This is a genomic window from Enterobacter sp. PP-008-ECC_S150 (assembly GCF_045257065.1).
Lineage (GTDB): Bacteria > Pseudomonadota > Gammaproteobacteria > Enterobacterales > Enterobacteriaceae > Enterobacter > Enterobacter chengduensis.
The window spans coordinates 544,833-598,972 of sequence record NZ_JBJHHG010000001.1 but is presented as its reverse complement, the minus strand read 5'-3'; the positions used below and the strand labels follow the sequence as shown (position 1 = coordinate 598,972).

At 58.2% G+C, this 54,140-nt stretch carries 47 protein-coding genes and 1 pseudogene (1 of these 48 only partly in view); 36 read left to right on the top strand and 12 right to left on the bottom strand.

Annotated features, from left to right (window positions below):
- Positions 1–22 precede the first annotated feature (22 nt).
- Complete coding sequence (locus ACJBF3_RS02685; RefSeq protein WP_248202462.1) at positions 23–289, bottom strand: DinI family protein; 267 nt, start codon at positions 287–289, stop codon at positions 23–25.
- Between the two features lie 88 nt (positions 290–377).
- On the opposite strand from ACJBF3_RS02685, the gene ACJBF3_RS02680 reads away from it, so the two are divergent.
- The 9 genes from ACJBF3_RS02680 to acpS all read left to right on the top strand — a co-directional run bounded on the left by ACJBF3_RS02680 (position 378) and on the right by acpS (position 7,625).
- The gene (locus tag ACJBF3_RS02680; RefSeq protein WP_406544683.1) at positions 378–617 is read left to right on the top strand and encodes a hypothetical protein; all 240 of its coding nucleotides are present in this window, start codon (positions 378–380) and stop codon (positions 615–617) included.
- Entirely contained in the window at positions 617–1,006 is a 390-nt protein-coding gene (locus tag ACJBF3_RS02675) for a S24 family peptidase (RefSeq protein ID WP_406544681.1), read from the top strand. Before ACJBF3_RS02680 ends, ACJBF3_RS02675 begins: the two co-directional genes overlap by 1 nt.
- A 154-nt stretch (positions 1,007–1,160) precedes the next feature.
- Entirely contained in the window at positions 1,161–2,960 is a 1,800-nt protein-coding gene (gene lepA, locus ACJBF3_RS02670; protein WP_023308849.1) for a translation elongation factor 4, read from the top strand.
- Positions 2,961–2,975: 15 nt separating this feature from the next.
- A complete protein-coding gene (lepB, locus tag ACJBF3_RS02665) occupies positions 2,976–3,950 on the top strand; it encodes a signal peptidase I (RefSeq protein ID WP_045326108.1) in 975 nt (324 codons plus the stop codon).
- Between the two features lie 222 nt (positions 3,951–4,172).
- Positions 4,173–4,853 (top strand): ribonuclease III, encoded by a 681-nt coding sequence (rnc, locus tag ACJBF3_RS02660; RefSeq protein WP_003860711.1) that lies wholly within the window; start codon positions 4,173–4,175, stop codon positions 4,851–4,853.
- On the top strand, positions 4,850–5,755 hold the full coding sequence (gene era, locus ACJBF3_RS02655) for a GTPase Era (RefSeq protein WP_045326106.1): 906 nt from the start codon (positions 4,850–4,852) through the stop codon (positions 5,753–5,755). Before rnc ends, era begins: the two co-directional genes overlap by 4 nt.
- A 17-nt stretch (positions 5,756–5,772) precedes the next feature.
- Positions 5,773–6,480 carry a DNA repair protein RecO gene (gene recO / locus ACJBF3_RS02650; protein WP_045326105.1) on the top strand — a complete coding sequence of 236 codons (708 nt, stop codon included), beginning with the start codon at positions 5,773–5,775 and terminating at the stop codon, positions 6,478–6,480.
- Between the two features lie 33 nt (positions 6,481–6,513).
- Complete coding sequence (gene pdxJ / locus ACJBF3_RS02645) at positions 6,514–7,245, top strand: pyridoxine 5'-phosphate synthase (RefSeq protein ID WP_045326104.1); 732 nt, start codon at positions 6,514–6,516, stop codon at positions 7,243–7,245.
- The gene (gene acpS / locus ACJBF3_RS02640; protein WP_028014094.1) at positions 7,245–7,625 is read left to right on the top strand and encodes a holo-ACP synthase; all 381 of its coding nucleotides are present in this window, start codon (positions 7,245–7,247) and stop codon (positions 7,623–7,625) included. Before pdxJ ends, acpS begins: the two co-directional genes overlap by 1 nt.
- Here acpS and ACJBF3_RS02635 read toward each other — a convergent pair.
- Complete coding sequence (locus ACJBF3_RS02635; RefSeq protein ID WP_008502177.1) at positions 7,622–7,882, bottom strand: YfhL family 4Fe-4S dicluster ferredoxin; 261 nt, start codon at positions 7,880–7,882, stop codon at positions 7,622–7,624. The two genes, acpS and ACJBF3_RS02635, sit on opposite strands and share 4 nt — an antisense overlap.
- Before the next feature lie 46 nt (positions 7,883–7,928).
- Positions 7,929–8,777 (bottom strand): MurR/RpiR family transcriptional regulator, encoded by an 849-nt coding sequence (locus ACJBF3_RS02630; protein ID WP_045326101.1) that lies wholly within the window; start codon positions 8,775–8,777, stop codon positions 7,929–7,931.
- Positions 8,778–8,894: 117 nt separating this feature from the next.
- Here ACJBF3_RS02630 and murQ point away from each other — a divergent pair, with 117 nt between their 5' ends.
- The 4 genes from murQ to tadA are packed head-to-tail and all read left to right on the top strand — an operon-like array spanning position 8,895 to position 12,363.
- Positions 8,895–9,788, top strand: a complete 894-nt coding sequence (murQ, locus tag ACJBF3_RS02625) for an N-acetylmuramic acid 6-phosphate etherase (protein ID WP_045326098.1) — start codon at positions 8,895–8,897, stop codon at positions 9,786–9,788.
- An 11-nt stretch (positions 9,789–9,799) separates the two neighbouring features.
- Positions 9,800–11,161 (top strand): PTS transporter subunit EIIC, encoded by a 1,362-nt coding sequence (locus ACJBF3_RS02620; RefSeq protein WP_045326096.1) that lies wholly within the window; start codon positions 9,800–9,802, stop codon positions 11,159–11,161.
- Between the two features lie 3 nt (positions 11,162–11,164).
- Positions 11,165–11,800, top strand: coding sequence for a phosphatidylglycerophosphatase C (yfhb, locus tag ACJBF3_RS02615; RefSeq protein ID WP_045326093.1), 636 nt, complete (start codon positions 11,165–11,167; stop codon positions 11,798–11,800).
- Between the two features lie 56 nt (positions 11,801–11,856).
- Positions 11,857–12,363, top strand: coding sequence for a tRNA adenosine(34) deaminase TadA (gene tadA, locus ACJBF3_RS02610; RefSeq protein WP_045326090.1), 507 nt, complete (start codon positions 11,857–11,859; stop codon positions 12,361–12,363).
- On the opposite strand, the gene mltF is transcribed toward tadA, so the two are convergent.
- Positions 12,251–13,801 carry a membrane-bound lytic murein transglycosylase MltF gene (gene mltF / locus ACJBF3_RS02605; RefSeq protein WP_045326088.1) on the bottom strand — a complete coding sequence of 517 codons (1,551 nt, stop codon included), beginning with the start codon at positions 13,799–13,801 and terminating at the stop codon, positions 12,251–12,253. The two genes, tadA and mltF, sit on opposite strands and share 113 nt — an antisense overlap.
- Before the next feature lie 267 nt (positions 13,802–14,068).
- Here mltF and purL point away from each other — a divergent pair, with 267 nt between their 5' ends.
- The 5 genes from purL (at position 14,069) to glnB (ending at position 22,386) form a co-directional block, all read left to right on the top strand.
- Positions 14,069–17,956, top strand: coding sequence for a phosphoribosylformylglycinamidine synthase (gene purL, locus ACJBF3_RS02600; protein ID WP_045326086.1), 3,888 nt, complete (start codon positions 14,069–14,071; stop codon positions 17,954–17,956).
- A 535-nt stretch (positions 17,957–18,491) separates the two neighbouring features.
- Positions 18,492–19,919, top strand: coding sequence for a two component system sensor histidine kinase QseE/GlrK (qseE, locus tag ACJBF3_RS02595; protein ID WP_112779918.1), 1,428 nt, complete (start codon positions 18,492–18,494; stop codon positions 19,917–19,919).
- A gap of 1 nt (position 19,920) precedes the next feature.
- Positions 19,921–20,658, top strand: a complete 738-nt coding sequence (qseG, locus tag ACJBF3_RS02590) for a two-component system QseEF-associated lipoprotein QseG (protein ID WP_045326082.1) — start codon at positions 19,921–19,923, stop codon at positions 20,656–20,658.
- Positions 20,645–21,982 carry a two-component system response regulator GlrR gene (gene glrR, locus ACJBF3_RS02585; RefSeq protein ID WP_045326079.1) on the top strand — a complete coding sequence of 446 codons (1,338 nt, stop codon included), beginning with the start codon at positions 20,645–20,647 and terminating at the stop codon, positions 21,980–21,982. Before qseG ends, glrR begins: the two co-directional genes overlap by 14 nt.
- Positions 21,983–22,047: 65 nt before the next feature.
- Complete coding sequence (gene glnB, locus ACJBF3_RS02580) at positions 22,048–22,386, top strand: nitrogen regulatory protein P-II (protein ID WP_003860685.1); 339 nt, start codon at positions 22,048–22,050, stop codon at positions 22,384–22,386.
- Positions 22,387–22,467: 81 nt separating this feature from the next.
- Here glnB and hmpA read toward each other — a convergent pair whose 3' ends face one another.
- Positions 22,468–23,658 (bottom strand): NO-inducible flavohemoprotein, encoded by a 1,191-nt coding sequence (gene hmpA / locus ACJBF3_RS02575; protein WP_045326077.1) that lies wholly within the window; start codon positions 23,656–23,658, stop codon positions 22,468–22,470.
- Between the two features lie 304 nt (positions 23,659–23,962).
- Between hmpA and glyA the strand changes: the two genes are divergently transcribed.
- Complete coding sequence (gene glyA / locus ACJBF3_RS02570) at positions 23,963–25,216, top strand: serine hydroxymethyltransferase (RefSeq protein WP_006811549.1); 1,254 nt, start codon at positions 23,963–23,965, stop codon at positions 25,214–25,216.
- Positions 25,217–25,270: 54 nt separating this feature from the next.
- Here the strand turns inward: glyA and ACJBF3_RS02565 are convergent, their stop codons facing one another.
- On the bottom strand, positions 25,271–25,693 hold the full coding sequence (locus ACJBF3_RS02565; RefSeq protein ID WP_045326074.1) for a DoxX family protein: 423 nt from the start codon (positions 25,691–25,693) through the stop codon (positions 25,271–25,273).
- A 173-nt stretch (positions 25,694–25,866) separates the two neighbouring features.
- Here ACJBF3_RS02565 and ACJBF3_RS02560 point away from each other — a divergent pair, with 173 nt between their 5' ends.
- Positions 25,867–27,012: a 3-phenylpropionate MFS transporter gene (locus ACJBF3_RS02560; protein ID WP_045326071.1), complete on the top strand. Its 1,146-nt coding sequence runs from the start codon at positions 25,867–25,869 to the stop codon at positions 27,010–27,012.
- On the opposite strand, the gene csiE is transcribed toward ACJBF3_RS02560, so the two are convergent.
- Positions 27,007–28,284: a stationary phase inducible protein CsiE gene (gene csiE / locus ACJBF3_RS02555; RefSeq protein ID WP_045326069.1), complete on the bottom strand. Its 1,278-nt coding sequence runs from the start codon at positions 28,282–28,284 to the stop codon at positions 27,007–27,009. The genes ACJBF3_RS02560 and csiE overlap by 6 nt on opposite strands.
- A gap of 125 nt (positions 28,285–28,409) precedes the next feature.
- Between csiE and ACJBF3_RS02550 the strand changes: the two genes are divergently transcribed.
- Complete coding sequence (locus tag ACJBF3_RS02550; protein ID WP_045326067.1) at positions 28,410–29,048, top strand: DUF1007 family protein; 639 nt, start codon at positions 28,410–28,412, stop codon at positions 29,046–29,048.
- The gene (locus ACJBF3_RS02545; protein ID WP_045326065.1) at positions 29,039–30,019 is read left to right on the top strand and encodes a nickel/cobalt transporter; all 981 of its coding nucleotides are present in this window, start codon (positions 29,039–29,041) and stop codon (positions 30,017–30,019) included. Before ACJBF3_RS02550 ends, ACJBF3_RS02545 begins: the two co-directional genes overlap by 10 nt.
- Before the next feature lie 59 nt (positions 30,020–30,078).
- Here the strand turns inward: ACJBF3_RS02545 and suhB are convergent, their stop codons facing one another.
- Positions 30,079–30,882 carry an inositol-1-monophosphatase gene (gene suhB, locus ACJBF3_RS02540; protein ID WP_045326062.1) on the bottom strand — a complete coding sequence of 268 codons (804 nt, stop codon included), beginning with the start codon at positions 30,880–30,882 and terminating at the stop codon, positions 30,079–30,081.
- 132 nt (positions 30,883–31,014) lie between these two features.
- Between suhB and trmJ the strand changes: the two genes are divergently transcribed.
- From trmJ to sseB, 11 genes are all read left to right on the top strand, one after another.
- The gene (gene trmJ / locus ACJBF3_RS02535; protein ID WP_045326137.1) at positions 31,015–31,740 is read left to right on the top strand and encodes a tRNA (cytosine(32)/uridine(32)-2'-O)-methyltransferase TrmJ; all 726 of its coding nucleotides are present in this window, start codon (positions 31,015–31,017) and stop codon (positions 31,738–31,740) included.
- A gap of 231 nt (positions 31,741–31,971) precedes the next feature.
- On the top strand, positions 31,972–32,463 hold the full coding sequence (iscR, locus tag ACJBF3_RS02530) for a Fe-S cluster assembly transcriptional regulator IscR (protein ID WP_008502158.1): 492 nt from the start codon (positions 31,972–31,974) through the stop codon (positions 32,461–32,463).
- A 117-nt stretch (positions 32,464–32,580) separates the two neighbouring features.
- The gene (gene iscS, locus ACJBF3_RS02525) at positions 32,581–33,795 is read left to right on the top strand and encodes a cysteine desulfurase (RefSeq protein ID WP_008502157.1); all 1,215 of its coding nucleotides are present in this window, start codon (positions 32,581–32,583) and stop codon (positions 33,793–33,795) included.
- A gap of 24 nt (positions 33,796–33,819) precedes the next feature.
- On the top strand, positions 33,820–34,206 hold the full coding sequence (gene iscU / locus ACJBF3_RS02520) for a Fe-S cluster assembly scaffold IscU (RefSeq protein WP_003860661.1): 387 nt from the start codon (positions 33,820–33,822) through the stop codon (positions 34,204–34,206).
- A 13-nt stretch (positions 34,207–34,219) separates the two neighbouring features.
- The gene (gene iscA / locus ACJBF3_RS02515) at positions 34,220–34,543 is read left to right on the top strand and encodes an iron-sulfur cluster assembly protein IscA (RefSeq protein ID WP_003860659.1); all 324 of its coding nucleotides are present in this window, start codon (positions 34,220–34,222) and stop codon (positions 34,541–34,543) included.
- A 79-nt stretch (positions 34,544–34,622) separates the two neighbouring features.
- A complete protein-coding gene (hscB, locus tag ACJBF3_RS02510; protein WP_045326060.1) occupies positions 34,623–35,138 on the top strand; it encodes a co-chaperone HscB in 516 nt (171 codons plus the stop codon).
- 14 nt (positions 35,139–35,152) lie between these two features.
- A complete protein-coding gene (gene hscA / locus ACJBF3_RS02505; protein ID WP_045326058.1) occupies positions 35,153–37,003 on the top strand; it encodes a Fe-S protein assembly chaperone HscA in 1,851 nt (616 codons plus the stop codon).
- Between the two features lies 1 nt (position 37,004).
- Positions 37,005–37,340 (top strand): ISC system 2Fe-2S type ferredoxin, encoded by a 336-nt coding sequence (gene fdx, locus ACJBF3_RS02500; RefSeq protein WP_003860652.1) that lies wholly within the window; start codon positions 37,005–37,007, stop codon positions 37,338–37,340.
- Between the two features lies 1 nt (position 37,341).
- Positions 37,342–37,542: a Fe-S cluster assembly protein IscX gene (iscX, locus tag ACJBF3_RS02495; RefSeq protein WP_003860650.1), complete on the top strand. Its 201-nt coding sequence runs from the start codon at positions 37,342–37,344 to the stop codon at positions 37,540–37,542.
- Between the two features lie 60 nt (positions 37,543–37,602).
- Positions 37,603–38,889: an aminopeptidase PepB gene (gene pepB, locus ACJBF3_RS02490; protein ID WP_045326056.1), complete on the top strand. Its 1,287-nt coding sequence runs from the start codon at positions 37,603–37,605 to the stop codon at positions 38,887–38,889.
- Between the two features lie 95 nt (positions 38,890–38,984).
- Entirely contained in the window at positions 38,985–39,761 is a 777-nt protein-coding gene (sseB, locus tag ACJBF3_RS02485; protein WP_045326053.1) for an enhanced serine sensitivity protein SseB, read from the top strand.
- 17 nt (positions 39,762–39,778) lie between these two features.
- Here the strand turns inward: sseB and ACJBF3_RS02480 are convergent, their stop codons facing one another.
- The 4 genes from ACJBF3_RS02480 to ACJBF3_RS02465 form a co-directional block, all read right to left on the bottom strand.
- Positions 39,779–40,549: a MurR/RpiR family transcriptional regulator gene (locus ACJBF3_RS02480; RefSeq protein WP_045326051.1), complete on the bottom strand. Its 771-nt coding sequence runs from the start codon at positions 40,547–40,549 to the stop codon at positions 39,779–39,781.
- Positions 40,549–41,394 carry a 3-mercaptopyruvate sulfurtransferase gene (gene sseA, locus ACJBF3_RS02475; protein WP_045326048.1) on the bottom strand — a complete coding sequence of 282 codons (846 nt, stop codon included), beginning with the start codon at positions 41,392–41,394 and terminating at the stop codon, positions 40,549–40,551. Before sseA ends, ACJBF3_RS02480 begins: the two co-directional genes overlap by 1 nt.
- A gap of 90 nt (positions 41,395–41,484) precedes the next feature.
- The gene (locus tag ACJBF3_RS02470) at positions 41,485–42,852 is read right to left on the bottom strand and encodes a 6-phospho-alpha-glucosidase (RefSeq protein WP_045326046.1); all 1,368 of its coding nucleotides are present in this window, start codon (positions 42,850–42,852) and stop codon (positions 41,485–41,487) included.
- Between the two features lie 12 nt (positions 42,853–42,864).
- On the bottom strand, positions 42,865–44,409 hold the full coding sequence (locus tag ACJBF3_RS02465; protein ID WP_047716109.1) for a PTS transporter subunit EIIC: 1,545 nt from the start codon (positions 44,407–44,409) through the stop codon (positions 42,865–42,867).
- Positions 44,410–44,695: 286 nt separating this feature from the next.
- On the opposite strand from ACJBF3_RS02465, the gene ACJBF3_RS02460 reads away from it, so the two are divergent.
- From ACJBF3_RS02460 to ACJBF3_RS02450, 3 genes and pseudogenes are all read left to right on the top strand, one after another.
- Positions 44,696–49,648 carry an alpha-2-macroglobulin gene (locus ACJBF3_RS02460; protein WP_045326042.1) on the top strand — a complete coding sequence of 1,651 codons (4,953 nt, stop codon included), beginning with the start codon at positions 44,696–44,698 and terminating at the stop codon, positions 49,646–49,648.
- Position 49,649: 1 nt separating this feature from the next.
- The gene (gene pbpC / locus ACJBF3_RS02455) at positions 49,650–51,977 is read left to right on the top strand and encodes a peptidoglycan glycosyltransferase PbpC (RefSeq protein WP_045326040.1); all 2,328 of its coding nucleotides are present in this window, start codon (positions 49,650–49,652) and stop codon (positions 51,975–51,977) included.
- Positions 51,978–52,063: 86 nt separating this feature from the next.
- Positions 52,064–54,140, top strand: a pseudogene (locus ACJBF3_RS02450) (DMSO/selenate family reductase complex A subunit) (it continues 302 nt past the right edge of the window).

Below are 54,140 nucleotides of genomic sequence, written 5' to 3'. Positions count from 1 at the left end.
GGGAATATTATCCGAACAAGATTTACAGGCCAACCTGGCGAACAGTCGGGAACTCTGAAACCAACCACATATCGGATTCTTCGAACATTTCCTCCAGCATGCGGTTCAGTTTTTCGCGATCACTTTTGCTGGCATCGCTATTCAGGCCGTTTGCCTGCATCGGCTTCACTTTCACTTCGGCATCAGGGAAAATCTGGTGCACCCGCTTCGTCAGCTCGGCCAGAATAATTTCTCTGGCCCCTTCGAGCCCCTCTACATTTCGCTTGTCATAAACCAGCTCAATGAACATTACTCTCCATCCTCGTGCTGACTTGATCTATGAACCTAAAAATACTACTGTATATGAATACAGTAAATAGGCGAATGAGGGTACGTTCATGCCTCGTCAACCGGATATTCGTGCTGCTTTTATTGCGGCAATAGAGCTGAACCCAAAAGGCTACCGCTACTTGAAAACAGACAGATTCATAGAGAAGTTGCGGGGCTTTAACTGGCACTTTACCCGCTCTGATGCAAATTTGTGGATAGAGCGCAACCAGCCAGGCTTTGCGGATAAGACGACAGACGGTAGAGACAACCGTTACTGGATCTTACGTAACATGGGGAGGGTATTCTAATGGGCTTTCCTTCGCCGGCTACAGATTACGTTGAACAGCGTATATCGCTTGATGAGTGCATCATAACCAGGCCAGCAGCTACGTACTTTATGCGGGCCGGAGCAACGCATTACCGGGAAGGGATACTCAACGGTGCTTTACTGGTTGTCGACGCGTCACTGTCTCCATGTGACGGTTCATTGCTGGTTTGCACAGATAGCGGGGAGTTCAGGATTAAGCGGTATCGCATACACCCGCAGCCACATCTGGAAAACCTGGAGAACGGTAAACGTGAGAGGTTGCCAGATAAGGATGAGGTATCCGATACTTCGCGTCCGGTATTTGGGGTGATCACGTACACCATTAACGACGCTCGGTCTGCCGAGTTCGACGACTGCCCGGTGATGTAACATCGTATGTTAATGAAGAGATCGTATGCTGACGATTTCGGCGCTACAGTGTAATATGCAGGCCAGTCGTTGATGGGGTAGTTACTGTGGGATGTCCACCGCTGTGTCCATCAAGAACCAATTATCTGCATAGCGAGTTAAAAAATTCATATTTATGAAGAACATAAGAAACTTCTCCATTATTGCTCACATTGACCACGGTAAGTCGACGCTGTCTGACCGTATTATCCAGATTTGCGGTGGCCTGTCTGATCGTGAAATGGAAGCCCAGGTTCTGGACTCCATGGACCTGGAACGCGAACGTGGTATCACCATCAAGGCGCAGAGCGTCACGCTGGATTACAAAGCGGCTGATGGCGAAACCTATCAGCTGAACTTTATCGACACCCCAGGCCACGTTGACTTCTCCTATGAGGTTTCACGCTCGCTTGCGGCCTGTGAAGGCGCGCTGCTGGTGGTGGATGCCGGGCAGGGCGTAGAAGCCCAGACCCTGGCAAACTGCTATACCGCGATGGAAATGGATCTCGAAGTTGTGCCGGTTCTGAACAAGATCGACCTGCCTGCCGCCGATCCTGAGCGCGTGGCGGAAGAGATTGAAGATATCGTCGGCATTGACGCGACCGATGCGGTGCGCTGCTCCGCAAAAACCGGCGTCGGCGTGACCGACGTGCTGGAACGCCTGGTGCGTGATATTCCGGCCCCGGAAGGCGATCCGGATGCCCCGCTGCAGGCGCTGATTATCGACTCCTGGTTCGATAACTACCTGGGCGTTGTCTCGCTGGTGCGTATTAAAAACGGCACCATGCGTAAAGGCGACAAAATTAAGGTGATGAGTACCGGGCAGGTCTACAACGCTGACCGTCTGGGTATCTTCACGCCAAAACAGGTTGACCGTACCGAGCTGACGTGCGGCGAGGTAGGCTGGCTGGTTTGTGCTATTAAAGACATCCTCGGCGCGCCGGTGGGCGATACCCTGACCGGTGCGCGTAACCCGGCAGATAAAGCGCTGCCAGGCTTCAAAAAGGTGAAGCCGCAGGTTTATGCGGGCCTGTTCCCGGTCAGCTCTGACGACTATGAAAACTTCCGTGATGCGCTCGGTAAGCTGAGCCTGAACGATGCCTCCCTGTTCTACGAGCCAGAAAGCTCAACGGCGCTGGGCTTCGGCTTCCGCTGTGGCTTCCTCGGTCTGCTGCACATGGAGATTATTCAGGAGCGTCTGGAGCGTGAATACGATCTGGACCTGATCACCACGGCACCAACCGTAGTCTATGAAGTTGAAACCACCTCGAAAGAAGTGATCTACGTCGATAGCCCGTCCAAGCTGCCGCCGCTGAACAATATTCACGAGCTGCGTGAGCCGATTGCCGAGTGTCACATGCTGCTGCCGCAGGAGTTCCTGGGTAACGTCATTACGCTGTGTATTGAGAAGCGCGGCGTGCAGACCAACATGGTTTACCACGGTAACCAGGTGGCGCTGACCTACGAAATCCCGATGGCGGAAGTGGTCCTCGATTTCTTCGACCGTCTGAAGTCCACCTCCCGTGGCTATGCGTCACTGGACTACAACTTCAAACGCTTCCAGGCTTCTAACATGGTGCGCGTGGACGTGCTGATCAACGGCGAGCGTGTGGATGCGCTGGCGCTGATCACCCACAACGATAATGCGCCGTACCGTGGCCGCGAGCTGGTTGAGAAGATGAAAGATCTGATCCCGCGTCAGCAGTTCGATATCGCGATTCAGGCGGCCATTGGCAACCACATTATCGCGCGCTCCACCGTGAAACAGCTGCGTAAAAACGTTCTGGCGAAGTGCTATGGCGGTGACGTCAGCCGTAAGAAAAAGCTGCTGCAGAAGCAGAAAGAAGGTAAGAAGCGTATGAAGCAGGTCGGTAACGTCGAGCTGCCGCAGGAAGCATTCCTTGCCATTCTTCATGTTGGTAAAGACGGCAAATAACCCTAAGGAGTTGGCATGGCGAACATGTTTGCCCTGATCCTGGTCATTGCTACCCTGGTGACAGGTCTGCTGTGGTGTCTGGATAAATTTATCTTCGCCCCAAAACGTCGTGAACGTCAGGCTGCCGCACAGGCAGCCACCGGCGACCAGCTGGACGCGAAAACCCTGAAGAAAGTCGGCCCGAAACCGGGCTGGCTGGAAACGGGCGCGTCGGTATTTCCGGTGCTGGCGATTGTGCTGGTGGTGCGTTCGTTTATTTACGAGCCCTTCCAGATCCCGTCCGGTTCAATGATGCCAACGCTGCTGATCGGTGATTTTATTCTGGTGGAGAAGTTTGCCTACGGCATCAAAGATCCTATCTACCAGAAAACGCTGATCGAAACCGGTCATCCGAAACGTGGCGACATCGTGGTGTTCAAATATCCGGAAGATCCGCGCCTGGACTACATCAAGCGCGCGGTAGGTCTGCCGGGTGACAAAGTAACCTACGATCCGGTTGCAAAAGAAGTCACCGTTCAGCCGGGCTGCAGCTCCGGTACCGCATGTGAAAACGCGCTGCCAATCACCTACTCAAACGTTGAGCCAAGTGATTTTGTGCAGACCTTTGCCCGTCGTAACGGCGGCGAAGCGACCAGCGGATTCTTCCAGGTACCGAAAGGCGAAACCAAAGAGAACGGCATCCGTCTGGTTGAGCGCAAAGAGACGCTGGGCGACGTGACGCACCGTATCCTCACCGTGCCCATCGCGCAGGATCAGGTTGGAATGTACTATCGCCAGCCGGGCCAGCAGCTGGCGAGCTGGATTGTACCGCCAGGCCATTACTTCATGATGGGTGACAACCGCGATAATTCTGCGGACAGCCGATACTGGGGATTTGTGCCGGAAGCGAATCTGGTGGGTAAAGCCACCGCAATCTGGATGAGTTTTGAGAAGCAGGAAGGCGAATGGCCGACCGGCGTACGCCTGAATCGTATTGGCGGAATCCACTAATTCTCGCTAATTGAACGTGTAGCCGCTAATTAACGCGGCTACACGAATTATTTCACCGATAAATCTCTTTGAACTAACGACATCCCCTGTCGTTGTGTATAGAATATTCCCCCGAAGTTTAAGGTTGGCCCTGCAAGGGTGCCACGGCACACGAAACCGCGTTGGTTTTCTCAGGTCGGTTTCGTGTGCTGCATTTTTGACGCATTCATTTATTGGTATCGCATGAACCCCATCGTAATTAATCGGCTTCAACGGAAGCTGGGCTACACTTTTCATCATCAGGAGTTGTTGCAACAGGCATTAACCCACCGCAGTGCCAGCAGCAAACATAATGAGCGCCTCGAGTTTTTAGGCGACTCTATTTTAAGTTTCGTGATTGCGAATGCGCTTTATCATCGCTTCCCGCGCGTGGATGAAGGTGATATGAGCCGCATGCGTGCCACGCTGGTTCGGGGTAATACCCTTGCGGAAATCGCGCGCGAATTTGAGCTGGGCGAATGTCTGCGTCTTGGGCCGGGTGAACTGAAAAGCGGCGGCTTCCGTCGCGAATCTATTCTTGCCGATACGGTCGAAGCATTAATTGGTGGTGTGTTCCTGGACAGCGATATCCAGACCGTCGAAAAGCTGATCCTCAACTGGTATCAAACCCGTCTGGACGAAATTAGCCCGGGCGATAAACAAAAAGATCCGAAAACGCGTCTGCAGGAATATTTGCAGGGTCGCCATCTGCCGCTGCCATCTTATCTGGTGGTGCAGGTCCGTGGCGAAGCGCACGATCAGGAATTTACCATCCATTGCCAGGTCAGTGGCCTGAGTGAACCGGTGGTGGGCACGGGTTCAAGCCGTCGTAAGGCTGAACAGGCTGCCGCCGAACAGGCGTTAAAAATGCTGGAGCTGGAATGAGCGAAGACAAAACCTATTGCGGATTTATTGCCATCGTCGGACGTCCGAACGTTGGCAAATCCACCCTGTTGAATAATCTGCTTGGGCAGAAGATTTCAATCACCTCGCGTAAGGCGCAGACCACGCGTCACCGCATCGTCGGCATCCATACTGAAGGCGCGTATCAGGCGATCTACGTCGATACCCCGGGCCTGCACATGGAAGAGAAGCGCGCCATCAACCGTCTGATGAACAAGGCGGCGAGCAGCTCGATTGGCGACGTGGAGCTGGTGATTTTCGTTGTTGAAGGCACCCGCTGGACGCCGGACGACGAGATGGTGCTGAACAAGCTGCGTGACGGCAAAACGCCGGTCATCCTCGCGGTCAACAAAGTTGACAACGTGCAGGAAAAGGCCGACCTGCTGCCGCATCTGCAGTGGCTCGGTAGCCAGATGAACTTCCTTGACATCGTGCCGCTGTCTGCTGAGACCGGCCTGAACGTGGACACCATCGCGGGCATCGTACGTAAGCATCTGCCGGAGGCGATTCACCACTTCCCGGAAGACTACATTACCGATCGTTCTCAGCGCTTTATGGCGTCTGAAATCATCCGTGAAAAGCTGATGCGTTTCCTGGGCGCCGAACTGCCATACTCCGTAACGGTGGAGATCGAGCGTTTCCAGAGCAACGATCGCGGCGGCTACGACATCAACGGCCTGATCCTCGTTGAGCGCGAAGGTCAGAAGAAGATGGTGATCGGCAACAAAGGCGCCAAGATCAAAACCATCGGTATTGAAGCCCGTAAGGACATGATGGAGATGTTCGAAGCGCCGGTTCACCTCGAACTGTGGGTGAAAGTGAAATCTGGCTGGGCCGATGATGAGCGTGCGCTGCGCAGCCTCGGTTACGGCGAAGACCAGTAAATCAAGACGACGCGCATATGGAAGGATGGCAGCGCGCCTTCGTCCTGCATAGTCGTCCCTGGAGCGAAACCAGCCTGATGCTGGACGTCTTCACGGAAGAGTCCGGCCGCGTGCGCCTTGTTGCGAAAGGCGCACGTTCCAAACGTTCTAATCTGAAAGGTGCCTTACAGCCCTTCACGCCGCTGCTGGTGCGCTTCAGTGGGCGAGGGGAAGTGAAAACCCTGCGCAGCGCCGAAGCCGTCTCCCTGGCGCTTCCTCTCTCCGGTATCGCGCTCTACAGCGGTCTGTACGTCAACGAACTCATCTCACGGGTTCTTGAACATGAGACCCGCTTCTCTGAACTTTTCTTCGATTATCTGCACTGTATCCAGGCGCTGGCTGGCGCAACCGACACGCCCGAACCCGCCTTGCGGCGTTTTGAACTGGCGCTGCTGGGCCATCTTGGGTACGGGGTCGATTTTCTGCACTGTGCGGGCAGCGGTGACGAAGTTGAAGACACCATGACCTACCGCTACCGCGAAGAAAAGGGCTTTATTGCCAGCATCGTGATCGACAACAGCACCTTTACCGGGCGCCAGCTCCGGGCGCTGTATGAGCGCGAGTTTCCCGATCGGGATACCCTGCGCGCAGCAAAACGCTTTACCCGGATTGCCCTCAAGCCGTATCTTGGCGGCAAGCCCTTAAAGAGCCGCGAATTATTCAGGCAGTTTGTGCCGAAACGTTAGACCACAGAATCGAAAAGAAAACCGAGGATTGTCATGGCTGAATTACTGTTAGGCGTCAACATCGATCACATCGCCACGCTGCGTAATGCGCGCGGTACGGCGTATCCCGATCCGGTTCAGGCGGCGTTTATCGCCGAACAGGCTGGCGCCGACGGCATTACCGTTCACCTGCGTGAAGACCGTCGCCACATCACCGATCGCGACGTGCGCATTCTGCGCCAGACGCTGGACACCCGTATGAATCTGGAGATGGCGGTCACGGAAGAGATGCTGGCGATTGCCTGCGAGACGCAGCCGCACTTCTGCTGCCTGGTGCCGGAAAAACGTCAGGAAGTGACCACCGAAGGGGGTCTGGATGTGGCGGGTCAGCTCGAGAAAATGCGCGATGCCTGCACGCGCCTGGCGGATGCCGGTATTCTGGTTTCTCTGTTTATTGACGCCGATTTCACCCAGATTAAAGCGGCAGCCGACGTGGGCGCACCGTATATCGAAATTCACACCGGCTGCTATGCCGATGCCAAAAACGATGAAGAGCAGGCGAAAGAGCTGGCGCGCATCGCCAAAGCGGCCACCTACGCGGCGAGCCTGGGCCTGAAGGTTAACGCCGGTCACGGCCTGACCTACCATAACGTGAAGGCCATTGCCGCCATTCCGGAAATGCACGAGCTGAATATCGGCCACGCCATTATTGGCCGTGCGGTGATGAGCGGCCTGAAAGAGGCGGTCTCAGAAATGAAACGCCTGATGCTGGAAGCGCGTCAGTAATGGCCATTCTGGGCTTAGGCACCGATATCGTAGAAATAGCCCGCATTGAAGCGGTGATCGCCCGTAGCGGCGATCGCCTCGCAAGACGGGTGCTAAGCGATAACGAGTGGGCCATCTGGGAAGCGCATCAGCAGCCGGTGCGTTTTCTGGCGAAGCGCTTTGCGGTAAAAGAGGCGGCGGCCAAAGCCTTCGGGACCGGCATTCGTAACGGCCTGGCGTTTAACCAGTTTGAAGTGTTTAACGATGAGCTGGGTAAGCCACGCCTGCGTTTATGGGGCGAGGCGCAAAAGCTGGCGGAGAAGCTGGGCGTGAATCATATGCACGTGACGATCGCGGATGAACGCCACTACGCCAGCGCAACGGTGATTATCGAAAGTTAAAGCTTGTCCGCGTGGTGCATCAGGACAAACTTATCCCACAGCTGCTCTTCGCTCTCGACGTGTGCCGGATCCTTCAGGATGGTATTCGGGATCGGGCACACCTTCTGGCAGGTCGGCGTCTCATAGTGACCGATGCATTCCGTGCAGCGGTCGCTGTTAATCTCATAAATGCTGTCGCCCATCGAAATCGCCTGGTTTGGGCATTCGGGCTCGCACATATCGCAATTGATGCATTTTTTGGTAATTAACAGCGCCATCAGGAAATTCTCAGAAACAACACAAACTGGGCGGGCATTATACGCGTCAAACCAGTTTCTTTACCAGTTCTTCGCTGTGGCGAATGCGCTCTGGCGCGTGCTCCAGATCCTGCTGCACCAGCGCCATAAACAGCAGATCCGTCAGCATCATTTGCGCACTGGTGGACGAGATCGCCGCGCTGCGCGTGGCCTGCTCTTCGGCAATGGTATATAAACAGCGCGTCGCCCGCTGCTGCAGGGCATTCGGCGTAAAGCCGGTGATCGCCAGAATTTTACCGCCGACGCGCAGCGCTTCATCGGTGGCCATGTTGATTTCACGGCGCTCGCCGGAGTAGGAGATCGCCAGCAGCAGATCGTCAGGATCCATTGCCTGCACGGTCGCCAGCAGGGCGTGCATATCCTGCTCGACGATGGCGTTAAGGCCAATTTTTGTCAGCTTCCAGCCAAAATTCCGCGCCACAAGGCCGGACGCGCCGATGCCGGTCAGAATAATCCGCCGCGCGCCGCGCAGCATCGCCACGCTCTCCAGCAGCTTCTCTTCCGTGTTCACATCGAGCGTCGCATGCATGGCCGCCACGTTCTCTTTGATCAGCTTTTCGCCGACCAGCCGCATCGGGTCATCACCGCGGATCTGATTATGCACCGGCATTGACTGCGGGTTGGGGTTGCTCACCAGCGCTTCACTGATCGCCAGCTTGAGAGCCGGGAATCCCTTAAAGCCAATCTTCTGGGCAAATTTCACCACGCTGGACTGGCTCACCCCGGCTTCACTCGCCAGCTGCTGCGAGCTGAGATGGCGCGCGCGATCGGGTTGAGAAAGCAGAAAATCCGCCAGCTTCTTGTCGCTTTGGGCAAAGCCGGCATAGCGCTGGCGAATGCGAATTAAACAGTTCATACGGTCTCCTGGCGAAAATGTGATTATCTGCGCAAATACGAATTTTGCTCGCCTGAATGAATTTTATATTCCATTATAGTGTGATTATTATGAATTAAAAATTCTTGAGGTACAAAAATGAATCTTGGCTCACTTGTTTCTGAAACACGTAACCCGCAAACCATGGATCTGGACGCGCTCTCCACCCTGGAGCTGGTTAACCGCTTTAATCAACAGGATACGCTGGTCGCGCAGGCAGTGAAAGAGACATTACCTGAGGTGGCGAAGGCGGTCGATGCCGCGGCGGCGGCCCTCAAGGCCGGGGGGCGCATTATTTACATGGGGGCAGGCACCAGCGGGCGTCTTGGGGTGCTGGATGCCTCAGAATGTCCGCCAACCTTTGGGGTGCCGCATGGTCTGGTGGTCGGGCTGATTGCCGGCGGGCCCGGCGCGCTGCTGAAGGCCGTGGAAGGGGCGGAAGATAACAAACAGCTGGGTGAGGATGACCTCAAGGATATTAATCTGACGGCGAAGGATCTGGTGGTCGGGCTGGCGGCATCCGGGCGCACGCCGTACGTGATTGGCGGGCTGGAGTACGCCAGGCAGATCGGCTGCACCACGGTCGCCATCTCCTGTAACCCGGGCTCACCGATTGCGCAGGTGGCCGCTATCGCCATCTCTCCGGTGGTCGGGCCGGAAGCGCTCACCGGCTCTACGCGCCTGAAGTCCGGGACCGCGCAAAAGCTGGTGCTCAATATGATCTCCACCGGCGCGATGGTGAAGTTCGGCAAGGTGTATCAGAACCTGATGGTGGATATGCAGGCCACCAACGTCAAGCTGGTGGACAGAGCCTGCCGCATGGTAATGGAAGCGACGGGCGCAGGCCGCGAAGAGGCTGAAGCGGTACTCAAACAGACCGATCACGATGTGAAACCGGCCATTCTGATGATCTTAAGCGGGCTGGATGCGGCGAGCGCGAGAGCCAGACTCGCTGCGCATAACGGCTTCTTACGGGCGGCATTAGAAAACTAACAGAGGCGTCTATGGACAAAACAGCAGCGCTCGCCAGCGATATCCTGCAGGGGATTGGTGGGGAAAAAAATATTCAGCGTCTCGAAAACTGCATGACGCGCGTGCGCGTCGAGGTGCATAACGACGACCAGCTTGACGTACCGCGCCTGAAGCAGCTTTCCGGCGTCAGCGGCTATGTGAAACAGGGCCAGCAGCATCAGCTGATCGTCGGGCCCGGCAAGGCGGCGCAGGTGGTTGATGCCATGCGCGCGCTGATGGGCGGCGGCGCAAGCGTGTCGATCGACGATGCGGAACGCACCAAAGCGCAGGCAAAGGCCAAATACAAAGCCCCGATGAGCGACGCGCTGCGACAGCTGGCAAACGTCTTTATTCCGCTGATCCCGGCGTTTATCGCCTCAGGCCTGATCACCGGGATCATCAACATCCTTAAGCGGCCGGATATTGTCGGGGATTTCGCCACGCAGTATCCGAACCTGCTGGGGATTCTCGGGATCTTCGGCAGCGCGGTGTTCGCCATCATGAACATTCTGGTGGGGGTGAATACCGCGAAGGTATTTGGCGGATCGCTGGCGATGGGCGGCGTGATGGCGGGCATCTTGTCCAGCCCGCAGCTGGCGCAGATCACGCTGTTTGGCGAGGCGCTCCAGCCCGGCCGCGGTGGGGTAATTGCGGTACTGCTGGTGGTTATCCTGATGTGCTGGATCGAGAAAAGGCTGCGCGCGGTTTTGCCTGGCTCGATTGAGCTGATTCTCAACCCGCTGCTGACTACGCTCATTACCGGTAGCGTAGCGATTGTTGCCCTCCAGCCGTTAGGCGGGTGGATCTCGGAAGCCATTGCTCACGGCGCGTCTCTGGCAATTGACCGTGGTGGGTTATTAGTGGGCGCGGTGCTGTCGGGCACCTTCCTGCCGCTGGTGCTGACCGGTCTGCATCAGGGTCTGGTGCCGATCCACGTCGAGCTGGTGCAGGCGCACGGCTATAACGCGCTTCTGCCTATTCTGTCGATGGCGGGCGTGGGGCAGGTCGGCGCGGCGATAGCCGTACTGATGAAAACCCGCAACGCGCGTCTGAAAAAGGTGATTAAAGGCGCGCTCCCGGTCGGCCTGCTCGGCATCGGCGAGCCGCTGATTTTTGGCGTCACGCTGCCGCTGGGTAAACCTTTCCTCGCCGCCTGTCTGGGCGGCGCGGTAGGCGGGGCGCTGATCAGCTACTGGAAGGTCGCCACCGTGATTACCTTTGGCATTTCGGGTTTACCGCTCGCATTAACCATCGTGACCGGAAAAGTGATGCTCTATCTGTTAGGCTATTTAGTAGCGGTGATCGCCGGGTTCCTGTTTACCTGGCTATTAGGATTCAACGACCCAGAGGAGTAAGATTTGGCAAATCACGCGCGTCGCATTGTCTTTTTCGACCTCGATGGCACGCTGCATCAGCAGGATATGTTCGGTACGTTTATGCGCTACCTGCTGCGGCGTCAGCCCCTGAATGCGCTGCTCGTGCTGCCGCTCTTACCGGTTATCGGGATCGCGCTGCTGGCGAAAGGCCGCGCGGCGCGATGGCCGATGAGCCTGCTGCTGTGGGGATGTACCTTTGGGCACAGCGAGGCGCGGCTCAAACGGCTCGAAAAGGATTTTGCGCACTGGTTTCGCGGCCACGTTGCCGCCTTTCCGGTGGTGCAGGCGCGCCTCACTGCCTATCTCGACGCGAACGATGCCGACATCTGGCTGATTACCGGCTCCCCGCAGACGCTGGTTGAACAGGTCTACTTTGATACGCCCTGGCTTCCGCGCGTGAATCTTATTGCCACGCAAATTGCCCGCGGCTACGGCGGCTGGGTGCTGACCCTGCGCTGCCTGGGGCATGAAAAAGTGGTCCAGCTGGAGAAACGCATCGGTACGCCGCTGCGCCTGTACAGCGGCTACAGCGACAGCAAACAGGACAACCCGCTGCTCTATTTTTGCCAGCATCGCTGGCGCGTTACGCCATCAGGTGAACTCCAGCAACTCGAATAGTCTTATCCATAATCGGCGTGTATAATGCGCCCGCTTTTCGACTGGAGTATCAACCGTTGTCCAACCCTGAACTTGACCATGAATACTGGATGCGCCATGCGCTTAAGCTGGCTCAGCGTGCCTGGGACGAGGGCGAAGTGCCCGTGGGCGCCGTGCTGGTCCACAATAACCAGGTGATTGGTGAAGGGTGGAACCGTCCGATTGGTCGCCATGATCCTACCGCGCACGCCGAAATCATGGCGCTTCGTCAGGGAGGGCTGGTGCTGCAAAACTATCGCCTGCTTGACACCACGCTGTACGTGACGCTGGAGCCGTGCGTGATGTGTTCCGGCGCGATGGTGCACAGCCGGATCGGTACCCTGGTCTTCGGTGCGCGGGATGAAAAAACCGGTGCGGCCGGTTCCCTGATGGACGTGCTCGGTCACCCGGGAATGAACCACCAGGTGAAAACTATCGGCGGGGTGCTTGCACCAGAGTGTTCGGGACTATTAAGCGATTTCTTTCGAATGCGCCGTCAGCAGAAAAAGCAGCAAAAGGCAGAATTGAAGCTGTCGGGCGATTAAGCTCGTCCGGCGCCACGACCGGGTAGCTTTGCGCCAGCTGGTTGGCCTCCGTCGCCTCTTTCTCTTTCTCCAGCAGATACCCGACCAGGCTTATCTGATATTTACGGATATTTTCCACGTAGGCGTAGGCTTCATGCCCGCGCGCGTAGCCGTATGTCAGCTTGTTGTACCATGGCTTCTGGCTGAGCAGCGGCAGCCGCTGCTTAACGTCTGACCAGCTGTCCGGGTTGCCTTTTGTTTTGGCCGTCAGCGCTCGCGCATCAAGCATGTGCGCGTAGCCCATATTGTAAGCCGCCAGCGCGAACCAGATCCGCTCCTCTTCCGGCACCGTTTCCGGGACTTTGGCCATCATATCCTGCAGATAGCGCGCGCCGCCGCTGATGCTCTGTTCCGCATCGGTGCGGTCATTCACGCCCAGGCTCAGCGCGGTGTTTTTGGTTAACATCATCAAACCACGTACGCCAGTCGGGGACGTGGCCTGAGTATCCCAGTGGGATTCCTGATACGAAATGGCCGCCAGCAGCTTCCAGTCAATCTCCTGGGCATATTTTTCGAACAGCGGCTGCAGGTCCGGCAGGACGCTGTCTACCGCGCGCAGGAAGCTGCGGGTATCAACGTAGTCAAAGTCATCACCGTGGCCGAGGTACTTCTCCTCAAGCCGCGCCAGGGTACCGTCTTCATTGATGGTGTTGAAGAAATCGAGCATCGCGGCAGAAAGGGTCTGATCGTCATCAAGCTGGCTAAACCAGGTGACGGGCTGCTCGTCGGTGACGTCCAGCGCCACGGCGATTTCAGGATGCACGCGCTGGAACAGGCTGATCGCGACCGAATCGGCGATGGTGTAGGGGACTTTCTGGTCTTTTACCTGCTCCAGCAGCTCCGTCGTGCCGAGTTTCGGATCCACCGTCCAGCTCAGGTCGGGAAATTTCTTCTCCTTGAGTTCCCGCAGATCCTCAATTACCACGTGACCGGGCGCAATCGTCAGCTGCGTATCGTTAATCGAGGCCAGCGAGCGCGGGCGCAGGCTGCCGACGCGGTAAACCAGCTGCTGCGAAACGGAGTAGTAGGTCGGGCCCGGCTGGTAGTTCTTGCTGCGCTCGCTGTTATAGACCAGCCCGGCGGCGAGCATATCGGCATCGTCGTTATCGAGGTCATCAAACAGCTGGTTAATATTCTGGCGGACGGTGATTTTTAGCTTCACGCCAAGGTAATCGGCAAACTGCTGCGCCAGTTCATAATCCAGGCCAATGATTTTGCCGTTGATGTCGCTGTAAATCAGCGGAGAGTTGAGGGTACTGACGCGCAATTCCCCCCGCTCCTGAATGGCGGCGATACGGTTTTCGGCTTTGCCGAACCAGGGAATAGAAGGCCAGAGGGCCACTGCCAGCAGCAACGTTACAATGCCGATGAGCAGATAATTAATCTTTAATTTTTTCAATTAGTTAATTCTCTGCGACGCCGGTTGCCTCAGTCTGCTGTAGCCATGTTAATAATCAGGTTTGCCATTGAATGAGCGGCATTTTGCGTAAACTTGCGCCACTTGGCAACCTATTAGAGAAGCTGGTCACATCTATTGTTAAATCTCTGCGGCAATTTTATTTCGACGCAAACGGTTTCGTCGGCGCTCAGGATTCTCTATAATGACGCCCGTTTTCCCCCCTTGCGCACACTGAAAGCGCCCCGGCGCTTCGAAGACGAGAGACTTATGATGGAAATTCTGCGTGGTTCGCCTGCACTGTCTGCCTTCCGTATTACCAAACTGCTGGCACGTTTTCAGGCGGCCGACCTTCCGGTAAGCAATATTTACGCTGAGTATGTCCATTTTGCTGACCTGAATGCCCCCCTGAATGCAGAGGAGCGCGTCCAGCTGGAACGCCTGCTCAAGTATGGCCCAAGCCTCAGCAGCCATACGCCAACCGGCAAACTGATCCTTGCGACGCCGCGTCCGGGCACCATCTCCCCCTGGTCTTCCAAAGCCACCGACATCGCCCACAACTGCGGCCTGAGCCAGATTAACCGTCTGGAGCGCGGCGTGGCGTACTACGTGGAAGCCTCTACCCTGAGCGACGCGCAGTGGCAGGCGGTTGCGGCTGAACTGCACGACCGCATGATGGAGAGCGTATTTGCCTCTCTCGATGACGCGCAGAAGCTGTTCTCTCACCATCAGCCTGCGCCGGTACAGAGCGTAGACCTGCTGGGGCAGGGCCGTCAGGCGCTGATTGACGCCAACCTGCGTCTCGGCCTGGCGCTGGCAGAAGACGAAATCGACTACCTGCAGGATGCGTTTGTTAAGCTCAACCGTAACCCGAACGACATCGAACTCTACATGTTCGCGCAGGCCAACTCCGAGCACTGCCGCCACAAGATTTTCAACGCCGACTGGATTATTGACGGCGAGCAGCAGCCGAAGTCGCTGTTCAAAATGATCAAAAACACCATGGAGCAAACCCCTGACCACGTGCTGTCTGCCTATAAAGACAACGCCGCGGTAATGGAAGGCTCCGAGGTGGGCCGCTTCTTCGCCGATCGCGAAGCAGGGCGCTATGACTTCCATCAGGAGCCCGCGCATATCCTGATGAAGGTTGAAACCCACAACCACCCGACGGCGATCTCCCCGTGGCCGGGTGCGGCGACCGGCTCCGGCGGTGAAATCCGTGACGAAGGGGCGACCGGTCGCGGCGCTAAACCCAAAGCGGGTCTGGTCGGTTTCTCCGTCTCCAACCTGCGTATTCCGGGCTTTGAACAGCCGTGGGAAGAAGATTTCGGCAAGCCGGAGCGCATTGTGACCGCGCTCGACATCATGACCGAAGGCCCGCTGGGCGGCGCGGCGTTTAACAACGAGTTTGGTCGTCCGGCGCTGAACGGTTACTTCCGTACCTATGAAGAGAAAGTGGACAGCCACAACGGCGAAGAGCTGCGCGGCTACCACAAACCGATCATGCTGGCGGGCGGGATCGGCAACATCCGCGCCGATCACGTGCAGAAGGGCGAGATCGTCGTCGGCGCGAAGCTGATCGTGCTGGGCGGCCCGGCGATGAACATCGGCCTGGGCGGCGGGGCGGCTTCTTCAATGGCCTCCGGCCAGTCTGATGCGGATCTCGACTTCGCCTCCGTGCAGCGTGACAACCCGGAGATGGAGCGTCGCTGTCAGGAAGTGATCGACCGCTGCTGGCAGCTGGGCGATGCCAACCCGATCCTCTTTATCCACGACGTGGGCGCGGGCGGTCTGTCCAACGCCATGCCGGAGCTGGTGAGCGACGGCGGTCGCGGCGGGCGTTTCAACCTGCGCGATATCCTGAGCGACGAGCCGGGCATGAGCCCGCTGGAAATCTGGTGTAACGAATCCCAGGAGCGCTACGTGCTGGCGGTGGCGGCCGATCAGCTGCCGCTGTTTGACGAGCTGTGCCGCCGCGAGCGCGCGCCGTATGCCGTCATCGGTGAAGCAACCGAAGAGCAGCATCTATCCTTAAGCGACACCCATTTCGACAACCAGCCGATCGACCTGCCGCTCGACGTCCTGCTCGGTAAAACGCCGAAGATGACCCGCGACGTCACCACCCGTAAAGCGGCGGGCAAAGCGCTGGACCGTCAGGGCATCACCGTGGCAGAAGCGGTTAACCGCGTGCTGCACCTGCCTGCTGTGGCAGAAAAAACCTTCCTGGTGACCATCGGCGACCGCACCGTGACCGGTATGGTATCGCGCGACCAGATGGTCGGCCCGTGGCAGATCCCGGTGGCGAACTGCGCCGTGACCACCGCGAGCCTCGACAGCTACTACGGCGAAGCGATGGCTCTCGGCGAACGCACCCCGGTGGCGCTGCTGGACTTCGCGGCCTCAGCCCGTCTGGCGGTGGGTGAAGCGCTGACCAACATCGCGGCGACGCAGATTGGCGATATCAAACGTATCAAGCTCTCCGCAAACTGGATGGCCGCTGCCGGTCACCCAGGCGAAGATGCTGGCCTGTATGAAGCCGTGAAGGCGGTGGGCGAGGAGCTCTGTCCTGCCCTCGGCCTGACCATTCCGGTGGGTAAAGACTCCATGTCGATGAAAACCCGCTGGCAGGAAGGCAGCGAGCAGCGCGAGATGACCTCTCCGCTGTCGCTGGTGATCACCGCGTTTGCCCGCGTGGAGGACGTGCGTCATACCGTTACGCCACAGCTTGCGACCGAAGACAACGCCCTGCTGCTGATTGACCTGGGCAAGGGCAACAACGCGCTGGGGGCGACCGCGCTGGCGCAGGTTTACCGCCAGCTCGGCGATAAGCCAGCCGACGTGCGCGACGTGGCCCAGCTGAAAGGCTTCTACGACGCCATCCAGGCGCTGGTGGCGCAGCGTAAGCTGCTGGCCTACCACGACCGTTCCGACGGCGGCCTGCTGGTGACGCTGGCAGAGATGGCCTTCACCGGCCACTGCGGCGTGGAAGCGAACATTGCAACGCTTGGCGAAGACCGTCTGGCGGCGCTGTTTAACGAAGAGCTGGGTGCCGTGATTCAGGTGCGTGCCGCGGATCGCGACGCGGTTGAAGCCATTCTGGCGCAGCACGGCCTGGCAGACTGCGTGCACTATCTCGGTAAAGCCGTTCAGGGCGACCGCTTCGTCATTGAAGCAGACGGTCACGCCGTGTTCAGCGAAAGCCGCACCACGCTGCGCATGTGGTGGGCGGAAACCACCTGGCAGATGCAGCGCCTGCGTGATAACCCGGAATGTGCCGATCGGGAGCACAACGCGAAGGCCAATGACCAGGATCCTGGCCTGAACGTGAAGCTCTCCTTCGACATTAATGAAGACATCGCCGCGCCATACATCGCGACCGGCGCGCGTCCGAAAGTGGCCGTGCTGCGCGAGCAGGGCGTCAACTCTCACGTCGAGATGGCGGCCGCCTTCCACCGCGCGGGCTTTGACGCGATTGACGTCCACATGAGCGACCTGCTGGCCGGACGTACCGGTCTGGAAGATTTCCAGGCGCTGGTGGCATGCGGCGGCTTCTCCTATGGCGACGTGCTGGGTGCGGGTGAAGGCTGGGCGAAGTCCATCCTGTTCAACAGCCGCGTGCGCGACGAGTTCGAAACCTTCTTCCACCGTCCGCAGACCCTGGCGCTGGGCGTGTGTAACGGCTGCCAGATGATGTCTAACCTGCGCGAGCTCATCCCGGGCAGCGAAGCCTGGCCGCGCTTTGTGCGTAACCAGTCCGACCGCTTTGAAGCGCGATTCAGCCTGGTGGAGGTGACTCAGAGCCCGTCTCTGCTGCTGCAGGGAATGGTCGGCTCACGGATGCCAATCGCCGTGTCCCATGGTGAAGGTCAGGTAGAAGTGCGTGACTCTGCGCATCTGGCTCAGCTGGAGAGCAAAGGCCTGGTGGCGCTGCGCTTTGTCGATAACTTCGGCAAGGTTACGGAAACCTACCCGGCTAACCCGAACGGTTCAGCCAACGGTATTACGGCGGTGACCAGCGAAAGCGGTCGTGCGACCATCATGATGCCGCACCCGGAGCGCGTGTTCCGCACCGTGAGCAACTCCTGGCACCCGGAAAACTGGGGCGAGGACAGCCCGTGGATGCGTATCTTCCGCAACGCGCGTAAACAGCTGGGTTAAGTTTTAGCACCCTAACCCTTGTAGGCCCGGTAAGCGTAAGCGCCACCGGGCTTTTTTATGCGTGTCGCAAAACTGCGACAAAGAGGATATGCGACTGTCTCTAAATAGAGACATTTAACTCGTTGATTTATATATAACAGGACGGGTTCCCGTTAAGGTGTTGCTTAATAGCGACACTTAGCCTGGAAATCATTCAACCGCTCATTAACAGTCTTCATGAGTAAAAATCATATATATCAATGTGTTAATATTTTGTTTTGCATTCTGGCACGGGTGTTGCATAATATTAACCAGTGGCTCATTCACCTTCTTATGTCAGCCCCTTCGGGACGCGCTACATAAACTTCGAATGACGCACAAAAAGGTGCCTGCCGTCCAACTACTGATCATAGCGATGCTTTATCAGGCCAGGGCGAAACGTCGAGTTAGGCACCGCCTCATTCCATGACAAAGCCGGGTTTTTACCCGGCTTTGTTGTATCTGAAGGGCAGACTCAGTTACGCTCTGCGTAAACCCCCGTAAAGAGAGTAATGCGTTGAAACGCTGGCCCGTTTTCCCCCGCTCCCTGCGGCAGCTCGTCATGATGGCTTTCCTGCTGATCCTGCTGCCGCTGCTGATCCTTGCCTGGCAGGCGTGGCAAAGCCTGAATGCGCTCAGCGCGCAGGCGGCGTTGACCAACCGCACGACGCTCATCGACGCCCGGCGCAGTGAAGCGATGACCAACGCCGCGCTGGAGATGGAGCGTAGCTATCGTCAGTATTGCGTGCTTGACGATCGGACGCTGGAAAAGGTGTATCAAAGCCAGCGTAAACGCTACAGCGAAATGCTGGACGCCCACGCGGGGGTTTTGCCTGACGACAAGCTCTATCAGGCGTTACGTCAGGATCTGAACGATCTCGCGCAGCTCCAGTGCAGTAACAGCGGGCCGGATGCCGCCGCCGCCGCGCGTCTTGAAGCGTTTGCCAGCGCCAACACCGAGATGGTGCAGTCAACGCGCACGGTCATTTTCTCCCGCGGCCAGCAGCTCCAGCAGGAAATTGCCGAACGCGGCCAGTTCTTCGGCTGGCAGGCGCTGGTGCTGTTCCTGGTAAGCCTTGGGCTGGTCCTGCTCTTTACCCGCATGATTATCGGCCCGGTGAAGGGCATTCAGCGGATGATCAACCGCCTGGGGGAGGGCAAATCGCTGGGGGATACGGTCGCCTTTAAAGGCCCCCGCGAGCTGCGATCCGTCGGTCAGCGCATCATCTGGCTGTCCGAGCGCCTGGCGTGGCTCGAGTCTCAGCGCCATCAGTTCCTGCGCCATATCTCTCACGAGCTTAAAACGCCCCTGGCGAGCATGCGTGAAGGGACAGAGCTGCTGGCGGACGAAGTGGCAGGGCCCCTGACGCCAGAACAGAAAGAGATTGTCGAGATCCTGGATAACAGCAGCCGCAATCTGCAGAAGCTGATTGAGCAACTGCTGGACTACAACCGCAAGCTGGCTGACGGGGCGGTCGTACTGGAAAACGTTGAGATTGAACCGCTGGTGGATATGGTGATCTCCGCCCATAGCTTGCCGGCAAGAGCTAAAATGATGCATACCGGTGTAGAGCTCAATGCGCCGACCTGTCTCGCTGAACCCATGCTGTTAATGAGCGTGTTGGATAATCTTTATTCCAATGCGGTGCACTATGGTACTGAATCCGGTAACATTTATATCCGAAGCTATACGAAGGGTTCCCGGGTGTTTATCGACGTCGCTAACACCGGCACCCCGATCCCTGATGACGAACAAACCATGATTTTCGAGCCCTTTTTCCAGGGGAGTCATCAGCGGAAAGGTGCGGTGAAAGGCAGTGGTCTGGGCTTAAGCATCGCCCGGGACTGCATACGACGCATGCAGGGTGAGCTAAACATTGCCACGGACGAACGTTCGGATGTTTGCTTCCGTATTGAACTGCCCCTGAGCCGGAAAAACCAATAAAATGAATCTATGTCTGGTGAGTATGTCACACGTCTTTTTCCGCGCCGTACGCGCGGTGTTTTCCCGCAACGCGCTTCGCCTGAGCCTGCCCTGTTTATTTCTGGCAGGATGCGTTTCCCATGCGCCACAAAGCGCCATTAGCGACAAACAAGAAGATAAATGGCCCGACAACCAGGTGGCCGATTTCCTTTCGACCCGCTGCGACGACATCTGGAACCTGTCGGGCCATGACGTCGAAAGTAACCCGCTGTTCTGGCTGCGCGGCATAGACTGCGCCCAGCGTCTGGCGCCGGTCGACGCGCGCTCGAAGGCGGCGATGCTGGATGACGATACCTGGCAGGACGCGTTCAAGCGTGGAATTTTACTCGCTGATGCGAAAATCACCCCCGTTGAACGCCGGGCCAACGTGACCCGCCTGGACACGCTGGTGGTCACGCTTCCCGTACAGGTACGCCCTGTCTACCAGCTCTGGCGGGAAGGGCAGACATTACAGCTTCAGCTGTCTGAGGAGCGCTCCCGCTACAGCAGGCTACAGCAGTCAACCGACAGCGAGCTGGATACGCTGCGCCAACAGCAGCAGCACCTGCGAACGCAGCTGGACACCACGACGCGCAAGCTGGAGAACCTGACCGATATCGAAAGGCAGCTCTCATCGCGTAAATATCAGCCGGGGAGCTCATCCGCCGCGCCGGACAGCGATACGCCGAAACAAGAGGATGTGAAGCATGACGAGCCGTAAACCAGCCCATCTCTTACTGGTGGATGACGATCCCGGGCTGTTAAAGCTGCTGGGGATGCGTCTGGTGAGTGAAGGCTACAGCGTCGTGACCGCGGAAAGCGGGCTTGAGGGGCTGAAAATTCTCAGCCGCGAGAAAATCGATCTGGTGATAAGCGACCTGCGGATGGATGAAATGGACGGCCTGCAGCTGTTCGCGGAGATCCAGAAGCAGCAGCCGGGTATGCCGGTGATTATCCTGACGGCGCACGGATCCATCCCGGACGCGGTTGCTGCAACGCAGCAGGGAGTATTCAGCTTCCTGACCAAGCCGGTGGACAAAGACGCGCTGTATAAGGCAATCGACAGCGCGCTGGAACATGCCGCCCCGGCGGGAGATGAAGCGTGGCGGGAGACCATCGTCACCCGCAGCCCCATCATGCTGCGTCTGCTTGAGCAGGCCCGTATGGTGGCGCAGTCCGACGTCAGCGTGCTGATCAACGGCCAGAGCGGTACCGGGAAAGAGATCCTGGCGCAGGCAATCCATAACGCCAGCCCGCGCAGTAAAAATGCCTTTATCGCCATTAACTGCGGCGCGCTCCCGGAACAGCTGCTCGAATCTGAACTGTTTGGTCACGCCCGCGGCGCCTTCACCGGCGCGGTGAGCAGCCGTGAAGGGCTATTCCAGGCCGCAGAAGGCGGCACGCTGTTCCTGGACGAAATTGGCGACATGCCCGCGCCGCTGCAGGTCAAACTGCTGCGCGTATTGCAGGAGCGCAAAGTGCGCCCGCTGGGCAGCAACCGCGACATTGATATTAACGTGCGTATTATTTCGGCGACCCACCGCGATCTGCCAAAAGTGATGGCCCGCAACGAGTTCCGTGAAGATCTCTACTACCGTCTGAACGTGGTCAACCTGAAGATCCCGGCGCTGGCGGAGCGTGCGGAAGACATTCCGCTGCTGGCGAACCATCTTTTGCGCCAGGCGGCCGATCGTCATAAACCGTTCGTGCGCGCCTTCTCTACCGATGCGATGAAGCGGCTGATGGCCGCAGGCTGGCCGGGTAACGTGCGTCAGCTGGTCAACGTGATTGAGCAGTGCGTGGCGCTGACCTCCTCACCGGTGATCAGCGACGCGCTGGTTGAGCAGGCGCTGGAAGGGGAAAACACGGCCCTGCCGACGTTTGCGGAGGCGCGTAACCAGTTCGAGCTCAACTATCTGCGCAAGCTGCTGCAGATCACCAAAGGCAACGTGACCCACGCGGCGCGAATGGCCGGACGCAACCGCACCGAATTTTACAAGCTCCTCTCGCGCCACGAGCTGGAAGCAAACGATTTTAAAGAGTAATGCCGTATGGTACTGTGAGCAATCGATTACGAGGCAGCTTACAGGCAAGCGTTTAAGGACCCACCATGAAAAAGATTGATGCGATTATTAAACCTTTCAAACTGGATGATGTGCGTGAAGCGCTGGCGGAAGTCGGCATCACCGGGATGACCGTGACGGAAGTGAAAGGTTTTGGTCGTCAGAAGGGCCACACCGAGCTTTACCGTGGCGCAGAGTACATGGTCGACTTTCTGCCGAAAGTAAAAATTGAAATCGTGGTCAGCGACGATATCGTCGATACCTGCGTGGATACCATTATCCGCACCGCGCAGACGGGCAAAATCGGCGACGGTAAAATCTTCGTCTTTGACGTGGCGCGCGTGATCCGTATCCGCACCGGCGAAGAAGACGACGCCGCGATTTAACATTGCCAACGGTTTTGTAGGCCGGGTAAGGCGTAGCCGCCACCCGGCGAAAAAAGCCCCTCGAACGAGGGGCTTTTTGCATTACAGCACCTTATGCGGCCCGAAACATTCGTAATGAATGTTGTCTTTATTCACCCCCAGCGCTACCAGCTGCTTCGCGGCATACTGCATAAACGCCACCGGCCCACAGACGTAGAACTGCATCTCCGGTGCGCTAAACGCCCCTTCATGCTGGCTTAAATTCATCAGACCTTCGCTGTCAAAGCGGGCAGATGCGCGATCCGCCTCCGTCGGCAGGCGATACCACGTGTGCGCGGTGAAGCGCGGCAGGGACGCCCCGAGCGTGTTCACCTCATCCGCAAAGGCGTGCACCTCGCCGTTTTCCGCAGCGTGGAACCAGTTAACCTGCGCGTCGTGGCCAGATGATGCCAGCGTATCGAGCATCGCCAGCACTGGCGTTTGGCCGACGCCCGCAGAGATCAGCGTAACCGGGGTCGTCGCTTCAACGGCCATAAAGAAATCGCCCGCCGGCGCGGCCAGATGGACCACGTCGCCCACGTTGGCTTCGTTATGCAGCCAGCTGGATACCTGACCGCCGTCCTCACGCTTCACCGCAATGCGGTAGCCTTTGCCGTTTGGTCTGCGGGTGAGGGAATACTGGCGGATCTCCTGATGCGCGAAGCCTTCAGGCTTCAGCCACACGCCCAGATACTGGCCAGGCTGGTAATCGGCCACCGGTTGACCGTCCACCGGTTCAAATTCGAAGCTGGTGATTAACGCGCTGCGCGGGGTTTTCTCAACGATGCGGAAGGCGCGCGTCCCTTCCCAGCCGCCGTTCTTGCTGGCGTTTTCGCGGTAGATTTGCGCTTCACGGTTAATAAATACGTTTGCCAGCACGCCGTAGGCTTTACCCCACGCGTCCAGCACTTCCTGGCCCGGGCTGAACATCTCGTCCAGTGTTGCCAGCAGGTGGCCGCCGACAATGTTGTACTGCTCGGGCTGGATCTGGAAGCTGGTGTGCTTCTGCGCGATTTTTTCCACCGCAGGCAGCAGGGCGGCCAGGTTTTCAATATTGCTGGCGTAGGCGGCGATGGCGTTAAACAACGCTTCACGCTGATCGCCGTTACGCTGGTTGCTCATGTTGAAAATCTCTTTGAGCTCCGGGTTGTGCGTGAACATGCGATCGTAGAAATGGGCGGTGAGTTTAGGGCCCGTCTCTACCAGCAGGGGAATGGTGGCCTTAATGGTAGCGATGGTTTGAGCGTCGAGCATGGCAGCGTCCTTCCGATGTGATTTTAATGATGTATTTTAAATGCATCTTATAAAAAATACCCCTCCGGTGTAAAGGGTTCTTTGCGAGATGAAAAATATGCATCACAAACCTGAAAAGAAATCCGTTGAAATAAGCGAGTGCTTTATTCCTCAAACCCTTGCGTGGCGGGTAGGTAAACGTTTGCGTAAAATCGTTTGTCAAGACCTGTTATCACAGAACTATTCAGTTATACTGTTGCCCGTCGTCCAACAGGACTGCCTTTTCAGGCCAAAATTTACTTGTTAGCTGAGTCAGGAGATGCGGATGTTAAAGCGTGAAATGAACATTGCCGATTATGATGCCGAACTGTGGCAGGCTATGGAGCAGGAAAAAGTACGTCAGGAAGAGCACATCGAACTGATCGCCTCCGAAAACTACACCAGCCCGCGCGTGATGCAGGCGCAGGGTTCTCAGCTGACCAACAAATACGCTGAAGGCTACCCGGGCAAGCGCTACTACGGCGGTTGCGAGTACGTGGATATCGTTGAACAGCTGGCGATCGACCGTGCGAAAGAACTCTTTGGCGCTGACTACGCAAACGTCCAGCCGCACTCTGGCTCTCAGGCTAACTTCGCGGTTTACACCGCGCTGCTGCAGCCGGGCGACACCGTGCTGGGGATGAACCTGGCGCAGGGCGGCCACCTGACTCACGGCTCCCCGGTTAACTTCTCCGGCAAACTGTACAACATCATCCCTTACGGTATTGATGAGTCCGGCAAAATTGACTACGACGACATGGCGAAGCAGGCGAAAGAGCATAAACCGAAGATGATCATCGGTGGCTTCTCTGCTTACTCCGGTATCGTTGACTGGGCAAAAATGCGTGAAATCGCAGACAGCATCGGTGCTTACCTGTTCGTTGACATGGCGCACGTGGCGGGCCTGATTGCCGCAGGCGTTTACCCGAACCCGGTTCCACACGCGCACGTTGTGACCACTACCACCCACAAAACCCTGGCGGGTCCACGCGGTGGCCTGATCCTGGCGAAAGGCGGTGACGAAGAGCTGTACAAAAAACTGAACTCTGCCGTGTTCCCAAGCGCGCAGGGCGGCCCGCTGATGCACGTTATCGCGGCAAAAGCGGTGGCGCTGAAAGAAGCGATGGAGCCAGAGTTTAAGGTTTACCAGCAGCAGGTGGCTAAGAACGCCAAAGCGATGGTGGAAGTGTTCCTGAACCGCGGCTACAAAGTGGTATCCGGCGGGACTGAAAACCACCTGTTCCTGCTGGATCTGGTTGATAAGAACCTGACCGGTAAAGAAGCTGACGCTGCCCTGGGCCGCGCCAACATCACCGTGAACAAAAACAGCGTGCCAAACGATCCGAAGAGCCCGTTCGTGACCTCCGGTATCCGTATCGGTTCTCCGGCCGTGACTCGCCGCGGCTTCAAAGAAGCGGAAGTGAAAGAGCTGGCTGGCTGGATGTGTGACGTTCTGGACAACATCAATGACGAAGCGGTTATCGAGCGCGTTAAAGGTAAAGTTCTGGATATCTGCGCACGCTTCCCGGTATACGCATAATCCCTCTGCTTTGCAGAAATAAAAAAGGCCGCGCATGCGGCCTTTTTTTATGGCTTAACGTCGGTCGAGGGAAATCGCCCCGGGGCCAACTATTGCCAGCAAAATAAACGCGCCGGCAATGCTGATATTCTTGTAGAAGTTAATCATATTCGGTACGACCGCGTCACCGGTCATATTCCAGTAGTGATGCCCAATCACCGCCGTACCCAGCGTGTAGAACACAAACAGCACCGCGATGGGGCGGGTGAAGAAGCCCAGCACGATCAGGATGGCGGCGGGCACCTCCATCACCACCGCAATAATGGCCGCCAGCATGGGCATCGGCGTTCCCAGCGAGGTCATGTATTGAACGGTGCCGCTAAACCCCGTCAGTTTGGGATAGCCAAAGATAATAAACAGCACGACAAGCGCGATGCGGCCAATGAGCAGCAGCAGGTGACGTGACTGGCCGAAATCGAGATAACGTAGTGAGTTCATGGCAGAAAAACCTCTGCAAGTGGAGTAATTTAAACGTAATACATATTTCCATTCCCTGCCATAAGCCAGGCGACTGCACGGGATGTTAAATTTTCGTTAATTTATAGCAGGCTATCGACTTGCTTAATTTTTATATTCTCGCCAGACTATGGCCTCGATTTCGGGAGGGATTCATGGTCTTGCATTCCACGCGCTGGCTGGCGCTCAGCTATTTCACCTATTTCTTTAGCTACGGTATTTTTCTGCCCTTCTGGAGCGTCTGGCTTAAGGGTATCGGCCTTACTCCGGAAACCATCGGCGTGCTGCTGGGCGCAGGGCTGGTGGCGCGTTTCCTCGGCAGCCTGCTGATTGCCCCGCGCGTCAGCGATCCCTCCTTACTGATCAAGGCCGTGCGCATTCTCGCGCTGCTGACGCTGGTCTTTGTCGCCTGCTTCTGGGTCAGCCACCAGTTTGCCTGGCTGATGGTGGTGATGGTCGGCTTTAACCTGTTCTTCTCACCGCTGGTGCCGCTGACGGATGCCCTGGCGAACACCTGGCAAAAGCAGATCACCATGGACTACGGTCGCGTGCGCCTGTGGGGCTCAATTGCCTTTGTCATCGGCTCCGCGCTGGTGGGCAAACTGGTCAGCCTTTACGATTATCGCGCCATTCTTGCCCTGCTGAGTATCGGTATTGCTTCGATGCTGCTGGGCATGCTGCTGCGTCCGTCGGTGATGCCGCAAGGGGAAAGCCGCCACCAGGAGAGCGCAGGCTGGCCCGCCTGGCGGAGTCTGGTCGCACAGAGCTGGCGTTTTCTGGCGTGTGTCTGTCTGCTTCAGGGGGCGCACGCGGCGTACTATGGCTTCAGCGCCATCTACTGGCAGGGGGCGGGATATTCTGCTTCCGCCGTGGGCTATCTGTGGTCGCTGGGCGTGGTGGCCGAAGTCATTATTTTCGCCCTAAGCAAAAAGCTGTTCCGCCGCTTTGGCGCGCGCGATCTGCTGCTGCTTTCCGCGATTTGCGGCGTGGCGCGCTGGGGGATTATGGGCTGGACGACGGATCTGCCGTGGCTGATAGTGGCGCAAATTCTTCACTGTGGCACCTTTACCGTCTGCCATCTGGCGGCGATGCGCTATATCGCCGCGCGCGAGGGCGGAGACGTCATTCGTCTGCAGGCTGTTTATTCGGCGGTGGCGATGGGAGGCAGTATCGCGATCATGACGGTCTTCGCGGGGTTCCTCTACCAGCATCTGGGGCATGGCGTCTTCTGGGTCATGGCGCTGGTTGCCTTACCCGCCATCGTTGTTCGTCCAAAAGTGGCCGCGCGCGCGTCGCTATGATTCCAGCATGGCGCGAATATGTTCTTGCTGCTGCGCGTTCAATCTCTCAACGGCATGGATCAACGGCGGCGAGAACAGCGGCAGGGCGGTAGGGTAGGGGGTAATAACCAGCGCGGCCTCGCGCGGTGCCCCCTCTTTCTGGAAAGCCTGCAGCGTCAGGTAGCGAATGTTGAGCGGCAGAAGGGTTAATTCGCGCAGCTGCTGCTCAATCACCTCTTCACAGGCTTTATCCTCTCCGGTTAACAACACCACCTGTTTTTCATGAAGATCGGTCTCCTGCATCAGCCAGGCGCCAAAAATGACCGCCACCAGCGCCATTTCCTCATCGGAAAAACGCAGCCCAAATTCCGCTTCCAGCTCAAACAGCGCTTCCTTCGTGGTGCGTAACAGACGGGGATAGAGGCGGTGGATCTCCTCCGGCAGGCTATTGTCGATGCCGATCTCAAACAGCGAGCGGTCCAGCGCCTGAGCCAGATGGATATACAGCTGATCGGTCAGCCCTTGTTCATCGCTGAAGTTCATCCCGGTCTGCGAACGAAAGCGGGCCACCATGCGCACGATGGCCCGGCGTAGACGCTCATCCTGCTGGTGCTTATCAAGCGCCGGATCGGGCGTGCGGAGCATCATAAACAGTAGGGCAAGAAACAGCTGCTCATCTCCGTGGGCACCCTGCGGGACGCGCCGTCTCCAGTGGCGCACAATCTCCTGGGCCGTAAAATACTCTCCTCTCGACTGGGTCCAGCTGCGCTGAACGTGGGAGAACTGCGGCGTATTCCCGAGCTGGTGCTGAATAAGACAGTATTGCAGATAGAGCTGTAAGAACTGGACGTCGCGGCATTCAAACTGGCGCTGGAGCTTGCGGGAGCAGAAGCCGATCAGCGCCCGCAGGTTTGCATCGTCATAAAGCGGCCGCGCGATGCCGTGCTGTTTAAGTGCGGTTTTTAATGCGGGGGTAAACTGGTGCGAGACGAACTGCGGGCAAAGCCGCAGCGCCCGACGCAGCCAGTGCAGCAGGCATAAACGCTGATTCAGGGCTGTACCTTCAATCCGGTAGCTGCCGTCGTGGTGCGTGACGATATCCAGCCGATGATAGCGCTGGATTTCATCGCGCGTCTCGGCTATATCTTGCCGTGCCAGCGCGTCGTCAACCCCGTTGGCAGCAATTATGCTCTGTGCGGTGACGGCAGCATCGGGCAGGTAAAGCATCAAAAGCACCTGGCAGCGGCGCTGCGAACTGGAAAGCACAGATGGAATTTCAAGCGTCGTCATCATCTGTCGGGTATCCAGTGAGAATGTTTGATAAGAATAGCTAAAGGATGAGCGCTGAAAAGCGCGCCGGCAGGCCTTTCATTCAGGATTGCTGGGGAACATCACAGAATTTTTGACGTGAGGAATTGATGCAAACAGGTAAACAATGCGCGATGGCGTTATTTTTGGCGATTATCAGCTTAACTGCCAGCGCACATCCTCACAGCTTTATTGATCTTAAAACCGAGCTGGTCACCGACGGCACGCAGCTGAGCGGTCTGAAAATGCGCTGGACGATGGATGAAATCACCTCGGCGGATCTGCTCTATGATGCGGGAAATGCAAAGCCGGGCGACGAAATCTGGAAAAAGCTGGCGGCGGAAGTGATGGCCAACGTGCTCGGCCAGCACTACTTCACCGAGTTCTGGCACAACGGGCAAAAGGTCAAATTTCTGAACCGCCCAACGGAATACGGGATGACGCGCGACGGGCATCAGGCGGTGCTGACGTTCGTGCTTCCTCTGGCACAGCCTCAGCCGCTGGCCGGGCAAACGTACCGCTTTTCCACCTTTGATCCCACCTACTATGTCGACATGCGCTACGACAAAGACAGCGACGTACGGCTGCCGGACGCGCTGCAAAAAAGCTGCAAAATTGGCGTGCATACCCCGAAACCCAGCGAAGAGACGCTGAACTTTGCGGTCTCGCTCGACAAGGAAGATGCCCCGCCCGAAGACATGGAGCTGGGTAAACAGTTCGCGCAGGAGGTAACGCTACAATGTCAGTGATCTCCACTCCGGCCCGCAAGCCGCGCCGCTGGCTGCACCTCTGGCCGCTGGCGCTCTTTCTCCTGCTCGCCGTTTGCGGTTCGCTCTGGCTCTGGCAGGCGTGGCCGCAGGTGATGATGAAAAGCATTATCTGGCAGCGTGAGGTCAACCAGCAGATGAGCGGCCTGCTGAAGGCGGTGGCGGAGAACCCGACCAAAGCGGGCGGATCCCTGCTGGCGTTCAGCTTTATCTACGGCGTGCTGCACGCGCTGGGGCCGGGGCACGGCAAGATCGTCATTACGACCTGGCTCGCCACCCATCCGTCAAAGCTGAAATCGAGCATCGGCCTGACGCTGGCCTCCTCGCTGCTTCAGGGCGGCGTGGCGATTGCGCTGGTCATTGTTGTGCTTTCACTTTTGCAGCTTCCGGCGCGCCAGCTGCATATGAGCAGCTTCTGGCTGGAGAAGGGGAGCTACGCGCTGGTAGGCGTGCTGGGGCTGATACTGTGCTGGCGGGCGCTGAAAAAACTGCGCGCGCTGCTGCAAAAACCGACATTCAAAACCTTTACGCCGCACCACGTTCATGATGAACACTGCGGCTGCGGGCATCAGCATTTGCCCACGCAGGAACAACTACAGAACGGCGACGACTGGCGCGCGCGGCTGATGATTGTGCTTTCGATGGGCATGCGCCCGTGTTCGGGAGCCATCATGGTGCTGTTGTTCAGTAAGGTGATCGGCGTGTTTGGCTGGGGAATGCTGTCGGCGATGGCCATGGCGGCAGGAACGTCTCTCACCATTTCGTCTTTAGCGCTGCTGGTGCACAGCTTCCGTCAGCTGGCGGTCAAACTCAGCGGCAATAAAACGCCGGTGCTGTGGCGACAGGTCGGCTGGACCACGCTCGCGCTGGCGGGCGGGGTGATTCTGCTGGTGGCTGCGGTCACGATGTGGATGAGTGCGGTACCGGTGGGAAGGGGATTGCGGCCTTTCTAGCGTACAGAGGGGGGGTGTAGGCCCGGTAAGCGTAGCGCCACCGGGCTTAACAGGCTGGATTAACGCTTCAGCGCATCGCTCAGCTCATCACGCATGTTTGCCAGCATGGCTTTAACAACGCGTGGGTTACCCGCAACGATGTTGCCGGTAGACATATAGTTATGGCCGCCGGTGAAATCACACACGATGGCGCCTGCTTCACGCGCGATCAGCTCGCCCGCCGCAAAATCCCATGGCTTCAGCGACAGTTCGAAGTAACCGTCAACGCGGCCAGTTGCCACGTAGGCCAGATCCAGCGCAGCAGAACCGGTGCGGCGGAAGTCCGCGCATTCGGTGAACAGTTTACCCAGGATATTCATATAGGTGGTTGCATGCTGTTTCGCCTTGAACGGGAAACCGGTCGCCAGAATGGTGCCGTCCAGATCGCGTGCGGTGCTGCAGCGCAGACGGTAGCCGTTCAGCTGTGCGCCCTGACCGCGGGTTGCGGTGAACAGTTCGTTACGCATTGGATCGTACACAACGGCGACTTCAGTACGGCCTTTAATGCGTACCGCGATAGACACGGAGAAGTGTGGCAGGCGTTTGACGAAGTTGGTGGTGCCATCCAGTGGATCGATAACCCATTGAACATCCTGATCGGTACCTTCATGTTCACCGCTTTCTTCGGTGATGATGGTGTGCTGCGGGTAAGATTTGCGGATTGTTTCGATAATAATCGCTTCTGCGGCTTTATCGACGTTGGTCACGAAATCATTGCTGCCTTTCTGGCTGGTTTCTACGGAGTCTGGCGTTTCGTAGTGTTTGGCAATTACATTACCCGCCTTGCGCGCTGCGCGCACGGCGATGGTCAGCATCGGATGCATCGGTCTCTCTCACTGGATGTTAAAGAACAGGAAAATCGGCGCAGAGTATAGCAGCGGGATCGGATTATGTCTCTCGTTTATGATAATATGCCGGAATATTCTTCAGTCACTGAATCCAGACATCTAAAAATTATGCTGCAAAACATTCGAATCGTGCTGGTCGAAACATCGCACACCGGCAACATGGGCTCCGTTGCCCGCGCTATGAAAACCATGGGCTTAACGAACCTGTGGCTGGTTAACCCGCTGGTGAAGCCCGACTCGCAGGCCATCGCCCTGGCGGCCGGTGCCAGCGACGTGATCGGCAATGCCCAGATCGTCGATACCCTTGACGAAGCGCTGACTGGCTGCAGCCTCGTTGTCGGGACCAGCGCGCGTTCGCGCACGCTGCCGTGGCCAATGCTCGATCCGCGTGAATGCGGCCTGAAAAGCGTCTCGGAAGCAGAACAGGCACCGGTTGCGCTGGTGTTTGGTCGCGAGCGCGTTGGCCTGACCAACGACGAGCTGCAGAAGTGCCACTATCACGTCGCGATTGCGGCAAACCCGGAATACAGCTCCCTGAACCTGGCGATGGCGGTGCAGGTGATCGCCTATGAAGTGCGTATGGCGTGGCTGGCGACGCAGGAGAAAGAGGTAGAGCCTAAAGAAGAGACGGCCTACCCGCTGGTGGACGACCTTGAGCGCTTCTACGGCCACCTGGAGCAGACGCTGCTCTCAACCGGCTTTATCCGTGAAGGCCACCCGGGCCAGGTGATGAACAAGCTGCGCCGTCTGTTTACGCGCGCGCGTCCGGAAAGCCAGGAGCTGAACATCCTGCGCGGGATTCTGGCGTCGATTGAGCAGAAGAATAAGGAATAGTGTCGTCTGTTCGCCGGGTGGCGCTTCGCTTACCCGGCCTACAAAACCGTAGGCCGGGTAAGCGAAGCGCCACCCGACAAAAAACGGCACGGAAGGTTAAATACCTGACTAAAACAGTCAAGTAAATAGTTGACCATTTTAGTCAGGAATGTCAGACTTGGCCCTGCTATGCAATACCCCATTTTACTATAAAAAACCCCGGGCAGGGGCGAGTTTGAGGTTAAGTAAGACATGAGACTGACATCTAAAGGGCGTTATGCCGTGACCGCGATGCTGGACGTTGCGCTCAACTCCGAAGCGGGCCCGGTTCCGTTGGCTGATATTTCTGAACGACAGGGGATCTCCCTCTCTTATCTGGAACAGCTGTTCTCCAGACTGCGTAAAAATGGACTGGTTTCCAGCGTTCGTGGCCCGGGCGGCGGTTATCTGCTGGGTAAAGACGCGGGCAGTATTGCAGTTGGCGAAGTGATCAGCGCCGTTGACGAATCCGTAGACGCGACCCGTTGCCAGGGTAAAGGCGGCTGCCAGGGCGGCGACAAGTGCCTGACCCACGCGCTGTGGCGCGATCTGAGCGACCGTCTCACCGGCTTCCTGAACAACATCACCCTCGGTGAACTGGTTAATAACCAGGAAGTTCTGGACGTGTCGGGCCGTCAGCACAGCCATGATTCCCAACGCAGCACCCGCGCACAGGACGCTATCGACGTCAAACTGCGCGCGTAATAAAACGATAAAGATTTCAGAATCAGGCCGGGGCGGTCACGCCCCGCGTACTCGGTCGTACATCCAGCCGGTTGCCTGATTCCTTGCATTGAAGCGATGTACGGAGTTTAAAGAGCAATGAAATTACCGATTTATCTCGATTACTCCGCAACCACGCCGGTGGACCCGCGTGTTGCCGAGAAAATGATGCAGTGTCTGACCCTGGACGGAAACTTTGGTAACCCAGCTTCCCGTTCACACCGTTTTGGCTGGCATGCTGAAGAGGCGGTCGATATCGCCCGTAATCAGATTGCTGACCTGGTGGGTGCCGACCCGCGTGAGATTGTTTTCACCTCCGGTGCGACCGAATCCGACAACCTGGCGATCAAAGGTGCAGCCAACTTTTATCAGAAAAAAGGCAAGCACATCATCACCAGCAAAACCGAACACAAAGCCGTGCTGGACACCTGCCGCCAGCTGGAGCGTGAAGGCTACGAAGTCACCTATCTGGCGCCTCAGAGCAACGGTATTATTGACCTGAAAGAGCTCGAAGCGGCCATGCGTGATGACACCATTCTGGTCTCTATCATGCACGTTAACAACGAAATTGGCGTCGTTCAGGACATCGCAACCATCGGCGAAATGTGCCGCGCACGCGGTATCATCTACCACGTGGACGCGACCCAGAGCGTGGGCAAACTGCCTATCGACCTGAGCCAGCTGAAAGTGGACCTGATGTCCTTCTCCGGCCACAAAATCTATGGCCCGAAAGGGATTGGCGCGCTGTACGTTCGTCGTAAGCCACGTATCCGCATCGAAGCGCAGATGCACGGCGGCGGTCACGAGCGCGGCATGCGTTCCGGTACGCTGCCTGTTCACCAGATCGTGGGCATGGGTGAAGCTTACCGCATTGCAAAAGAAGAGATGGAAACCGAGATGGCGCGCCTGCGCACGCTGCGTAACCGTCTGTGGGACGGCGTGAAGGATATGGAAGAAGTGTATCTGAACGGCGATCTCGAGCAGGGCGCACCGAACATCCTCAACGTCAGCTTCAACTACGTTGAAGGTGAGTCGCTGATTATGGCGCTGAAAGACCTGGCCGTTTCTTCCGGTTCTGCCTGTACATCTGCAAGCCTGGAGCCATCCTACGTGCTGCGCGCGCTGGGTATGACCGACGAGCTGGCACACAGCTCAATCCGTTTCTCTTTAGGTCGTTTCACTACCGAAGAAGAGATTGACTACACCATCAAGCTGGTTCGCAACTCCATTGGCCGTCTGCGCGACCTTTCTCCACTGTGGGAAATGTTCAAGCAGGGCGTGGATCTGAACAGCATTGAATGGTCACATCACTAATCGGTACATAAGGAGAATTCAATCATGGCATACAGCGAAAAAGTCATCGATCATTACGAAAACCCGCGCAACGTTGGCTCTTTTGACAACAGCGACGAATCTGTTGGTAGCGGCATGGTCGGTGCACCGGCGTGTGGCGACGTGATGAAGCTGCAGATTAAAGTCAACAATGAAGGTATCATTGAAGACGCGCGCTTCAAGACCTACGGCTGCGGTTCTGCTATTGCATCCAGCTCCCTGGTCACCGAATGGGTGAAGGGCAAGTCTCTGGACGAAGCACAGGCAATCAAGAACACGGATATTGCTGAAGAACTCGAACTGCCGCCGGTGAAAATTCACTGTTCAATTCTGGCAGAAGACGCGATCAAAGCCGCCATTGCGGATTACAAAAGCAAACGTGAAGCAAAATAATTGAGGTTTGAGTATGTCGATTACCCTTAGCGACAGCGCTGCCGCGCGAGTAAGCTCTTTTCTGGCGAACCGTGGTAAAGGCTTTGGCCTGCGACTGGGCGTACGTACCTCCGGCTGTTCTGGTATGGCTTACGTACTGGAGTTTGTTGACGAGCCGGCGTCTGACGACACCGTGTTTGAAGACAAGGGCGTGAAGGTGGTGGTCGATGGCAAAAGCCTGCAATTCCTCAACGGCACTCAGCTGGACTTCGTTAAAGAAGGCCTGAACGAAGGGTTCAAATTCACGAACCCGAACGTCAAAGACGAGTGTGGTTGCGGCGAAAGCTTCCACGTTTAACCGCGCGTCATCCGAAACCCCACCGTGGCTTACATGCTACGCGTGGGGTTTGTTCTAACAGGCTACCCCTGAGATTGTTATGGATTACTTCACTCTCTTCGGACTACCCGCTCAATACCCGATTGACCTCCAGGCGCTGACGGTCCGTTTTCAGGATCTGCAGCGTCAGTACCATCCGGACAAATTCGCGAGCGGGACGCAGGCAGAACAGCTGGCTGCGGTATCGCACTCTGCGACCATCAACCAGGCCTGGCAGACGCTGCGCCATCCGCTGACGCGCGCTGAGTATCTGCTCTCGCTTCACGGTTTCGATCTGGCGAGCGAACAGCACACCGTGCGCGACACGGCGTTTCTGATGGAACAGCTGGAGCTGCGCGAAGAGCTCGACGAGATTGAACAGGCCAAAGACGAAGCGCGTCTGGAAAGCTTCATCACGCGCGTGAAGGGCATGTTCGATACCCGGCATCAGCAGATGGTGGAGCAACTGAACAACGAGACCTGGGACGTGGCGGCAGATACTGTGCGCAAACTCCGTTTTCTCGATAAACTGCGAAGCAGTGCTGAACAACTCGAAGAAAAGCTGCTCGATTTTTAATTTCGGAAGCAATTATGGCCTTATTACAAATTAGTGAGCCTGGCTTAAGTGCCGCACCGCACCAGCGTCGTCTGGCGGTGGGTATTGATCTGGGCACCACCAATTCCCTCGTGGCGACCGTGCGCAGCGGCCAGGCGGAAACGCTGGCTGACGAGCAGGGCCGCCATCTGCTGCCTTCCGTGGTCCACTACCAGCAGCAGGGTCACGCGGTCGGCTATGACGCGCGCGCCAACGCCGCGCGCGATCCGGCCAACACCATCAGCTCCGTCAAGCGCATGATGGGCCGATCGCTGGCCGATATTCAGACCCGCTACCCGCATCTGCCTTATCAGCTTCAGGCCAGTGAAAACGGCCTGCCGATGATCGCGACCGAGGCCGGTCTGCTGAACCCGATTCGTGTTTCCTCCGACATCCTCAAAGCGCTGGCGGCGCGCGCGACGGCGACGCTCGGCGGCGATCTGGACGGCGTAGTCATTACCGTTCCGGCCTATTTTGACGATGCACAGCGTCAGGGCACCAAAGACGCCGCGCGTCTGGCGGGCCTGCACGTGCTGCGTCTGCTGAACGAACCGACGGCGGCGGCGATTGCCTACGGCCTCGACTCCGGTCAGGAAGGGGTGATCGCGGTATACGACCTCGGCGGCGGGACGTTTGATATCTCTATCCTGCGCCTGAGCCGCGGGGTGTTTGAAGTGCTGGCGACCGGCGGGGATTCCGCGCTGGGCGGCGATGACTTCGACCACCTGCTGGCGGACTACATTCGCGAGCAGGCGGGCGTTGCCGATCGCAGCGACAACCGCGTGCAGCGCGAGCTGCTGGACGCGGCCATCGAGGCCAAAATCGCCCTGAGCGACGCGCAGACGGTTACCGTCAACGTTGCGGGCTGGCAGGGTGAGATTACCCGCGATCAGTTTAACGACCTGATTGCACCGCTGGTGAAACGCACCCTGCTGGCCTGCCGTCGCGCATTGAAGGATGCGGGCGTTGAGGCGAACGAGGTGCTGGAAGTGGTGATGGTGGGCGGTTCGACCCGCGTGCCGCTGGTGCGCGAGCGCGTGGGCGAATTCTTTGGCCGTACGCCGCTGACCTCCATCGACCCGGACAAGGTGGTGGCCGTAGGCGCCGCTATCCAGGCCGATATTCTGGTCGGCAACAAGCCGGACAGCGAAATGCTGCTGCTGGACGTCATTCCGCTGTCGCTGGGGTTAGAAACCATGGGCGGCCTGGTGGAGAAAGTGATCCCGCGCAACACCACTATTCCGGTGGCGCGTGCCCAGGAGTTCACCACCTTTAAAGACGGCCAGACCGCGATGTCCATCCATGTGATGCAGGGCGAGCGCGAGCTGGTGCAGGACTGCCGCTCTCTGGCGCGTTTTGCGCTGCGCGGTATTCCGGCGCTGCCAGCGGGCGGGGCGCATATTCGCGTCACCTTCCAGGTGGATGCGGACGGCCTGCTCAGCGTCACGGCGATGGAAAAATCCACCGGCGTGGAATCGTCCATTCAGGTGAAGCCGTCCTACGGCCTGACCGATGGCGAAATTGCCTCCATGATTCAGGACTCAATGAGCTACGCCGAGCAGGATGTGAAGGCGCGTATGCTGGCGGAACAGAAAGTGGAAGCCGCGCGCGTGCTGGAAAGCCTGACCGGCGCGCTCAATGCCGATGCCGCGCTGTTAAGCGCCGCTGAGCGTCAGGTGATTGACGAGGCCGCCGCGCACCTAAGCGTCGTCGCCATGGGCAATGATGCTGACGCAATAGAAGAAGCCATTAAAAACGTTGATAAACAAACCCAGGACTTCGCCGCTCGCCGCATGGACAAATCTGTCCGCGTGGCGCTGAAGGGCCAGTCCGTGGACGAGGTTTAATATGCCAAAGATTGTTATTTTGCCTCATGCGGACCTCTGTCCGGATGGCGCTGTTCTGGAAGCGAAGACCGGTGAAACCATTCTCGATGTTGCCCTGCGCGCAGGTATCGAAGTGGAACACGCCTGTGAAAAATCCTGTGCCTGCACCACCTGCCACTGCATCGTGCGTGAAGGTTTCGACTCTCTCGCCGAGAGCACCGAAGACGAAGACGACATGCTGGATAAAGCATGGGGTCTGGAGCCGGACAGCCGCCTGAGCTGCCAGGCCGCGGTGACCGATGAAGATCTGGTCGTGGAATTCCCACGCTACACCATCAACCACGCACGCGAGCATTAATATGGGACTGAAGTGGACAGACAGCCGTGAAATCGGCGAAGCGCTCTACGACGCGAACCCGGATCTCGATCCGAAAACCGTACGATTCACCGACATGCATCAGTGGATCTGCGATTTAGAGGATTTCGACGACGATCCAAACGCATCCAATGAAAAAATTCTGGAGGCGATTCTGTTAGTCTGGTTAGATGAAGCAGAATAAATAACAAAACGGGCTGCCTTCAGGCGGCCCGTTTGCTAGTTGCTAATAAGGAAAAATAAAATGACCGAAGCGATGAAGATTACGCTCTCTACGCAGCCCGCCGACGCGCGCTGGGGCGAGAAAGCCAGCTACAGCATCAACAACGACGGTATTACCCTGCACCTGACGGGCAACGATGATTTGGGCCTGATCCAGCGCGCCGCGCGTAAAATTGACGGCCTGGGCATTAAGCATGTCTCTCTGGCTGGCGAAGGGTGGGACACCGACCGCAGCTGGGCGTTCTGGGCGGGCTACAAAGGGCCGAAAGGCACCCGCAAAATCGAGTGGGCTAACCTTGATGCAGCCGGTCAGAAAGAGCTGGAAAGCCGCCTGCAAATCATCGACTGGGTGCGCGACACCATCAACGCCCCGGCGGAAGAGTTAGGCCCTGAGCAGCTGGCGCAGCGGGCCGTTGACCTGCTTTGCGGCGTGGCGGGCGACAAAATGTCCTACCGCATCACCAAGGGTGAAGACCTGCGCGAGCAGAATTACATGGGCATCCACACCGTGGGCCGCGGCTCTGAGCGTCCACCGGTGCTGCTGGCGCTGGACTATAACCCAACCGGCGATAAAGCAGCCCCGGTCTTTGCCTGCCTGGTGGGTAAAGGCATCACCTTCGACACCGGCGGCTATAGCCTGAAGCAGAGCGCGTTCATGGACTCCATGAAGTCCGACATGGGCGGCGCGGCCACCATCACCGGCGCGCTGGCATTTGCCATCACCCGCGGTCTGAACAAGCGCGTGAAGCTGTACCTGTGCTGTGCGGACAACATGGTGAGCGGTAACGCCTTCAAGCTGGGCGACATCATTCGCTACCGCAACGGTAAAAACGTCGAAGTGATGAACACTGACGCCGAAGGCCGTCTGGTGCTGGCCGATGGCCTGATCGACGCCTCTGCCCAGAAGCCGGAGCTGATCATCGACATGGCGACCCTGACCGGCGCGGCGAAAACCGCCCTGGGCAACGACTACCACGCGCTGTTCAGCTTCGACGACAAGCTGGCCGCTCGCCTGCTGGCCAGCGCCGCGGCGGAAAACGAGCCGTTCTGGCGTCTGCCGCTGGCCGAGTTCCACCGCAGCCAGCTGCCGTCCAACTTTGCCGAGCTGAACAACACCGCCAGCGCGGCTTACCCGGCGGGCGCAAGCACCGCAGCGGGCTTCCTGTCTCACTTCGTTGAGAACTATCACGAAGGCTGGCTGCACATCGACTGCTCCGCAACCTACCGTAAAGCGGCGGTTGAGCAGTGGTCCGCGGGCGCGACCGGTCTGGGCGTGCGTACCGTGGCGAACCTGCTGACGGCTGAATAACCACATTGCCCGGCGGCGCTGCGCTTGCACGGGCCTACGGTTTTGTAGGCCGGGTAAGCGAAGCGCCACCCGGCGTTTTTTGAAGTAGCCAAACTATGTCAGATACCAAAAACGAATTAGAAACCCTGCTGGAGCAGGCGGCGACCGAGCCCGCTCACCGTCCGGCCTTTTTCCGCACCCTGCTGGAATCCACCGTCTGGGTGCCGGGCACCGCGGCAGAAGGTGAGCAGGTTGTAGAAGACAGCGCGCTGGATCTGCTGCACTGGGAGAAAGACGACGGCACGTCGGTGATCCCGTTCTTCACCTCGCTGGAAGCGCTGCAGGAAGCGGTTGAAGACGAACAGGCGTTCGTGGTGATGCCGGTGCGCACCCTGTTTGAAATGACGCTCGGGCAGACGCTGTTCCTCAACGCGAAGTTGCCGACCGGAAAAGAGTTCACGCCGCGTGAAATCAGCCATCTGATTGGTGAAGAGGGTAACCCGCTCAGCACGCAGGAAGTGCTGGAAGGGGGCGAAACGCTGCTGCTGTCTGAAGTGGCCGAGCCGCCCGCGCAGATGATTGATTCCCTGACGACGCTGTTCAAAACGCTCAAGCCCGTCAGGCGCGCGTTCCTCTGCTCTATTAAAGAGCAGGCGGACGAACAGCCCGTGCTGCTGATCGGTATTGAAGCCGACGGCGATATCGACGACATCATCCAGGCCGCGGGTAGCGTGGCAACCGACACGCTGCCGGGCGATGAGCCGATTGATATCTGCCAGGTGAAAAACGGTGAGAAGGGCATCAGCCACTTTATTACCGAGCACATCACGCCGTTCTACGAGCGTCGCTGGGGCGGCTTCCTGCGCGATCTCAAAACCAACCGCATCATCTGATTATGGCGGGGTGAATATCACCCCGTTGCTTCCAGCAGCAGTAAATCCATCAGCAGCACCAGATTCGACTCAAACGACGTCACCCCTGCGGCTTCGGCGGCAAAGTGTACCGCTTCGTCATAAAGCGCAAAGTGCACGTCCGCCATTCCCGCCAGCGTATTGGCCGAGGCGCGGGTAAACGCGACGATCGTCATACCAACGTTTTTGGCTATCCGCGCTTTATCCAGCACCTGTTCCGTTTCGCCGCTGCGCGAGACGGCAATAAACACCTGGTAACGGGCGGCGTTGCTGAGAAAAATGTTCCGGCTGTCCCCCGGCCCGGAGATAAACGCCGTTTTGCCCAGCACCTGCAGCTTCTTGGTCAGGTACTCGGCAAACAGATAGGAAAAACCGGCTCCGTAGAGAAAGAAGCTCTCTTTCTGGCGCAGCAGGTTAGCAAACTGCTGGCGTTTGTCCTGCGTCACCCACTGGAAAGTGTGCTGATAGTTGGCGATAAACTGATTAAACAGCGCGGGCAATTCAGCCTGCTGCTCAGGCTGCGCGGAAATGTGCGGAGTGTCCGAGAGCAGCTGCTTGCAGTGCCAGATGAGTTCGCTAAAGCCGCTGAACCCCAGCTTCTGACACAGCCGCATAATGGTGGCGGTGGAAACAAACGTCGCCTGCGCCAGCTCGCGCACCGTGATGTTGCCCACCAGCAGCGGATGCTCCGTGAGGTGGGCGAGGACGCGATACTCTGCGCGGGTCAGGGACGCCCCGCGCGTTAACAGCGTGGCCAGGCGATTATCCATTATTTCGCCGGTTCAACCGGCAGGTCGTCCCGCGCCCCCCACTCGCTCCATGCACCGTCGTAAAGCGTGACGTCGCTTACGCCGAGCGTGGCGAGGGCCAGAATCACCACGCAGGCCGTGACGCCGGAACCGCAGCTGGCAATAATCGGACGGCGTAAATCGACGCCCGCGCGGTCAAAAATAGCGCGCAGCTCGTCCGTGGTTTTCAGCTCGCCTTCAAACACCAGGTCGCCCCACGGCACGTTCAGCGCGCCCGGAATATGTCCGCGCTTCAGTCCCGGACGCGGCTCATCCGCTTCGGCATTGAAGCGCGGAGCAGGACGGGCATCGACGATTTGCGCCGTTTTTTCATGGCTCACGACCAGCACGTCGGTCAGACGCTTCACCACGTGCGCGTCGAACGTGGCGTCGAAATCCCCTTCCGGCAGCGTCACGTCACCCTGCTGTAGCGGCAGCTCGTCGCGCTTCCAGCCCGCCAGCCCGCCCGCCAGAATCGACACTTTTTCCACGCCGAAGTTTTTCAGCATCCACCACGCGCGCGGCGCGGAGAAGAGGTTGCCTTCATCATAGACAACGAGATGCTTATCTTTACTGACGCCCAGTTCGCGCATCGCCACGGAAAAGGCTTCCGGTCGCGGCAGCATGTGCGGAAGGGGAGAGGTATGGTCGGAGAGGGCTTCGATATCAAAGAATACCGCGCCAAGCAGATGCCCTGCGCGGTATTCACCGGGCACGTCGCGGTGCTCCTGGCCCGGAGGGGCCATGCGCGCGTCGATAATCTGAACTTCGGGGTCGTCGCCGTGCTCAATCAGCCAGTCGGCGGCGACAAAATATGAGGTGGACATGGGTTGCCTCCATTCTTTTCCGTAAAAAAGGATTGTCGGTGTTTTTTCTGACACCGACAAGCAAACCACGTTCAACTCGCGAGCAAGCCCCTATTTTTTCACCGGTTCGCCATCCTGCCAGGCTTTTTGCAGCGCAGGCCAGTAGTCGCGGTTGGCCTCGATCATCTCATCCAGAATCGCTTTCGCATGTTCCATAGTGGGTACGGTGCGGTTGAGGGTAAACGCCTGCAGGGCTTTCTCATAGCTCCCTTCCATAGTCGCCTCCACCAGCAGCTGTTCAGATGCGAGCTGCTGTTGCAAAAGCGTCTGATGGAACAGCGGCACCCGACCGATGCGAATCGGTTCCGGGCCTTCGGAGGTGATATACGCGGGCACTTCCACCACGGCATCGTAAGGCAGGTTGGTAATTGCCCCGCGGTTTTCCACCATCACCAGATGGCGGCTCCGCAGGTTGAAGGCCAGCGAGCAGGCCACGTCGACGATAAACTCGCCGTGAACGCCCACGTGGAAGGCATCCGGTAAAATTCCGGTGCGTTTATACTCTTCGGCGGCGGCGAACAGCTTTTTCTCGCGCCCGTCCATCACTTCGTTGGCGCGGGTATAGTCCGGGTTTTGATGCGCCACAATCTGGTTCGGCATCAGGTAGTACTGGAGATACGGGTTCGGCAGATACTCCGGGAAGTTGTCGACGATCGGCTTAATGTTGCGCCAGGTCTTCACCCAGGAAGGATCGGAATGCTGCGGATCGGTCTTGGCGGCGTCTTCTGTCAGCAGGCCAAACTTAGCGATATGCTTGCGCAGCTCGGGCAGCCTGTCCTCGCCGTCCACCAGCACGCGGGTAAACCAGCCGAAGTGGTTCAGGCCGAAATAGTCTACCTCCAGCCTGTGGCGATCCACGCCCAGAATCGCGCCCATATTACGCATGGCGGCGACGGGCATGTCGCAGATGTTCAGCACCCGCGCGTTCGGGCGCAGGCGGCGCACGCCTTCGGCGACGATCGCCGCCGGGTTGGAGTAGTTCACGATCCAGGCTTTTTGATGCGCGTAGCGTTCCACCAGATCGATAAGCTCCACCATCGGCAGGATCGTGCGCAGCCCGTACGCCAGCCCGCCGGGACCGCAGGTTTCCTGGCCGACCACGCCGTGCCGCAGGGGGATCTTCTCATCCTGCTCGCGCATTTTGTACTGGCCGACGCGCATCTGGGCGAAGACGAAATGCGCGCCGCTGAACGCCACTTCCGGGTCAGTGGTGACGGTGAATTTGATGCTTTCACTGTGGTCGCGAATCACTTTCTCAACCACCGGCGCAATGGTGTTCTGACGCGCCTCGTCGATGTCATAGAGGCGGATTTCGGCCAGCGGGAAATCCTGCAGGCGCACCATCAGGCTTTTCACAATACCCGGCGTATAGGTGCTACCGCCGCCGGCAATCGACAGAATGAAGGGGGGTGTAAACATCTTTAGCTCCTTTCAGAGAAACGTCTCAACGGCTTCTCGCATTTTTTTGACGTGCAGCCCGTAGACCACCTGAACGTTGTTACCTTGTTTGATGACCCCTTTCGCGCCGGTGGCCTTCAGCCGCGGCTCGTCGATAATGCCGACGTCCTTCACCGTGACGCGTAAGCGGGTATAGCAGTTATCCACAACCTCAATATTCTCCCTGCCGCCGAGGCCCATCACGATGGACTCACCCAGCCCGCCGTTATTGCCCTTCGCCTGGTACTCCTGCTTGCTGTAGAGGCGCGTCTCTTTATCGTCATCCTCACGGCCCGGCGTCTTCATGTTGAAGCGCAGGATCAGGAAGCGGAACACGACGAAGTAGAGAGCGAACATGATCAGCCCGACCAGCAGATACATCGGCCAGTTGGACTTCTCCGTGCCGAGCGGCAGGTTGTAGAGGATGAAGTCGATAATCCCGTTGGCGCCGATGGCGTGAACGCCCAGCAGGGAGAACAGCATCATGCCGATGCCGGTCAGCACCGCGTGCACCACGAACAGCAGCGGGGCGACGAACAGGAAGGAGAACTCAATCGGCTCGGTGACGCCCACCAGCAGTGAGGTCAGCGCCGCCGGGATCAGAATCGCTTTCGCAACGGCTTTACGCTCCGGCCTGGCGGTCATGTACATCGCCAGCGCGGCGGCGGGCAGGCCGAACATTTTGCTGATTCCGCGCGCGTCCCACACGACGGTGCTGCTGAGCTGCTTCACCTCCGGGCAGGCCATCTCGGCGAAGTAGATATTACGCGCGCCCTGATAGGTTGCGCCGCACACCTCCTGTGTGCCCCCAAGTTCGGTATAGAGGAATGGGGTATAGACCAGATGGTGCAGGCCGGTGGGGACCAGAATACGTTCCAGGAAGCCGTAGATGGCCACGCCGAACGGGCCTGAGCCTTTGATGGCCAGCGCCAGGGCGCTAATGCCGTGCTGGGCAAACGGCCACAGTTCGCTCATCACCACGCCGAGCAGCATGGAAACCGGAAGCATCACAATGGCAACAAAACAGTGGCCGGAGTAAATCGCCATCGCGCCGTTAAACTGTACCCCGGAATATTTATTGTACAGATATCCCGACAGCGCCCCGGTCAGGATCCCGGCGAAAACGCCCATCTCCAGCACCTGTACGCCCAGCACCATGGCCTGCCCGGCCGCTTTCATCTGGGCCGCTGGCGCCAGCTCGCCCTGAAGCTGTAACGTTACGTTCATGGCGTTGATAAACACCACGAAGGTCACCAGACCAATCAGCGCCGCGTAGCCTTTATCGCGCGTTGCCAGACCAATCGGGATCCCGACGGCAAACACCAGCGCCAGGTTTACCAGCACCGACACGGCAGATTTTGCAATAAGCTGACCAAGATGCTGAATCAGCGGATGGCCAAGAAACGGCAGATATTCAGCGAGATTACCGTTGCCCAGCACGTTACCAAAGGCAATAAACAGACCGACGATCGGTAAGATAAGTACCGGTCCGTACAATGATTTTCCGAAATTTTGTAGGGCGTTCACGGCTCGTTTCATGGCTTTCTCTCTTTTTGAACCGCGCACTCTGGGTGCGTTATGGTCATAAAACTAGCAGTCAGCAGATGCACTTATCCAGCTATCTTCTTGTTTTAAAAACAAATGACGTAAAAGGTAACATGTGACGTTACGTGCTGTGATCGCGGTTCCATCACGGCGCAGCGGCGTAATACCGTTCTGCGAGGCGCTTTCCAGAATCTAAAATTGGACTTTTTGAATTAATGAAACTTGCGGATAATACTTATCCGGACGACGACCAACAGGCTCCATGGGCCAGGGACAAAGGATGAAACCGTTTCGCTTAGCCGCGCTCTCTCTTGCGTTGCTTACCACGTTTACGCTTGTCGGCTGTGATAACAGCGACGATAAACCTCAGGCTGCGGCTCCCGCGGCATCTACCGCATCCACGCCGAAAGCTGCGGAAAAACCCAATGCAGAAACGCTGGCTAAACTGGCCACGCAGAGTCAGGGAAAAGCGCTGACGCTGCTTGATGCCTCCGAAGTTCAGCTCGACGGTGCCGCCACGCTGGTGCTGACCTTTTCTGTCCCGCTGAACCCCGATCAGGACTTCGCCAAAACGGTTCACGTCGTGGATAAGAAAAGCGGCAAGGTTGACGGAGCGTGGGAACTTGCGCCTAACCTGAAAGAGCTTCGCCTGCGCCATCTTGAGCCCAACCGCAACCTGGTCGTCACCGTTGAACGGGGCCTGCAGGCGCTGAACAAGGCTACGTTCGGCATTGATTATGAAAAAGCCCTGACCACCCGGGACGTTGAACCGACGGTAGGTTTTGCCAGCCGCGGCTCGCTGCTGCCGGGTAAGGTGGTGGAAGGTCTGCCGGTGATGGCGCTCAACGTCAACAATGTTGACGTCAACTTCTACCGCGTGAAGCCGGAATCGCTGGCCTCCCTTGTCAGCCAGTGGGAGTACCGTAACTCGCTGACCAACTGGGAATCCGACAACCTGCTGAAGATGGCGGAGCTGGTTTACACCGGTCGTTTCGATCTTAATCCGGCGCGCAACACGCGCGAAAAACTGCTGCTGCCCCTCAAGGATATCAAGCCGCTCCAGCAGTCTGGCGTTTATATCGCGGTCATGAACCAGGCCGGGCACTATAACTACAGCAACGCCGCAACGCTCTTTACCTTAAGCGATATTGGTCTGTCCGCACACCGTTACCATAACCGCCTGGACATCTTCACCCAGAGCCTGGAGAACGGCGCGGCGCAGTCCGGCGTCACCGTCACCCTGTTGAACGACAAAGGGCAGACCCTTGCCGAAGCGAACAGCGATGCCGACGGTCATGCGAAGCTCGAAACGGACAAAGAAGCCGCGCTGATCCTGGCGAGCAAAGACGGCCAGACCACGCTGCTTGACCTCAAGCTACCAGCCCTCGATCTGGCAGAATTCGATATCGCAGGGAGCCCTGGCTACAGCAAACAATTCTTTATGTTTGGCCCACGCGATCTCTACCGCCCGGGCGAAACGGTGATCCTTAACGGTCTCCTGCGCGACAGCGACGGTAAGCCGCTTCCCGACCAGCCCGTGAAGCTTGACGTGCTGCGTCCGGATGGACAGGTCGCGCGTACTGTTGTCGTCAAGCCAGAGAACGGACTCTATCGCTTTAACTATCCGCTGGACGGTGGGGCGCAGACCGGCATGTGGCATATCCGCGCCAACACGGGCGATAACCTGCAGCGCCTGTGGGACTTCCACGTTGAAGACTTCATGCCGGAGCGTATGGCGCTCAACCTCAGCGGGCAAAAAACGCCGGTTTCACCGCAGGATAACGTCGACTTTAACGTCGTCGGCTATTACCTGTACGGCGCGCCTGCCAACGGTAATTCCCTGCAGGGCCAGCTTTTCCTGCGTCCGCTGCGTGAAGCCGTGGCCGCGCTGCCGGGCTTCCAGTTTGGCGATATCGCCGAGGAGAACCTGAGCCGCAGCCTGGATGAAGTTCAGCTTACGCTGGACGAACAGGGGCGTGGACAGGTTTCTACCGAAAGCCAGTGGAAAGAGGTGCACTCGCCGCTGCAGCTGATCCTGCAGGCAAGCCTGCTGGAGTCCGGCGGCCGTCCGGTGACGCGTCGCGCCGAGCAGGCCATCTGGCCGGCGGCTGAACTGCCGGGTATTCGCCCTCAGTTCGCCAGTAAAGCCGTTTACGACTACCGCACCGATACCACCGTCAACCAGCCGATTGTTGACGAGAACGGCAACGCCAGCTTCGACATCGTGTATGCCGATGCCAGCGGCGCGAAAAAGGCCGTTTCCGGGCTCCAGGTGCGCCTGATCCGCGAGCGCCGCGACTACTTTTGGAACTGGTCTGAGAGCGAAGGCTGGCAGTCTCAGTTCGATCAAAAAGATCTGGTCGAAGGCGAGCAGGAGCTGACGCTCAAGGCCGATGAAACCGGCAAGGTCACCTTCCCGGTGGAGTGGGGTTCATACCGTCTGGAGGTGAAAGCGCCTGACGAGATGGTCAGCAGCGTGCGCTTCTGGGCAGGCTACAGCTGGCAGGATAACAGCGACGGCACCGGCGCTGCGCGCCCTGACCGCGTAACGCTTAAGCTGGATAAGCCAGCCTATCAGCCTGGCGACACCATCAACCTGCACATTGCCGCGCCAGCCGCAGGCAAGGGCTATGCGATGATTGAGTCCAGCGAAGGGCCGCTGTGGTGGAAGGAGATCGACGTACCGGCAAACGGGCTGGATCTCGCTATTCCGGTCGATAAGGCCTGGAAACGTCACGACCTCTATCTGAGCACGCTGGTGGTCCGTCCTGGGGATAAATCGAAATCCGCCACGCCGAAACGCGCGGTCGGCCTGCTGCATCTGCCGATGGGTGACGAAAATCGCCGCCTGAACATTGCGCTCGATAACCCACAGAAAATGCGTCCAAACCAGACGCTCTCTGTGAAGGTGAAAGCCAGCGTGAAAGAGGGGGCGGTTCCGCAGAAGGTAAACGTGCTGGTCTCGGCGGTGGACAGCGGCGTGCTGAACATTACCGATTACGTTACGCCGGATCCGTGGCAGGCTTTCTTTGGTCAGAAGCGTTACGGCGCGGATATCTACGATATTTACGGCCAGGTCATTGAAGGGCAGGGGCGTCTGGCCGCGCTGCGTTTTGGTGGCGATGGTGATGAACTGAAGCGCGGCGGCAAACCGCCGGTTAATCACGTCACCATTATCGCCCAGCAGGCTCAGCCGGTCACGCTGGATGCCAACGGGGAAGGCACAATCACGTTGCCGATTGGAGACTTTAACGGTGAGCTGCGTCTGATGGCGCAGGCCTGGACGGAAGACGATTTTGGCAGCAGTGAAAGCAAGATTATTGTCGCCGCGCCGGTCATTACCGAGCTGAATACCCCACGTTTCCTGGCAAGCGGTGATACCTCGCGCCTGACGCTGGATATCACTAACCTGACCGACCAGCCGCAAACGCTCAACGTCGCCCTGTCCTCTACCGGCAAACTGGCGCTGGAAGGCGCACAGCCTCAGCCTGTCCAGCTGCCACCGGGCGCGCGCAGCACGCTGTTTATTCCGGTGCGCGCGCTGGACGGATACGGTGACGGTGAGGTGACCGCGCAGGTGACCGGCCTGCAGCTTCCGGGCGAGACCTTCGCCCCGCAGCAGAAGAGCTGGAAAATCGGCGTGCGCCCGGCGTTCCCGGCGCAGACGGTCAATACCGGCGCCATGCTGAACCCTGGCGAATCCTGGACCGCACCGGCGCAGCACAGCACCGGTTTCTCTCCTGATACCCTGCAGGGACAGCTGCTGCTGAGCGGTAAACCACCGCTCAACCTGGCGCGCTATATTCGCGAACTGCAGGCTTATCCGTATGGCTGCCTCGAGCAGACCACCAGCGGCCTGTTCCCGTCGCTCTACACCAACGCGGCGCAGCTCACCGCGCTGGGTATTAAAGGCGACAGCGACGATAGGCGCCGCGCAGCCATTGATATCGGCATCTCCCGTCTGCTGCAGATGCAGCGTGAAGACGGCGGGTTCGCGCTGTGGGACAAAAACGGTCCGGAAGAGTACTGGCTGACGGCTTACGTGACCGACTTCCTGGTGCGCGCGGGCGAGCAGGGCTACAGCGTGCCTGCCGATGCCGTGAACAACGCCAATAGCCGGTTGCTGCGCTACCTGCAGGATCCGGGCATGATGTCCATTCGCTACAGCGACGATACGCAGGCCAGCAGGTTCGCCGTGCAGGCGTATGCCGCGCTGGTGCTGGCGCGTCAGCAAAAAGCGCCGCTGGGCGCGCTGCGTGAAATCTGGGATCGTCACGCTCAGGCGGCGTCCGGGCTGCCGCTGATGCAGCTGGGCATGGCGCTCAAGCTGATGGGCGATGCACCGCGTAGCCAGCAGGCGCTGGATCTGGCGCTCAAAACCCCGCGCAACGACAGCAAAAACTGGATGGCCGATTACGGCAGCCAGCTTCGCGATAACGCGCTGATGCTCTCTCTTCTGGAGGAGTACAAGCTGCTGCCGGATGCGCAAAATACGCTGCTAAACGCGCTTTCTGAAGAGGCCTTCAGCCAGCGCTGGTTGTCCACTCAGGAAAGCAACGCGCTGTTCATGGCGGGACGTTCGCTGCAAACCTTGTCCGGTTCGTGGCAGGCGAAAACCATGCTGTCTGATACCGCATCGGGCGGGGATAAGGCGCAGGTACAAAACGTAAGCGGCGACCAGCTTGGCGCCCTGCAGGTAACCAATACCGGCACTTCACCACTGTGGGTGCGCCTGGACAGCACCGGTTATCCGGAATATGCCCCTGAGCCGAGCTCGAACGTGCTGCAGGTTGAACGTCATATCCTGGCAACCGACGGCAGCAGTAAATCGCTCTCTTCACTGAAGAGCGGCGAACTGGTGCTGGTGTGGCTGGAAGTGAAGGCCAGCCAGAACGTGCCGGATGCGCTGGTGGTGGATCTCCTCCCTGCGGGTCTGGAACTGGAAAACCAGAACCTGGCGAGCAGCAGCGCCAGCCTGCAGGACAGCGGCAGTGAGGTACAGAACCTGCTCAGCCAGATGCAGCAGGCCGATATTCAGCATATGGAGTTCCGCGACGACCGATTTGTGGCCGCCGTGCCGGTGAACGAAGGTCAGCCGGTTACGCTGGTCTATCTGGCGCGTGCCGTGACGCCGGGAACCTACCAGGTGCCGGTGCCGATGGTAGAGTCGATGTACGTTCCGCAGTGGCGGGCAACGGGGGCGGCCAGTGGCCCGCTGATTGTTGTTCCGTAATATGCGAATGGCACGTTTGACACGCTCCCGCTGGCTGTGGCTGGCGGGAGCGCTTCTCGTTTTATGGGGGCTGATTGTCGCCGCTGACCGCCTGTGGCCGTTGCCGCTGAAAGAGGTTAACCCCGCGCGGGTGGTGGTGGATGAGAAGGGCACGCCGCTCTGGCGTTTTGCCGATAGCGACGGGATATGGCGCTACCCGGTGACGATCGAAGAGGTCTCTCCCCGTTATCTTGAGGCGCTGATCCAGTACGAAGATCGCTGGTTCTGGGAGCACCCAGGCGTTAACCCGCTCTCTGTCCTGCGCGCGGCCTGGCAGGATCTCAGCTCAGGGAAAGTGGTCTCTGGCGGAAGCACGCTCACCATGCAGGTCGCGCGACTGCTGGATCCGCACCCGCGCACCTTTGGCGGCAAAATTCGCCAGCTCTGGCGGGCTATGCAGCTGGAGTGGCATCTTTCCAAACGCGACATCCTCACGCTCTATCTCAACCGCGCGCCGTTTGGCGGTACGCTGCAGGGCGTGGGGGCAGCAAGCTGGACGTACCTGGGCAAGCCGCCGTCGCAGCTCAGCTATTCCGACGCGGCGCTGCTGGCAGTGCTGCCCCAGGCCCCCAGCCGCTTGCGTCCGGACCGCTGGCCTGAGCGTGCCGAAGCGGCGCGCAACAAAGTGCTCGAGCGTATGGCGACGCAGGGCGTCTGGTCCGCAAAGCAGGTCAAAGAGTCCCGCGAGGAATCGGTATGGCTGGCGCCCCGGCAGATGCCGCAGCTGGCACCGCTCTTTGCGCGCATGATGCTCGGCAAAAGCCGCGACACGAAAATCGTCACCACGCTGGATGCCGGACTGCAGCGGCAGCTGGAAGAGCTGGCGATGAACTGGAAATCCCGCCTGCCGGCGCGCAGCTCGCTGGCGATGATCGTCGTGGATCACACCGATATGAAGGTGCGCGGCTGGGTGGGGTCTGTGGATATCAACGATGATACGCGTTTTAGCCACGTGGATATGGTCAATGCGATCCGATCGCCGGGATCGGTGTTAAAGCCCTTTATCTACGGCATGGCGCTGGACGATGGCCTGATCCATCCCGCCTCGCTGCTTCAGGACGTTCCACGAAAAACCGGTGATTATCGCCCCGGAAATTTCGACAGCGGCTTCCACGGGCCGGTAAGCATGAGTGAAGCGCTGGTACGCTCCCTCAACCTGCCTGCCGTTCAGGTGCTGGAAGCCTACGGGCCAAAACGCTTTGCCGGTATGCTGAGCAACGCAGGCTTGCCGCTGATCCTGCCCGCGGGGGCGCAGCCGAATCTGTCTCTGATCCTCGGCGGGGCAGGCGCGCGGCTAGCAGATATCGCCGCGGCCTACAGCGCCTTTGCCCGACACGGTAAGGCGGGGAGGCTGCGGTTGCAGCCGGGCGATCCGCTGACTGAACGGCCTCTGTTATCGCCAGGCGCGGCGTGGATTATTCGCCGTATTCTGGCCAACGAGGCGCAGCCGCTGCCGGATAATGCGCTACCGCAGGTTGCCCCGCTGGCGTGGAAAACCGGCACCAGCTACGGCTACCGTGATGCCTGGGCCATCGGTCTGAATGCCCGTTACGTGATAGGCATCTGGACCGGACGACCGGACGGCACGCCCGTAGCGGGGCAGTTTGGTTTCGCCAGCGCGGTTCCGCTGTTAAACCAGGTGAATAACCTGCTTCAGTCACGCTCAACGGTAGACGAAGCCCGCCTGCCGCGCGATCCGCGTCCGAAGAGCGTCGGGCGAGGCGCGATCTGCTGGCCGGGCGGCCAGTCGCTGCCGGAAGGCAGTGAAAACTGTCGACGTCGCCTGTCGACCTGGCTGCTGGAAGGGAGTGAGCCGCCCACGCTGCTTCTGCCCGAGCAGGAAGGCATACGCGGCATTCGCTTCCCGGTCTGGCTGGATAAAACGGGCAAACGCGTGGCCGCAGATTGCCCTGACGCAGCTGAAAAAGTCCTGGATGTCTGGCCGCTGCCGCTGGAGCCGTGGCTGCCCGCTGCGGAAAAAAGAGCGGCGCGTCTCCCGGCTGCATCAACGGTTTGCCCACCTCTGGACAACAGCAATATCGCACCGCTTATGCTGTCAGGGGTCAGGGAGGGGGCCGTCATCAGGCATCTTCCGGGTGAGACAGCAGTCACGCTCTCTCTCTCAACCAGCGGTGGAGAAGGGCAGCGATGGTGGTTTTTAAATGGCGAGCCTTTAGAGGGCCATAACAATAAATATTCACTGAAATTATCTTTGCCTGGAGAATATCAATTAATTGTAATGGATGAAACAGGCCAAATAGCGACGGTGAATTTTGAAATGGCTTATTAAAATAAGCTACGCGGCTTAGCTTGATAATTATCAATGTTCGGTTCTGCAAAAAAACGAGAATGCGTTTTTATTTGAAGGAACGAGCAATGAAAAAAAATAAGAAACTGAGAGAGAGCCTTAATCCCGCTCTCTCCCGGCGCCACTTTATTCAGGCCGGGTCCGCGCTCGCCGCGCTGCCGTTTGTGGTGAAGGCCGGAAAAGCGCAGGCATCAAAAATGCCAGCGGCCGTTGACGCACCCGAAGAAAAAGTGATTCAAACCTGTAGCACCTTTGACTGCGGCGGAAAATGTGATATTCGGGCGCACGTCAGCGACGGCGTGGTCACGCGAATTTCCACGCGTCCGGATAATGAACTGGATCCCGAAATGCCGGTAATGCGCGCCTGCGTTCGCGGGCGCGCATACAGAAAATTTGTGTATCACCCTGACCGGCTAAAATATCCAATGAAACGCGTGGGTAAACGTGGCGAAGGAAAATTTGAACGTATTTCCTAGGATGAAGCTACAACGCTTATTGCGAATCAATTAAAAACCATTACGCAAAAATATGGCCCCGCCTCGCGCTATGTGCATGTCGGTACTGCGGTTTCGGGGGGAACCTTCTCCGGCGATAAAATGGTTCGTCGTCTGCTGAATTTAACCGGCGGATATCTTGAAAGTTATCACTCGGTCAGTATGGGTAACACCGCGGCGGCAACGCCTTATACCTACGGCACCGCCGCCAGCGGCAGCTCGCTGGATACGCTGCTGGATACCAAACTGGTCATTCTTTGGGGGCATAACCCGACAGAGACCATTTTTGGCCACAGCAACTACTTTTTCCAGAAGATGAAGCAAAACGGCACCCGCTTTATCGTCGTCGATCCTCGCTACTCGGATACGGTGTCGTCGCTGGCCGACCAGTGGATCCCGCTGCTTCCGACCACCGACAACGCGCTGATGGATGCAATGATGTATACCATCGTGACGGAAAACCTGCACGATCGCGCGTTTATTCAGCGCTATACCCTGGGCTTCGATGAAGGTTCTATGCCGGAAGGGGTTCCTGCCAATGAATCGCTGATCGCGTATCTGACCGGCGCGAAAGATGGCGTGGCCAGGACGCCTGAGTGGGCTGAGAAAATTACCCATGTGCCTGCGCAGACCATCCGTCAGCTGGCGCGCGATTATGCCACGACGAAGCCTGCGGCGCTGATCCAGGGCTGGGGTCCACAGCGTCATAATTGCGGAGAACGCACCGCACGCGGCTCAACGCTGCTGGCCACGCTGACGGGGAACGTCGGGGTGAAAGGGGGCTGGGCGGCAGGCTATGGCGGCTGCGCTAACCGAAAATTCGCCGCTGGCCCCGACATGCCGGATAACCCGGTAAAAGCCAAAATATCGGTCATGAACTGGGTGCAGGCAGCCGATGACGCATCAATGGTGACGCCGGACGTTGGCCTGAAAGAGGCGGATAAGCTCGACAGCAATATTCGTATCCTGTTCTCGCTGGCAGGTAACTATCTGGCAAACCAGAACCCCGATCTTCACCAGGCGACGCGCGTGCTGGAAGACGAGTCGAAGATCCAGTTTATCGTCGCGAGCGATCTGTTCATGACGCCGAGCGCGAAATATGCCGATCTCCTGCTGCCGGAAACCAGCTTTATGGAGCGCTGGAATATTGGCGAGACGTGGGGAACGGCCAGCTACCTGATCCTGTCCGAGAAGCTGATTGAACCCGAATTTGAGCGTCGTTCAGACTACGACTGGCTGCGAGAGGTGGCCGCGAAGCTCGGCATTGAGCCTGCATTCAGTGAAGGCCGGGACGAAAAAACGTGGATAGAGCACATCTGGGAACAGACGCGTCTGGCGATGCCGGACGAAAACCTGCCTGACTTTGCGACGCTGCAAAAGACGCGTCAGCATCTCTTCAAAAGTGCGCCGTTTGTCGCCTTTGAAGACAACATTCGCGATCCGCAAAATCATCCGTTCCCGACGCCGTCCGGAAAAATTGAGATCTTCTCAAAGCGTCTGTACGACATGCAGCATCCGGAGATCCCGGCACTGTCGCACTACGTGCCAGCCCACGAAGGGCCGGAAGACGATCTGGCTAAAACCTTCCCGCTACAGCTGATCACCTGGAAAGGGAAAAACCGCGCCAACTCAACCCAGTACGCCAACCCGT

Coding starts and splice junctions, on each gene's coding strand:
- ACJBF3_RS02685 (WP_248202462.1), bottom strand. CDS start 289: ATGTTCATTGAGCTGGTTTATGACAAGCGAAATGTAGAGGGGCTCGAA.
- ACJBF3_RS02680 (WP_406544683.1), top strand. CDS start 378: ATGCCTCGTCAACCGGATATTCGTGCTGCTTTTATTGCGGCAATAGAG.
- ACJBF3_RS02675 (WP_406544681.1), top strand. CDS start 617: ATGGGCTTTCCTTCGCCGGCTACAGATTACGTTGAACAGCGTATATCG.
- lepA (WP_023308849.1), top strand. CDS start 1,161: ATGAAGAACATAAGAAACTTCTCCATTATTGCTCACATTGACCACGGT.
- lepB (WP_045326108.1), top strand. CDS start 2,976: ATGGCGAACATGTTTGCCCTGATCCTGGTCATTGCTACCCTGGTGACA.
- rnc (WP_003860711.1), top strand. CDS start 4,173: ATGAACCCCATCGTAATTAATCGGCTTCAACGGAAGCTGGGCTACACT.
- era (WP_045326106.1), top strand. CDS start 4,850: ATGAGCGAAGACAAAACCTATTGCGGATTTATTGCCATCGTCGGACGT.
- recO (WP_045326105.1), top strand. CDS start 5,773: ATGGAAGGATGGCAGCGCGCCTTCGTCCTGCATAGTCGTCCCTGGAGC.
- pdxJ (WP_045326104.1), top strand. CDS start 6,514: ATGGCTGAATTACTGTTAGGCGTCAACATCGATCACATCGCCACGCTG.
- acpS (WP_028014094.1), top strand. CDS start 7,245: ATGGCCATTCTGGGCTTAGGCACCGATATCGTAGAAATAGCCCGCATT.
- ACJBF3_RS02635 (WP_008502177.1), bottom strand. CDS start 7,882: ATGGCGCTGTTAATTACCAAAAAATGCATCAATTGCGATATGTGCGAG.
- ACJBF3_RS02630 (WP_045326101.1), bottom strand. CDS start 8,777: ATGAACTGTTTAATTCGCATTCGCCAGCGCTATGCCGGCTTTGCCCAA.
- murQ (WP_045326098.1), top strand. CDS start 8,895: ATGAATCTTGGCTCACTTGTTTCTGAAACACGTAACCCGCAAACCATG.
- ACJBF3_RS02620 (WP_045326096.1), top strand. CDS start 9,800: ATGGACAAAACAGCAGCGCTCGCCAGCGATATCCTGCAGGGGATTGGT.
- purL (WP_045326086.1), top strand. CDS start 14,069: ATGATGGAAATTCTGCGTGGTTCGCCTGCACTGTCTGCCTTCCGTATT.
- qseG (WP_045326082.1), top strand. CDS start 19,921: ATGAATCTATGTCTGGTGAGTATGTCACACGTCTTTTTCCGCGCCGTA.
- glrR (WP_045326079.1), top strand. CDS start 20,645: ATGACGAGCCGTAAACCAGCCCATCTCTTACTGGTGGATGACGATCCC.
- glnB (WP_003860685.1), top strand. CDS start 22,048: ATGAAAAAGATTGATGCGATTATTAAACCTTTCAAACTGGATGATGTG.
- hmpA (WP_045326077.1), bottom strand. CDS start 23,658: ATGCTCGACGCTCAAACCATCGCTACCATTAAGGCCACCATTCCCCTG.
- glyA (WP_006811549.1), top strand. CDS start 23,963: ATGTTAAAGCGTGAAATGAACATTGCCGATTATGATGCCGAACTGTGG.
- ACJBF3_RS02565 (WP_045326074.1), bottom strand. CDS start 25,693: ATGAACTCACTACGTTATCTCGATTTCGGCCAGTCACGTCACCTGCTG.
- ACJBF3_RS02560 (WP_045326071.1), top strand. CDS start 25,867: ATGGTCTTGCATTCCACGCGCTGGCTGGCGCTCAGCTATTTCACCTAT.
- csiE (WP_045326069.1), bottom strand. CDS start 28,284: ATGATGACGACGCTTGAAATTCCATCTGTGCTTTCCAGTTCGCAGCGC.
- ACJBF3_RS02550 (WP_045326067.1), top strand. CDS start 28,410: ATGCAAACAGGTAAACAATGCGCGATGGCGTTATTTTTGGCGATTATC.
- ACJBF3_RS02545 (WP_045326065.1), top strand. CDS start 29,039: ATGTCAGTGATCTCCACTCCGGCCCGCAAGCCGCGCCGCTGGCTGCAC.
- suhB (WP_045326062.1), bottom strand. CDS start 30,882: ATGCATCCGATGCTGACCATCGCCGTGCGCGCAGCGCGCAAGGCGGGT.
- trmJ (WP_045326137.1), top strand. CDS start 31,015: ATGCTGCAAAACATTCGAATCGTGCTGGTCGAAACATCGCACACCGGC.
- iscR (WP_008502158.1), top strand. CDS start 31,972: ATGAGACTGACATCTAAAGGGCGTTATGCCGTGACCGCGATGCTGGAC.
- iscS (WP_008502157.1), top strand. CDS start 32,581: ATGAAATTACCGATTTATCTCGATTACTCCGCAACCACGCCGGTGGAC.
- iscU (WP_003860661.1), top strand. CDS start 33,820: ATGGCATACAGCGAAAAAGTCATCGATCATTACGAAAACCCGCGCAAC.
- iscA (WP_003860659.1), top strand. CDS start 34,220: ATGTCGATTACCCTTAGCGACAGCGCTGCCGCGCGAGTAAGCTCTTTT.
- hscB (WP_045326060.1), top strand. CDS start 34,623: ATGGATTACTTCACTCTCTTCGGACTACCCGCTCAATACCCGATTGAC.
- hscA (WP_045326058.1), top strand. CDS start 35,153: ATGGCCTTATTACAAATTAGTGAGCCTGGCTTAAGTGCCGCACCGCAC.
- fdx (WP_003860652.1), top strand. CDS start 37,005: ATGCCAAAGATTGTTATTTTGCCTCATGCGGACCTCTGTCCGGATGGC.
- iscX (WP_003860650.1), top strand. CDS start 37,342: ATGGGACTGAAGTGGACAGACAGCCGTGAAATCGGCGAAGCGCTCTAC.
- pepB (WP_045326056.1), top strand. CDS start 37,603: ATGACCGAAGCGATGAAGATTACGCTCTCTACGCAGCCCGCCGACGCG.
- sseB (WP_045326053.1), top strand. CDS start 38,985: ATGTCAGATACCAAAAACGAATTAGAAACCCTGCTGGAGCAGGCGGCG.
- ACJBF3_RS02480 (WP_045326051.1), bottom strand. CDS start 40,549: ATGGATAATCGCCTGGCCACGCTGTTAACGCGCGGGGCGTCCCTGACC.
- sseA (WP_045326048.1), bottom strand. CDS start 41,394: ATGTCCACCTCATATTTTGTCGCCGCCGACTGGCTGATTGAGCACGGC.
- ACJBF3_RS02470 (WP_045326046.1), bottom strand. CDS start 42,852: ATGTTTACACCCCCCTTCATTCTGTCGATTGCCGGCGGCGGTAGCACC.
- ACJBF3_RS02465 (WP_047716109.1), bottom strand. CDS start 44,409: ATGAAACGAGCCGTGAACGCCCTACAAAATTTCGGAAAATCATTGTAC.
- ACJBF3_RS02460 (WP_045326042.1), top strand. CDS start 44,696: ATGAAACCGTTTCGCTTAGCCGCGCTCTCTCTTGCGTTGCTTACCACG.
- pbpC (WP_045326040.1), top strand. CDS start 49,650: ATGCGAATGGCACGTTTGACACGCTCCCGCTGGCTGTGGCTGGCGGGA.